Below are 57,671 nucleotides of genomic sequence, written 5' to 3' on the forward strand. Positions count from 1 at the left end.
TCAACCAAAATGATGAGGTTTATCAGGCTAATTTAGGGAATGAGACGCAGAGCAAGGCGCGCGCCATTTCGCAGTTTTCGCCGGATTCAGCCTGGCAGGCCATCAATCAATAGAAAAAAGCCCGGCGTGCGATAACGCCGCCGGGCCATATCTGTATGCTGATTTAGCCCTGATGGGGCATCAGAGACGGGTCACCCGCAAAAGCCGGTTTAGTGCTGGTCAACGCCGCTTCATCAGAGCTGATGCTGCCGGAATTCGCCGCCCATACCCCTTCGCTGGTCTTTGTTATCTGCTGATGCTGCATATTCAAATCCTGGCCCATCGCCGCAATATGGGTGCTTTCGGTCCCGCCGCTGTTATCAGCCCAGGGAATAACAGCATCAGCCGCACAGGCCATACCCGAGACCAGCGTTGCTGCCAGCAGCGTCGTCGTTAAAACTTTTTTCATCACACACCTCACATATAGTTAACTACCTATAAGTTTACCAAGTAACTATTTTTCAAGTATTAATAAGATATGCAATTTTATTAACGGCGACACAGTTCTAAACATCACTAATAAAAAAAGCGGCTCATTGAGCCGCTTTTTGGATTTTGCCTGAAAGAAAAACTTACTTTTTCTTCGCTTTCGCGTTCGGCAGGTCGGTGATGCTGCCTTCGAAGACTTCTGCTGCCAGGCCAACGGACTCGTGCAGAGTCGGGTGAGCGTGGATGGTCAGCGCGATGTCTTCAGCGTCACAGCCCATTTCGATCGCCAGACCGATTTCACCCAGCAGCTCGCCGCCGTTGGTGCCGACAATCGCTCCGCCGATAACGCGGTGAGATTCTTTGTCGAAAATCAGTTTGGTCATACCGTCAGCGCAGTCGGAAGCGATGGCGCGGCCAGAAGCAGCCCACGGGAAGGTGGCGGTTTCGTAGCTGATGCCTTTCTCTTTCGCTTCTTTCTCAGTCAGACCAACCCACGCAACTTCCGGCTCGGTATAGGCGATGGACGGGATAACTTTCGGGTCGAAGTAGTGCTTCATGCCGGCGATAACTTCGGCAGCAACGTGGCCTTCGTGAACGCCTTTGTGCGCCAGCATCGGCTGACCGACGATATCGCCGATAGCGAAGATGTGCGGCACGTTGGTACGCAGCTGTTTATCAACGCGGATAAAGCCACGCTCGTCAACTTCAACGCCTGCTTTACCGGCATCGAGGTTTTTACCGTTCGGCACGCGGCCAATAGCTACCAGCACGGCGTCGTAACGCTGCGCTTCAGCCGGGGCTTTTTTGCCTTCCATGGAAACGTAGATACCGTCTTCTTTCGCTTCAACGGCGGTCACTTTGGTTTCCAGCATCAGGTTGAATTTCTTACTGATGCGCTTGGTGAAGACTTTCACCACGTCTTTATCGGCAGCCGGGATAACCTGGTCGAACATTTCAACCACGTCAATCTCTGAACCCAGCGCATGGTATACGGTACCCATTTCCAGACCGATGATACCGCCGCCCATAACCAGCAGGCGTTTTGGTACGGTTTTCAGCTCCAGCGCATCGGTGGAGTCCCATACGCGTGGATCTTCATGCGGAATGAACGGCAGTTCGATCGGACGGGAACCCGCCGCGATGATAGCGTTGTCGAAGTTGATGACGGTTTTACCGTTTTCGCCTTCCACTTCCAGGGTGTTAGCGCCGGTAAATTTACCCAGACCGTTAACCACCTTCACTTTACGCCCTTTGGCCATGCCAGCCAGACCGCCGGTCAGCTGAGTGATGACTTTTTCTTTCCAGGTGCGAATCTTGTCAATGTCAGTTTTCGGTTCACCGAAAACGATGCCGTGTTCGGCCAGCGCTTTCGCTTCTTCGATAACTTTAGCAACGTGCAGCAGTGCTTTAGAAGGGATACAGCCGACGTTCAGGCAAACACCGCCGAGGGTGCTGTAACGTTCTACGATGACGGTTTCCAGACCTAAATCAGCGCAACGGAAGGCAGCAGAATAACCTGCGGGGCCTGCCCCAAGTACCACGACCTGAGTTTTGATTTCAGTACTCATCATGACCTCTGTTATTTGTATCCGGCGGGTCTGACGCTATTGTTTTTACGCCCATGTCCACCGGGACGTTCTATCCGCAAGCATTTTACAAAATTGTTAACAATTTTGAAACAACAAACGGCAAACGATTTTGTCCTTTATTGCTGGTAACTTCAAAACGCAGAAGAGATTACCAGAAAAAAGCCGGCCGTCAGGCCGGCTTTTTGCTTACATCACCAGGCGGCGAATGTCGCTCAGCATATTGTTGATGATGGTGATAAAGCGCGCACCATCAGCACCGTCGATCACGCGGTGGTCGAAGGACAGAGAGATCGGCATCATCAGACGCGGCACGAACTCTTTGCCATTCCATACCGGCTCCATCGCGGACTTGGACACGCCGAGGATAGCCACTTCCGGCGCGTTCACAATCGGTGCGAAGTGGGTGGTACCCAGGCCGCCGATGCTGGAGATAGTGAAGCAACCGCCCTGCATTTCGCCAGCGGTCAGCTTACCATCACGCGCTTTCTTGGAAATCACGGTCAGTTCACGAGACAGCTCGGTAATGCTCTTCTTGTTCACGTCTTTGAAGACCGGAACAACCAGACCATTCGGGGTATCAACCGCCACACCGATATTGATGTATTTCTTCAGCGTCAGACGCTGTGCATCTTCAGACAGGGAGCTGTTGAAGCGCGGCATCTGCTCAAGCGCCGCGGCAACGGCTTTCATGATGAAGACCACCGGAGTGAATTTCACGTCCAGCTTACGCTTCTCAGCTTCAGCGTTCTGCTGTTTACGGAACGCTTCCAGATCGGTGATATCGGTTTTGTCGAAGTGCGTAACGTGCGGGATCATCACCCAGTTACGGCTCAGGTTAGCACCAGAGATCTTCTGGATACGGCCCAGTTCAACTTCTTCCACTTCACCAAACTTGCTGAAGTCCACTTTCGGCCACGGCAGCATGCCCGGGATACCGCCACCGGTAGCAGCAGGCGCGGCTTCAGCGCGTTTAACCGCTTCTTTCACGTAGGCCTGAACGTCTTCGCGCAGGATACGGCCTTTACGACCAGTTCCTTTCACTTTCGCCAGGTTTACACCGAACTCGCGCGCCAGGCGACGAATCAGCGGGGTGGCGTGAACGTAAGCGTCGTTTTCAGCGAACTCAGATTTGCCTTCTGCTTTTGCAGCAGGTGCAGCTGGTTTAGCAGCCTGAGCCGGTGCAGCAGCTGGTGCCGGAGCAGCCGCGGCAGCCGGAGCTGCGGCAGGCGCAGCGCCTTCCACTTCGAAGACCATAATCAGGGAGCCGGTGGAGACTTTGTCGCCGGTGCTGATTTTGATCTCTTTCACGGTACCCGCGAACGGCGCAGGCACTTCCATGGAGGCTTTGTCGCCTTCAACGGTGATCAGTGACTGTTCAGCGGCGATTTTATCGCCCACTTTCACCATCACTTCAGTCACTTCAACTTCATCGCCGCCGATATCCGGCACGTGAACTTCTTTAGAACCTGAAGCTGCCGGTGCAGCAGCAGCCGGAGCGGCTTCCGCTTTCGCCGGCGCCGCGGCAGGCGCTGCGCCCGCCACTTCGAAGATCATGATCAGGGAACCCGTGGACACTTTGTCGCCGGTGTTAATCTTGATCTCTTTCACGGTACCGGCGAACGGCGCCGGCACTTCCATAGAGGCTTTATCGCCTTCTACGGTGATCAGGGATTGTTCAGCGGCGATGGTGTCGCCCACTTTTACCATGATTTCCGTGACTTCAACTTCATCACCGCCGATATCCGGTACATGAACTTCTTTCGCGCTGGCGGCTGCCGGTGCTGCGGCGGCCGGAGCGGCTTCTTTCTTCTCTTCCTGCGCAGGTGCAGCTGCTGCTGCACCATCGGCGGAATCGAAAATCATGATCAGTTTACCGGTCTCGGTTTTGTCGCCGACGGAGACTTTGATCTCTTTAACGACGCCAGCCTGCGGAGACGGGACTTCCATAGAGGCTTTGTCGCCTTCTACGGTGATCAGCGACTGTTCAGCTTCAACTTTGTCGCCCACTTTGACCAGAATCTCGGTGATTTCAACTTCATCAGCCCCGATGTCCGGTACTTTGATTTCGATAGCCATTATTCTTTTACCTCTTACGCCAGACGCGGGTTAACTTTATCTGCATCGATGTTGAATTTAGTGATGGCTTCCGCAACCACTTTCTTATCGATTTCGCCACGTTTAGCCAGTTCGCCCAGCGCTGCTACCACCACGTAGGAAGCGTCAACTTCGAAGTGGTGACGCAGGTTTTCACGGCTGTCAGAGCGACCGAAGCCGTCGGTACCCAGTACGCGGTAATCATCGGCCGGTACGTAAGTACGAACCTGCTCAGCGAACAGTTTCATATAGTCAGTAGATGCGACTGCCGGAGCGTCGTTCATCACCTGAGCGATGTACGGAACGCGCGGCGTTTCCAGCGGATGCAGCATGTTCCAGCGTTCACAATCCTGGCCATCGCGCGCCAGTTCGGTGAAGGAGGTGACGCTATAAACGTCAGAGCCTACGCCGTAGTCTTTGGCCAGGATCTGCGCTGCTTCACGGACGTGACGCAGGATAGAACCGGAGCCCAGCAGCTGAACTTTACCTTTGCTACCTTCAACGGTTTCGAGTTTGTAGATACCTTTACGGATACCTTCCTCGGCGCCTGCTGGCATTGCCGGCATGTGGTAGTTTTCGTTCAGCGTGGTGATGTAGTAGTAAACATTCTCTTGTTTCTCACCGTACATACGCTCCAGACCATCGTGCATGATGACCGCAACTTCGTACGCGTAAGACGGATCGTAAGAGATACAGTTCGGGATAGTCAGAGACTGAATGTGGCTGTGGCCATCTTCGTGCTGCAGACCTTCGCCGTTCAACGTGGTACGACCGGAAGTCCCGCCGATCAGGAAGCCGCGAGCCTGCTGGTCGCCGGCCTGCCAGCAAAGGTCACCGATACGCTGGAACCCGAACATGGAGTAGTAGATGTAGAACGGGATCATCGGCAGGTTGTTGGTGCTGTAGGAGGTCGCAGCAGCCAGCCAGGATGCACCGGCACCCAGTTCGTTGATACCTTCCTGCAGAATCTGGCCTTTCTCGTCTTCTTTGTAGTAAGCAACCTGCTCACGGTCCTGCGGAGTGTACTGCTGACCGTTCGGGCTGTAGATACCAATCTGACGGAACAGGCCTTCCATACCAAAGGTACGCGCTTCATCGGCGATGATCGGCACGAGGCGGTCTTTGATGGATTTGTTCTTCAGCATCACGTTCAGGGCACGAACGAACGCGATAGTGGTAGAGATCTCTTTATTCTGCTCTTCCAGCAGCGGACCGAAATCTTCCAGGGTCGGCAGCTCCAGCTTCTCATCGAAGTTTGGCTGACGGCTCGGCAGATAGCCATGCAGTTTCTGACGCTGGGCGTGCAGATAGGTGTGCTCTTCAGAACCTTCCGGGAAGGTCACATACGGCAGTTTTTCGATATCAGCATCGGCAACCGGCACGTTGAAACGATCGCGGACGTAGCGAACGCCGTCCATGTTCATTTTCTTAACCTGGTGAGCGATGTTTTTACCTTCAGCGGTGTCACCCATGCCGTAACCTTTAATGGTATGGGCGAGGATTACGGTGGCTTTGCCTTTGGTTTCCTGTGCTTTTTTCAGCGCAGCGTAGACTTTCTTCGGATCGTGACCGCCGCGGTTCAGGGCCCAGATCTGCTCGTCAGTCCAGTCGGCAACCAGCGCTGCGGTTTCCGGATATTTACCGAAGAAGTGCTCACGCACGTAAGCGCCATCTTTGGATTTGAAGGTCTGGTAGTCACCGTCAACGGTCTCTTCCATCAGCTGGATCAGTTTACCGCTGGTATCTTTACGCAGCAGCTCATCCCAGCGTCCGCCCCAGATAACCTTGATAACGTTCCAGCCAGCACCGCCAAAGATGCCTTCCAGTTCGTTAATGATCTTGCCATTACCGGTAACCGGGCCGTCAAGGCGCTGCAGGTTACAGTTGATAACGAAGACCAGGTTGTCCAGCTTCTCACGGGTCGCGATGGTGATCGCGCCTTTGGATTCCGGCTCGTCCATCTCGCCGTCGCCGAGGAAAGCGTAAACGGTTTGTTTGGAAGTGTCTTTCAGGCCGCGGTGTTCCAGATACTTCAGGAACTTAGCCTGATAAATCGCACCGATTGGACCCAGCCCCATAGAGACAGTCGGGAACTGCCAGAATTCCGGCATCAGTTTCGGGTGCGGATAAGAGGACAGACCTTTACCGTGAACTTCCTGACGGAAGTTGTTCATCTGCTCTTCAGTCAGACGACCTTCCAGGAAAGCACGCGCGTAGACGCCCGGAGAGATGTGGCCCTGGAAGTAAACCAGGTCGCCGCCGTCCTGCTCGTTGCGTGCGCGGAAGAAGTGGTTAAAGCACACTTCATAGAAGGTTGCGGAAGACTGGAAGGAAGCCATGTGGCCGCCCAGTTCGAGATCTTTTTTCGATGCGCGCAGAACGGTCATAATCGCGTTCCAGCGGATCGCAGAACGGATACGACGTTCCAGATCCAGATTACCCGGGTATTCCGGCTCATCTTCAACGGCAATAGTGTTCACGTAACCGCCGGTCGATGCGCCAGCAGCCACTTTCACCCCGCCTTTGCGGGCTTCAGAAAGGAGTTGGTCAATAAGATACTGAGCGCGCTCAACACCTTCTTCACGGATGACCGATTCGATCGCCTGTAGCCAGTCGCGAGTTTCGATCGGATCCACGTCATTTGGTAAACGTTCTGACATGGGGGGTATTCCTTATCTATCTAATCGTTGATTAATCTGGAACCTGTCCCATTGAATTCTCGTCAGAGAATGCAATAAGACAGGTTCTGCGTTTAGTTGCCGCGCTCTAAAAATGGCGCTTAAGAACCGGAGTTCTCATCTTTTCGTTGCTGTAAACGACGCAGTGAGCGTTCACGACGGCTCTGCTCACGGCTACGATCCAGCAAAATTTCCTCAATGAACGCCAGGTGACGATGCGACGCTTCACGCGCCTGCTCCGGTTCCCCGGCGATTATCGCCTCAAAAATGCGAGTACGATGATTGCTGACCTGCGGGAGCATCTCCCGACGGGCGTACAACAATTCAAAATTCTGGCGAACGTTCTGGGCCAGCATCGGCTCCATACAGCGTAGTAGATGGAGCAGCACCACATTGTGCGCCGCTTCGGTGACGGCGATTTGATACTGGACGACGGCATCGGATTCGGCGTCGAGATCGCCGGACTGCTGAGCCCGCTCAATGGCCTGATGCAGCTCGCGAATGCGTTCGCGGTCTTCATCATTGCTGCGCAGCGCCGCGTAATAAGCCGCGATGCCTTCAAGCGCGTGACGGGTTTCCAGCAGATCAAATTGGGATTCAGGGTGGTCGGACAGTAGCTCTACCAGCGGGTCGCTGAAGCTCTGCCACAGGCGGCTTTGTACAAACGTTCCGCCCCCCTGGCGACGAAGCAACAAGCCCTTAGCTTCGAGGCGTTGAATAGCCTCACGGAGCGAGGGACGGGAAACGTCGAACTGTTTTGCCAGTTCACGTTCTGGCGGGAGTTTTTCACCGGGGCGCAACGTCCCCTCAAGGATTAAAAACTCCAGCTGCTGCTCTATCACATCGGATAGTTTTGGTTGGCGGATCTTGCTGTAGGCCATATTCCCTGTCTCTGCCATTAGCCCGGAGTCAATTGGTCTTACCAATTCATAGTTCGTATCGCTAAAGTAACAAAGTATTCACCTTCTGTCCATACAGGTTTTGATTGAAATCATTAAACCCGGCACGTTTTAACAACCTTACAGAAATAACATTTCAAAAATGTAACCTTGCACAAATGTTGTGTTTACTCACAAAGAGGTAGCGTTAACGTAATAGAAACGAAAAATTACGCTATCTGAACCGATTCAACGCCTTATGAAGTGAATATAAATTCAATAAATTTGCATGGATGACAAATAATGGGTAGGCACTGGCGCATGGGGGTGGGATTTACAAATGGCGTCTTTTTGCTCGCTTCGTCATCATCCCTTCATAAAGCAGGTGCATTCAGCGGCGCTTATCACTATTCTCCATGATACGAAAGGCCTTTTCATGAATTCCCTCTCCGCCTTGCGTAAAGAAATAAGTACATCTACGGAATTTGATAATTACACAAACACAACAATATGTGCGCTACATCACTCGGGGCAAAACGGGCCGCAGGCTCAGTGAAATTTCGCTGACTATGCTATCAGGCAGGGATGGACAGCGAAGAAGTCACCTGATGGATGACGCGGACAAACATAATAACCATAACCACACACGAGGTTTCATGATGGAAGGTCAACAGCATGGCGATCGGCTAAAGCGCGGCCTTAAAAACCGCCATATTCAGCTTATTGCGCTGGGAGGCGCTATCGGTACCGGTTTGTTTCTGGGTAGCGCATCCGTCATCCAAAACGCGGGTCCCGGTATTATTCTGGGCTACGCAATTGCCGGTTTTATTGCTTTCCTGATTATGCGTCAGCTGGGCGAGATGGTCGTCGAAGAGCCGGTAGCCGGTTCATTTAGTCATTTTGCCTACAAATACTGGGGCGGCTTTGCAGGCTTCGCTTCCGGCTGGAACTACTGGGTGCTTTACGTGCTGGTCGCGATGGCCGAGCTGACCGCGGTCGGGAAATACGTCCAGTTCTGGTGGCCGGAAATTCCTACCTGGGTTTCTGCGGCCGTTTTCTTTATCGCTATCAACGCCATCAACCTGACGAACGTCAAGGTGTTTGGCGAGATGGAGTTCTGGTTCGCGATCATCAAAGTCGTCGCCGTCGTGGCGATGATCCTGTTCGGCGGCTGGCTGCTGTTCAGCGGCAACGGCGGCCCGCAGGCCACCGTGCGCAACCTGTGGGAGCAAGGCGGATTCCTGCCGCACGGCTTCACCGGGCTGGTAATGATGATGGCGATTATTATGTTCTCTTTCGGCGGGCTGGAGCTGGTCGGTATCACCGCAGCCGAAGCGGATAACCCGGAGCAGAGCATTCCGAAGGCCACCAACCAGGTCATCTACCGCATCCTGATTTTCTATGTGGGCTCGCTGGCCGTTCTGCTTTCGCTGCTGCCGTGGAGCCGCGTAACCGCCGATACCAGCCCGTTCGTCCTGATTTTCCATGAACTGGGCGATACCTTTGTCGCGAATGCGCTGAATATTGTGGTGTTAACCGCGGCGCTCTCCGTTTACAACAGCTGCGTATACTGCAACAGCCGGATGCTGTTCGGTCTGGCCCAGCAGGGTAACGCGCCAAAAGCGCTGATGAGCGTCGATAAACGCGGCGTGCCGGTCAACACCATCCTCGTCTCCGCGCTGGTCACCGCGCTGTGCGTACTGATTAACTACTTCGCGCCGGAATCCGCGTTTGGTCTGCTGATGGCGCTGGTGGTTTCAGCCCTGGTGATCAACTGGGCGATGATTAGCCTGGCGCACATGAAGTTCCGTCGCGCTAAGCAGCAGCAGGGCGTGGTCACCCGCTTCCCGGCGCTGCTTTATCCGCTGGGCAACTGGATCTGCCTGCTGTTTATGGCGGGAGTGCTGGTGATCATGCTGATGACCCCTGGCATGGCGATTTCCGTCTACCTTATCCCGGTATGGATTGCCGTTCTCGGCGTCGGCTACCTGTTTAAACAGAAAACCGCCAGCGCCATTAAAGCATAATCCTGCATCTCCACAACCTGTGTCCGCCCGCCGCTGGCGGACACAGCGCATTGTTATCTGCTTCACACTTTCCCCCTGATAACCGATTTATCCATATCGTTAACCCTATCCTGCAACGCATTAGTCCATTACCCGGCTAATAATTCTCTCCATACCGCCACGGGGAGATCGCTGCGATGAATGGCAATAAGCTTTCAGTTAAAGAAAAAATAGGCTACGGGATGGGTGATGCCGGATGCAATATCATATTCGGCGCCATCATGTTGTTTGTTAACTATTTTTATACGGATATTTTTGGTCTCGCGCCGGCGCTGGTGGGCGTTTTGCTGCTTTCCGTACGCGTTATTGATGCCGTCACCGATCCGATTATGGGGGCGATGGCCGACCGTACCCGCAGTAAATACGGGCGCTTTCGCCCATGGCTGCTGTGGATTGCCTTCCCGTACGCGCTGTTCAGCGTGCTGATGTTTACCACCCCGGAGTGGTCGTACAATAGCAAGGTTATCTATGCTTTCGTCACCTACTTCCTGCTCTCGCTGACCTACACCGCGATCAACATCCCCTACTGCTCCTTGGGTAGCGTGATTACGAATGACCCGAAGGAACGCGTGGCCTGCCAGTCCTATCGCTTCGTGATGGTCGGTATCGCCACGCTCCTGCTCTCCCTGACGCTGCTGCCGATGGCGGACTGGTTCGGCGGTGAGGATAAAGCCAAAGGCTATCAGATGGCGATGACCGTGCTGGCGATTATCGGTATGTGCATGTTCCTGTTCTGCTTTGCCACCGTTCGTGAGCGCGTAAAACCCGCCGTCCAGACCAACGACGAACTGAAAAAAGATCTGAAAGACGTCTGGAAAAACGACCAGTGGGTTCGCATCCTGCTGCTAACGCTGTGCAACGTTTGTCCGGGCTTTATTCGCATGGCCGCCACCATGTACTACGTCACCTGGGTGATGCAGCAAAGCACCCACTTCGCCACGCTGTTTATCAGCCTCGGGGTAGTCGGCATGATGATCGGCAGTATGCTGGCTAAAGTCCTGACCGACCGCTGGTGCAAACTGCAGGTGTTTTTCTGGACCAACATCGTGCTGGCGATTTTCTCCTGCGCCTTCTACTTCTTCGACCCGCACGCCACCATGATGATTATGGTGCTCTACTTCCTGCTGAATATTCTGCATCAGATCCCCTCGCCGCTGCACTGGTCGCTGATGGCCGACGTGGATGACTACGGCGAATGGAAGACCGGCAAACGCATCACCGGCATCAGCTTCTCAGGCAACCTGTTCTTCCTGAAGGTCGGTCTGGCCATCGCCGGCGCGATGGTTGGCTTCCTGCTCTCCTGGTACGGTTACGATGCCGGTGCGAAGCAGCAAAGCGCCTCCGCGATTAACGGTATCGTATTGTTATTCAGCGTTATCCCCGGCATCGGCTATCTGATTACCGCGGGGGTGGTGCGTATGCTGAAGGTAAACCGCGAATTTATGCGGCTAATTCAGTCCGACCTCGAGAAACGCCGGGTCAACTACAGCGAGCTCAACGACTATCAGGAACTGAAAACCGGCGAACAGGTAAGGAAAGCGTAATGAAAAACTGGCCGAATCCATTTATTGAACAACGCGCGGACCCGTATATTCTGCGCCATCAGGAGAGCTACTACTTTATTGCCTCGGTGCCGGAGTATGACCGTCTGGAAATCCGCCGCTCAGCAACCCTCGAAGGTTTACGCGACGCGCAGCCGGTGGTCGTCTGGCGTAAACCGGACAGCGGCCCGATGAGCCAGCTCATATGGGCCCCGGAGCTGCATGAGATTGACGGCAAATGGTATATCTACTTTGCCGCCAGCCACACCCACGATCTGGATGCGCAGGGCATGTTCCAGCACCGCATGTTCGCGCTCGAATGCGCGGACAGCGACCCGTTAACCGGTAAATGGCAGGAAAAAGGACAGATTAAAACGCCGCTTGATACCTTTGCGCTGGATGCCACCACCTTCCGCCATCAGGGTAAACGGTGGTACCTGTGGGCGCAAAAAGATCCGGAAATTAAGGGCAATACCAACCTCTATCTGGCTGAATTGGCAAATCCGTGGACGCTAAAAGGTCAGCAGCTCAGGCTGAGTCAACCCGAGTTTGACTGGGAGTGCCGGGGTTTTCTGGTGAACGAAGGCCCGGCGGTACTGTTCCACGGCGACAAGCTGTTCGTCAGCTACTCCGCCAGCGCCACCGACGAAAACTACTGCATGGGCTTATTGTGGATAGACGTTAACGCCGACCCGCTGCGGCCGGAAAACTGGCATAAAGCGCCGCAGCCGGTGTTCCGTACCAGCTATGAGAATCGTCAGTATGGGCCCGGCCACAATAGCTTTACGCAGACGCCGGAGGGAGAAGATGTGCTGGTGTACCACGCGCGCAACTACACCGAAATCGAAGGCGACCCGCTGTACGATCCGAATCGCCATACCCGCCTGAAGCGGATTCGCTGGCAGGAAAACGGGATGCCTGATTTTGGCATCCCGGCAGCAGATACGGATTAAAAGCGGAACCTGCCCGCCAGCGGGCAGGTGCTTAAATCAGCGTACCGTAAATCGTCAGCAGCGCCATAATCACCACCACCACCAGCGATGTTTTTTTCGCCATGGAGACCGCCGCCTTCGGCGTCGCCACTTTATCCACGTGCGGCTCGCGCGCCAGCGAATACTGCGCCAGGCGCGTCAGCACCTGATACTGCGAAGAGTGGCGGTCGCCCAGCGAGGCAAACCACGCAGGCAAAGCCTTTTCCCCGTGCCCAACCAGCGCGTACACCACGCCGACCAGACGTACCGGAACCCAGTCGACCACGTGCAGAATGCCGTCAATACCCGACTGTAAGCGATGACGCGGCGTCTGATAACGCGCCAGCCAGGTCTGCCAGGCCCGCAGCGTACAGTAGGCAATCAGGGTTAACGGTCCCCACGGCCCGCCGACAACGAACCAGAACAGCGGAGCGAGATAGTAGCGGTAGTTAATCCACAGCAGCGCGTTTTGCAGCTCGCTCAGATATTCACGCTGGTCGCAGCCGGGCGGCACGCCGTGGATCAGGGTGAGCTCGCTGGCCATGGCGTCGCAGGCGCGGCTATCATCGCGCGCCGCCGCCTTCAGGTAGGCGTGATAGTGCAGACGGACTTTGCCCGCGCCGATGCACAACAGGCCCAGCAGGATCCAGAACACCAGCAGAGGAATGTTAAACAGCTGCCCCTGCAGCAGACGCTGAATAATAAACACGACCGCCGCCGCCGCGACCGTCATCAGTAGGGTGGTGAGCAGGGAATAATGCTTTACCCGGCGAAACAGCACTTCCAGCCGGTGATCGAGCTGCCAGTGCTCGCCCAGCTTAAACAAACGCTCGGCAATGAGGACCAACAGCGTAGTGAACAACGTCATGGCATCTCCTTATTCTGACGACGGGGTTAACAGACCGCGAAATTTGACCCAGTCAAAAGCCGGGCCGGGATCCGTTTTACGCACTGGCGCAATATCGCTATGGCCGGTGATATTGTCAGCTATCGCCGGATAGCGCGAGATAAGCTGACGGGTAACGGCAACCAGCTGCTGATACTGCGCGTCGGTATAAGCCAGCTCGTCGGTCCCTTCCAGCTCAATGCCTATCGAAAAATCATTACAGCGCTCGCGCCCGTGATAGCTGGAAACCCCCGCGTGCCAGGCGCGCTGGTCGAAAGGCACATACTGCACGATTTCACCATCGCGGCGAATCAGACAGTGTGCCGAAACGCGAAGATGCGCGATTTCAGCAAAGAAAGGGTGGGCATGGGGATCGAGCGTACCGGTGAACAGGGCATCAATCCATGGCCCGCCAAATTCGCCGGGCGGCAGGCTTATATTATGCACCACCAGCAAAGAGGGGGTTTCATTATCCGGGCGGCTATCGTGGTGCGGCGAAGGAACCCGACGCGCCTCTTCCAGCCATCCCCCGTTCAACTGCATGTTGAGTCTCCTTTTACTAGCTTATGCATTCGCGGCACCGTGACCAAACAATCCCCGGCATCATACCCACGCTCGCTCGGTTGGCTAACGCTAAAACTTCACGCTGGCGCCGCCGGCGAAAGGACGCGGATGTGGTACAGAAACGTCGTTCAGGTTAGCATGTTTCCCACTTCTGAATCTTATCTATCTGGAGCTTTATCATGACGCCTCGTCGCTACAATCCCGACCGCCGCCGTGACGCGCTGCTGGAGCGTATTAATCTTGATATTACCGATGCCGTCGCTCAATCCCTGCGGGAAGATTTAGGCGGTGAAGTGGATGCGAACAACGATATTAGCGCGCAATTATTGCCGCAGGATGCGCGCTCGCATGCCGTCGTCATCACCCGTGAAGACGGCGTGTTTTGCGGTAAACGCTGGGTAGAAGAAGTCTTTATTCAGCTTGCGGGCGACGACGTTAACTTCACCTGGCACGTTGCCGATGGCGACGCGGTAAAAGCCAATCAGCCGCTATTCGAGCTGGAAGGCCCTTCGCGGATCCTGCTCACCGGCGAACGTACCGCACTCAATTTCGTGCAGACGCTCTCCGGGGTGGCCAGCGAAGTCCGCCGCTATGTCGACCTGCTGGCAGGCACCAAAACTCAGCTGCTCGATACGCGCAAAACGCTGCCGGGCCTGCGCACGGCACTGAAATATGCGGTCCTGTGCGGCGGCGGGGCCAATCATCGCCTCGGCCTCTCCGATGCCTTTCTGATTAAAGAGAACCATATTATCGCTTCCGGCTCGGTACGGCAGGCGGTAGAAAAAGCGTTCTGGCTGCACCCGGATGTGCCGGTTGAGGTGGAAGTCGAAACCCTTGAAGAGCTGGATGAAGCGCTGAAAGCCGGCGCTGACATCATTATGCTCGACAACTTCACTACCGACCTGATGCGCGAAGCGGTCAAACACACCAACGGCCAGGCGGCGCTGGAAGTCTCCGGCAACGTCACATTCGAGACTATTCGTGAATTTGCTGAAACCGGCGTCGATTACATCTCCGTTGGCGCGTTGACCAAGCACGTCCGCGCTCTCGATCTCTCTATGCGCTTCCGCTAATCCCCCTGCCCCGGTTCGTCGTTGATGCCGGGGCGCACTTTTGCGAGCCGGCTCGCACGCCAATAATCCCTCAATGCAACCCGCAAAAAAAGCCTGGAAGCGTGCTTCTCCAGACGCGATCTGCCGCTCGTATCGCTAAACAAACCCCGGCAAAGTGCTCCCGAAGATAACAAGGAGCAACTTATGGACAAACAACGCGGCTTTACCCTCATCGAACTTATGGTGGTCATTGGGATCATCGCCATTCTCAGCGCAATCGGCATTCCGGCTTATCAGAACTATCTGCGAAAAGCGGCGCTTACCGATATGCTGCAAACCTTCGTCCCGTTCCGCACCGCCATTGAGCTGTGCGCGCTGGAGCACGGCGGATTAACCACCTGCGATGGCGGCAGCAACGGTATCCCCTCGCCCGCCACAACCCGCTACGTCTCGGCTATGACCGTCGCCACAGGCGTTGTCACGCTCACCGGGCAGGAAAGCCTTAATGGCTTAAGCGTCACGCTGACGCCGACCTGGGATAACGCTAACGGCATCACCGGCTGGCAGCGAGTGTGCAACATTACCGGCGATAGCGCACTCAAGCAGGCCTGTGAAGACGTGTTCCGTTTTAACTGAGGGCGCGGCAATGAAAACTGAACAATTGATACCTCTTTGCCAGCGCTATCAGGCCTTACTGCTCGATAGCAATGAACACACCATCGCTATCGCCGTGGTTGACGCCCCCGCCCCGGAGCTGCTGGAAGCGTTACGTTTCGCGACGCAGAAAAGGATTGATATCGAGTGCTGGAGCCAGGACCAGATGGACAAGCGGCTGCAGACGCCGGGAATATCAACCCTCACCCCGCCTGTTGAAGCCTCGGCCAGCATCGTTGAACAGGTAAATAGCCTTCTGGAACAGGCCCTGCGCCAGCGCGCATCGGATATTCATATTGAACCCGGTGACGATCGCCTGAGAATTCGCCTGCGGGTAGATGGCGTACTCCATTCTCTTGCGCCGCTTGCGCCGGAACTGGCCGCCCCCATCACCGCCCGACTTAAAGTGCTCAGCAATCTGGATATCGCTGAACACCGGGTACCGCAGGACGGTCAGTTTACCCTCACGCTCGCAGACCGCCCGATCTCGTTTCGGATCGCCACGCTTCCCTGCCGCGGCGGGGAAAAAATCGTCCTTCGCTTATTACACCAGGTCGAACAAGCGCTGGACCTCGAAGCGCTGGGGCTATCGTCTCAGCAGCTTGCCGCCTTTCGCTCGGCGCTTAACCAACCTCAGGGGCTGATGCTGGTCACCGGCCCGACGGGAAGTGGGAAAACCGTCACTTTGTACAGCGCGCTGCAGGCGCGGAATCGCGACGAGGTCAATATATGCAGCGTTGAAGATCCGCTGGAGATCCCCATCGTGGGGATGAATCAGACGCAGATTAATCCGCGGGCGGGCTTAACCTTTCACAGCGTACTGCGCGCCCTGCTACGCCAGGATCCCGATATCGTGATGGTCGGAGAGATACGCGATGCAGAAACCGCTGAAATTGCGATAAAAGCAGCGCAAACCGGGCACCTGGTTCTCTCAACGCTGCACACCAATTCAACCAGTGAAACGCTGGTTCGCCTGCAGCAGATGGGCGTTGCGCGCTGGATGATCTCATCCGCGCTTTCTCTGGTGGTTGCTCAACGCCTGGTACGCAAACTGTGCCCGCACTGCCGCCGGGAAACCGGCAGTTCGGCCGATGTTCCACACAGCCTGTGGCCGCGGGCGCTTCCTCGCTGGCAGGCTCCGGGCTGTCAGCACTGCTATCACGGCTACTACGGTCGCCTGGCGCTATTTGAGCTGCTCCCCGTCACCACCGCGTTACGGCAGGCGATTACTCAGGGTCTTAGCGCCGGAGAGATCGAGTCCCTGGCGCGCGAATCCGGCATGATGACGCTGTTTGAGAGCGGCTGTCTGGCCGTCGAACGTGGGATGACAAGTCTGGAAGAGGTCGTTCGCGTGTTGGGGATACCGCATGGCGACTAAACGACTGTGGCGCTGGCGCGGTCTCTCTCTCCAGGGCATTCCCTGCCAGGGAACGCTCTGGCAGGATAATCGCCCTGAGGCATTGCAGGCTCTGCAGCGGCAGCGAATTATCCCGCTGACGCTGCGCCGCTGTAGCGTGCAAAGCGCCCTCTGGCATCCGCGCTACAGTGGCGAAATCATCCGCCAGCTGGCCGCGCTTCTTCAGGCCGGTCTCCCCCTGGCCGAGGGGCTGGAACTGCTGGCGCAGCAGCAGCCCAATGCGCAATGGCAGGCGTTGCTGCAAACCCTGGCGGAGGATCTGGCACAGGGCATTTCGCTTTCAGGCTCCCTGGAAAAATGGCCTGAGGCGTTCCCTCCGCTCTATCTGGCCATGATTCGCACCGGTGAACTTACCGGTAAACTGGAGCTTTGCTGCGCTCAGTTGGCCAGGCAGCAGCGAGAGCAGCTGCTCCTCACCGAAAAAGTGAAAAAAGCGCTGCGCTACCCGTTGATTATCTTATCCCTGGCGCTGCTGGTGGTTATGGGAATGCTGTGCTTTGTCTTACCGGAGTTCGCCGCTATATATCAAACCTTCAACACCCCGCTGCCGTGGCTGACCCGCGCGGTAATAAGCATTGGCGAAGGGTTAACTCGCTGTTGGCCACTGCTCGCTGCCCTGGGTATTTTACCTGCAATACTCAACCGGCTGATTTGCCAGCGGCCAGGCTGGCTGCTGTACCGTCAGAAGCTGCTCCATACGCTGCCGGTATTTGGCAAACTGCTATGCGGCCAGCGGCTTAGCCAGATTTTTACCGTACTCGCATTGACGCAAAGCGCCGGAATCAGCTTCCTGCAAGGCCTGCAAAGCGTGGAGGAAACCCTGAGCTGCCCGCTATGGCGGCAGAGGCTCCAGCAGGTTTGCCGGCAAATTACCCACGGCGATCCCATCTGGCAGGCGCTCGCCAACGGCGGAGGCTTCACGCCGCTTTGCCTACAACTGATCCGTACCGGTGAAGCCTCGGGTTCGCTGGATACCATGCTGGAAAATCTGGCTCGTCACCATAGTGAGCAGACGCATCAGCAGGCAGATAATCTGGCGACCTTGCTGGAACCGATGATGTTGGTAGTGACCGGAACGATTGTCGGCGTACTGGTGGTGGCGATGTATTTACCCATTTTTCATCTGGGCGACGCCATTAGCGGGATGGGGGGATAACGCTGGCGCAAACGCGCCAGCGAACGGCATTACAGGCTGTTGAACACGCGGTTCTCTTGTTCCTGTACGCGAATAAAAGTCGTGCGTTTAGTCAGTTCTTTCAGTCGTGAAGCACCTACGTAGGTGCATGCGGAACGCAGGCCGCCAAGAATATCGCGCGCGGTGTTTTCAACCGGGCCGCGCAGAGGCAGCTTAACGGTTTTGCCTTCAGCCGCACGGTACTGGGCTACGCCGCCAACGTGACGGGTCATCGCCGACTCCGAGCTCATGCCGTAGAACAGCATGAATTTTTCGCCGTTTTCTTCAACCACTGTACCGCCGCTCTCTTCGTGACCGGCCAGCATACCGCCAAGCATCACGAAATCCGCGCCGCCGCCGAAGGCTTTAGCCACATCGCCCGGCATAGTACATCCGCCGTCACTGATAATCTGCCCGCCCAGGCCGTGCGCCGCATCGGCACACTCAATCACTGCGGAAAGCTGCGGATAGCCGACGCCGGTTTTCACGCGGGTTGTACATACGGAGCCCGGACCGATACCCACCTTAACGATATCAGCCCCCGAAAGAATCAGCTCTTCGCACATTTCGCCGGTCACAACGTTGCCCGCAATAATGGTTTTCTGCGGCCAGGCTTCGCGGGCTTTCGCGACAAACTGCACGAAGTGCTCTGAATAGCCATTCGCCACGTCAATGCACACAAAGCTAAGCTGCGGATTTTGGATCAGAATCTGTTTTGTTTTTTCAAAATCCGCATCGGAGGTGCCGGTAGAGACCATGACGTGCTGCACGACATCTGCCGATACGCTCTGAACAAACGCCTGCCACTGTTCCACGCTGTAATGCTTATGTACGGCGGTCAAAACGCCAAATGAAGCCAGGGCTTTAGCCATGGCAAACGTGCCAACGGTGTCCATGTTAGCAGCAATGATCGGCACACCAGACCAGGTCTGGCCAGAATGTTTGAAAGTGAATTCACGTTCCAGCTGTACGTCAGAACGGCTTTTGAGGGTAGAACGTTTCGGGCGGATAAGAACGTCTTTAAAACCAAGCTTCAAATCTTCTTCAATACGCATGTGCGAATTCCTGGGGTTAATTGCATTATTGTGAGAGCACAACTCCAGTGACGTTATCATACGCACGAATCATGGCCGCGCAAGACTGCGATTTTCACTTTTTTTACGCTACAATCGTATAAATTTACCTGGTGAACAGCCAAAAGCGAATTTGCGATATCCCATCGCAGGCGTATCATTTTTAACCATTTGATTTACATGCGCAAAAAGAACCAGGGTACGTGGTGACAGCCATTTATTGGTTGATATCACGTCGATAAAACCACTGTCGCAGTGGCGTCGTCGCGTCGTAAATCACGGCTCTGTTATTGAAAAATGTGCATGTAGTCAGTTTCAGGATTGAGGTGTATGACATACACGGTAGCGTTAACAGGCGGCATCGGTAGCGGTAAAAGTACCGTAGCCGACGCATTCTCACACCTCGGGGTTAACGTTATTGATGCTGACATTATCGCGCGCCAGGTGGTCGAGCCCGGTACCCCGGGGCTAAACGCGATTGCTCAACGCTTCGGTCCGCAGATCCTGAATAAAGATGGCACCCTTAACCGTCGCGCTCTGCGTGAACATATTTTCGCTCATGCAGAGGATAAGAACTGGCTAAACGCGCTGCTGCACCCGCAAATTCAGCAGGAAACGCGTCGCCAGATGCAGCTTGCCACCTCGTCTTATATTCTCTGGGTTGTACCTTTACTGGTCGAAAACCGTTTGTCCGCCAAAGCCGATCGGGTCCTTGTTGTCGATGTGCCGAAAGAGACGCAGATAGCGCGCACGATGCTTCGCGATCGGGTCAGTCGGCAACATGCGGAACATATTCTTGCCGCTCAGGCAACGCGCGAGCAGCGCCTTGCCGTTGCGGATGATGTTATTGAAAATATGGGTTCACCTGATGCCATCGCATCAGCTGTCGCCCGCCTGCATGCAAAGTATCAACAGCTGGCAACGCAGGCCGCCTCACAGGAAAAACCGTAATGTCTACCCCTGTTCTATTTGAACATCCGCTTAATGAAAAAATGCGCACCTGGCTGCGTATTGAGTTTTTGCTCCAGCAGCTGACCGTACATCCCGCCATTACCAGCCATGCGGATGCGCTGCATTTTTTCCGCAATATCGGCGATCTTTTAGATGTTTTTGAACGCGGTGAAGTACGTACCGATCTGATGAAAGAGCTGGATCGCCAGCAGAGGAAGCTGCAATCCTGGGCGGAAGTCCCTGGGGTTGATCAGGATCGTATCAACGAACTGCGTCAGCAGCTGAAGCAATCAGGCAGTACGTTAATGTCGGCGCCGCGTATCGGCCAGTATCTGCGAGAGGATCGCCTGATCGCCCTGGTACGCCAACGCCTGAGTATCCCGGGCGGCTGCTGTAGCTTCGATCTTCCGACGCTGCACATCTGGCTGCATATGCCGCAGGAATATCGTGATGAGCAGGTCGGTAAGTGGCTGGCCAGCCTGGAACCGTTGACGCAATCGCTGATGCTCATTCTCGATCTCATCCGTAACTCGGCCCCCTTCCGTAAGCAGACCAGCCTGAACGGTTTTTATCAGGACAACGGCGAAGATGCCGATCTGCTGCGTCTGCGTTTGGATCTTGCCAGCCAGCTCTACCCCCAAATATCAGGCCACAAGAGCCGCTTTGCCATCCGCTTTATGCCGCTGGACAGCGAGCACGGCATCGTGCCGGAGCGTTTTGATTTTGAACTGGCCTGCTGTTAAGGAGTCAATATGTCAGAAGAGATAACCGTCAACTGCCCAACCTGCGGCAAAATTGTGGTCTGGAATAAGCAGAGCCCGCATCGCCCGTTCTGCTCCAAACGCTGTCAGCTTATCGATTTAGGCGAATGGGCAGCGGAAGAGAAACGTATCCCGAGCAGCAGCGATCTGTCAGATAGCGACGGCTGGAGCGAAGAAAAAGAGTAACGGATTTCGGGCGGGCATGTACAGGCCCGCCCTGATTTGCCGGATGCAGGCGCACCCTACCCGATCTGAGAATATTGAATTAACTTCGTAATGACGGGTTCGTTTGCCGGCGGAAAATCCTCAGCAACGAGCGCGCTCTGCGCAATCCAGCGGCCCGGCTGCCCTTCTTTCCCCCACGGCTCGCCTTCCCAGCTGTTCACCAGCCAGAACCACAGCGTGATATGGCGATCGGGAAACTGGTACTCCAGCTTATCAAACAGGCTGTAAGCTTTGGCTGTAATGCCGACCTCTTCCTGCAGCTCGCGCACTAAGGCCTGTTCGGACGACTCGCCCTCTTCAATTTTACCGCCCGGGAATTCAAGCTTGTTCGCCATATGCGCATCAGCGGCCCGCTGAGTGATAAAAATCTCCCCTTGCGAATTACGGATAATACCCACTGAAATTTGCAGCGTTTTCATTGTCTTCATTCCATAAAAAAGGCGCAGATATCTGCGCCCTGGTATTCAATATTGTAAAAGCTTAGCTCAGGCGACCGTGGCACTGCTTGTATTTTTTGCCAGAACCGCACGGGCAAGGATCGTTACGACCCACTTTACGCTCGCCGGTTTGTTCAGCCAGCGCGGCCGCGGCTGCGCTATCATCGTCCTGATGGCTCAGCTGCTGCATCTGCGCCAGACGCTCAGCTTCTTCACGACGCTGCTGCTCCATCGCTTCAACCTCTTCCGGCATCCGCACCTGAACTTTGCTCAGGGTACTGATCACTTCATATTTCAGGGATTCCAGCATTGAAGCGAACATGGAGAAAGATTCACGCTTATATTCCTGCTTCGGATCTTTCTGCGCATAGCCGCGCAGGTGGATGCCCTGACGCAGGTAGTCCATCGCCGCCAGGTGCTCTTTCCACAGGGAGTCCAGCGTTTGCAGCATGACGCCTTTTTCAAAGTGACGCATCATCTCAGCGCCAACCACTTCCTCCTTACGCTGATAGGTTTCAATGGCGCTCTGCAGAATGCGCTCACGCAGCGTTTCTTCATGAAGCTCCGGCTCTTTATCCAGCCACTCTTTGAGCGGCAGCTCGAGGTCGAAGTCATTTTTCAGACGCTCCTGCAGGCCTTCAATATCCCACATCTCTTCCAGCGACTGCGGAGGAATATGGGCATCGATGGTCGCTTTAAATACGTCTTCACGAATGCTGTTAATCGTCTCGCTCACGTCGGTCACGTCGAGCAGCTCATTACGCTGGGTGTAAATAGCGCGACGCTGATCGTTAGCCACATCGTCATATTCCAGCAGCTGCTTACGAATATCGAAGTTACGGCTCTCGACTTTACGCTGCGCGTTGGCAATCGCTTTCGTCACCCACGGGTGCTCGATAGCCTCACCCGGCTTCATACCCAGTTTACGCATCATGCCGGACACGCGGTCAGACGCGAAGATACGCATCAGGGCATCTTCCATCGACAGATAGAAACGGGAAGAACCGGCGTCCCCCTGACGGCCTGAACGACCGCGGAGCTGGTTATCAATACGGCGGGATTCATGGCGTTCGGTGCCGATGATATGCAGACCGCCCGCAGCCAGTACCGCATCGTGACGAACCTGCCAGTCGGCTTTGATCTGCGCAATCTGTTCCGGAGTCGGGTCTTCCAGCTGGGCGACCTCGGCCTGCCAGCTACCGCCAAGCATAATGTCGGTACCACGGCCGGCCATGTTGGTTGCAATGGTTACCGCAGACGGATAGCCCGCCTGCGCAACGATGTCCGCTTCGCTGGCGTGGAATTTCGCGTTCAGCACGTTGTGCTTGATACCCGCCTTCGTTAATTCATTAGAGACCACTTCTGATTTTTCGATAGAAATGGTACCTACCAGCACCGGCTGACCCGCGGCGGTACGCTGCTTGATATCTTCGATAATGGCCTGAATTTTTTCCGCTTCGGTCATATAGACCAGGTCCGCCATGTCTTTACGAATCATCGGACGGTTGGTCGGAACCACAACGGTATCCAGCTTATAGATTGAGCTAAATTCAAACGCTTCGGTATCGGCGGTACCGGTCATCCCTGCCAGCTTCTCGTACAGGCGGAAATAGTTCTGGAAGGTAATTGAAGCCAGCGTCTGGTTCTCGTTCTGAATATCAACGCCTTCTTTCGCTTCAACGGCCTGATGCAGGCCATCGGACCAGCGGCGCCCCTGCATCGTACGGCCGGTGTGTTCGTCGACGATGATCACTTCGCCATCTTTCACGATGTAATCAACATCGCGGGTGAACAGCACATGCGCGCGCAGCGCGGCGGTCACGTGGTGCATCAGCATGATATTGGTCGGTGAGTACAGCGACTCGCCTTCTTCCATAATACCTTCATTCACCAGCAGCTCTTCAATCAGCACCAGGCCGCGTTCGGTCAGGTTTACCTGACGCGCTTTCTCATCGACGGAGAAGTGCCCTTCGCCGGTAAAGGTTTCGGAGTCTTCTTTATCCTGACGCACCAGATGCGGAATGATCTTGTTCACCTTCTTATACATTTCCGAACTGTCTTCAGCCGGGCCGGAAATAATAAGCGGGGTACGCGCTTCATCGATCAGAATGGAGTCGACTTCATCCACCAGCGCATAGTGCAGTTTGCGCTGTACGCGCTCTTCAGGACTGAAGGCCATATTGTCGCGCAGATAGTCAAAGCCGTATTCGTTGTTGGTACCGTAAGTAATATCGGCTGCATAGGCTTCACGCTTGGCCGGCGCAGGCAGGCCGGACATGTTAATGCCAACGGTCATCCCCAGGAATTCAAACAGCGGGCGGTTGTTCTCGGCATCACGCTGCGCCAGATAGTCGTTGACGGTCACCACGTGAACGCCTTTACCGGTCAGCGCATTCAGATAGGCAGGCAGAGTTGCGGTCAGCGTTTTACCTTCACCTGTACGCATTTCTGCAATACAGCGGTCGTTGAGAACCATGCCGCCCAGCAGCTGAACGTCAAAGTGGCGCATGCCGAAGACGCGTTTACTGGCTTCACGCACGACGGCAAAGGCTTCCGGGATCAGGCTCTCCAGGGCTTCGCCTTTTTCCAGGCGAGCGCGGAACTCAGCGGTTTTCCCTTTCAGTTCGTCGTCGGACAGTTTTTCCATGGACGGTTCCATGGCGTTGATCACGTTGACGGCTTTGCGCATACGACGCAGCGTACGGTCGTTACGGCTACCGAATACTTTAGTTAATAATTTGATTAGCATAATAAAATCTCAAACGCCCCGCGGTGCGGAGTCACAAAAAAATAGAATGGTCCGTTTTTGGTTTAGCTGAGACGTTGAGGCCCTGCGCGTATGCCGGCCACCTGGCTAATCCAGGTACAGACGCGAAACGCGCAGTGGGAAATAGAGGGGTTATATGCCGCCAGATGAACAATGGCCGGAGGTTTACTCTCCTGCGTCAACAGCGCGCTAAGCGTGTCGAGAAGGGCCAGATGCTGCGCCTGAAGCGGTGAAGACTCTTCCGCTACCGGCAGCGCCTGCGGGGCCATCGCAAAAGAGAGGTGGCGAATGACCGTACGAATGGCGTGCTGATGCCAGTAATCAACCGTGAAATTGGGCCGACGACTGGAAGATTCCAGCAGCGCTAGCTGAGAAAAATTAACTTTAGCAGGATTATGGTTGCTGGACGTCGTTTTAGCGGGCGACGCGGTCTCATGCTCATGACCATTGCTAAGCGCAGGCAGGCCGAGGCTAGCCGCGACCATCCCCAACAGGAGATGCGGCCAGAAATACCGTCTGCCAAACTGTCGCCAGCGCGTCAGCAATCCACTCACTTACGTTACCTTTTGTTGGTAGCAACCCTAAGAAATATTTTGCGTCCAAATACTAACATTAATACGCCGTCACGGCAGCAGGAATGAGGTCTCAGGCGGGGGAAAAACGTTTAAAAAAGGAACGAACGCGCAAAAAATGCAGTTAAAAATCAAAGCAGGACGCAGCGGGAATATAAAAAAGAAAACGACTGGCTCCCTGGCCGGAGAGAGTACCAGGTTACCAGTCGAATTTACTGCCGGGTCTGACTTATGCCAGAACCAGCGTCGGGGCGCGGAACGCCAGCGGCATTTCTGCGTCGTCCTCGAAGGTCACATACTCCCAGGCTTCCTGTTTTGCCAGAACAGCCTGCAGCAGTTTGTTATTCAACGCGTGACCGGATTTGTACGCCGTAAATGCGCCGATAATATTGTGACCACACATAAAGAGGTCGCCAATGGCATCCAGCATTTTGTGACGGACAAACTCATCTTCAAAGCGCAAACCGTCTTCGTTCAGTACGCGATAATCGTCAACAACGATGGCACAATCGAAGCTGCCGCCCAGGCACAGGCCGCGGGACTGCAGATATTCGATATCACGCATAAAACCGAAGGTACGCGCGCGGCTAATCTGGCGCATAAACGCATCAGCCGAGAAGTTCATTGCGTAGCGCTGGCTGCTGGAGTCAATCGCCGGATGGTTAAAATCAATGGTGAAGTCCAGTGAAAAACCATTGTACGGTTTGAATTCGGCCCATTTATCGCCATCTTCAACGCGAACTGTCTCTTTGATACGCACAAATTTCTTAGCGCAGTTCAGTTCATCAATGCCGGCATCCAGCAACAGATAAACGAACGGAGCCGCACTACCGTCCATAATTGGGACTTCCGGCGCATCGACTTCAATAATAATGTTGTCGATACCCAAGCCAGCCAGCGCGGCATTGAGGTGCTCAACCGTCGATATCCGCACGTCATGCTCATTGACCAGGCAAGTACAGAGCATGGTATCACGCACAGATTTGGCATCAGCCGGAAAATCAACCGGTGGATTCAAGTCGGTGCGACGATAGATGACCCCGGTATTTGCCGGCGCAGGGCGTAACGTCAGGGTGACTTTCTTGCCGGTATGCAAACCGACGCCAGTCGCCTGAACGATACGTTTAAGAGTCCTTTGTTTGATCATCGTATAATCTCGCCAAGTTACCTATCCAACCGAAGTGTACTATACATTCGGCAGGCCAGTTTAGCACAAAGAGCGCAGATGCCCAACTTCCAGCCAATTCTTAATCGGCCTGCTTACGCAGGAAGGCTGGAATATCCAGATAATCTGGCTCTTTCGCGGCCTGCGGCGTATTGTCGTTGACCACTTTTGCGGCCGGTTTCTGCTCTTGCGTCAGTGGAGACATACCGTGCTGCTGGTAACGATCCATCACCGGCTGCTGCACCTGTTTGTTGGTGACCAGGGTGATTTCCGGACGTTTGTCCATACCGATACCGGTAGCAACGACGGTTACGCGCAGCTCGTCGTTCATATCCGGGTCCAGAGAGGTACCGATAACCACGGTGGCGTTATCCGAAGCAAATGCGCGGATAGTGTTACCTACGGTCTCGAACTCATCCAGACGCAGGTCGAAGCCCGCAGTGATGTTGACCAGAACGCCACGCGCGCCGGACAGATCGATATCTTCCAGCAGCGGAGAAGAGATCGCCATTTCAGCCGCTTCTTCCGCACGGTCTTCACCGCTCGCCACGCCGGAGCCCATCATGGCGTAGCCCATTTCAGACATCACGGTACGCACGTCCGCAAAGTCGACGTTCATCAGGCCTGGGCGGGTGATCAGCTCAGCGATACCCTGCACCGCGCCTTTCAGCACGTCGTTGGCCGCACCGAAAGCGTCGAGCAGAGAAATGCCGCGGCCGAGAACCTTCAGCAGTTTGTCGTTCGGGATGGTGATCAGCGAATCCACATGCTTGGACAGCTCGGTGATGCCCTGCTCAGCGAACGCCATGCGCTTCTTGCCTTCAAAATTGAACGGCTTAGTCACCACGGCAACGGTCAGGATACCTAAATCTTTTGCAACTTCAGCCACCACTGGCGCAGCACCGGTTCCGGTACCGCCGCCCATGCCGGCTGCGATAAACACCATGTCGGCGCCGTCAAGGGCGGCACGCAGCGCTTCACGGTCTTCATCCGCCGCGTTACGGCCGACTTCCGGGTTTGCGCCTGCGCCCAGACCTTTGGTAATACCGCTACCGATCTGGATAGTCTGGCCAACAGCCGTTTTGCGCAGAGCCTGCGCGTCGGTGTTCACCGCGAAAAATTCAACACCCTCAATGCGCTCGCGCACCATGTGCTCAACGGCGTTACCGCCGCCGCCGCCGACGCCGATGACTTTAATCACCGCGTCGTTGGTCAGTTCCATAGGTTCAAACATAATTTCTCTCTCCGTTGTGCCTGTCGCCTGAGAACGCTAATTTTCTGCGTTCTCTTAAAAAATTAAAACTCTTTTCGCAACCAACTGTTGAGTCGTTTGATCCACGACCCGACCGTTACGCGTTTTTCCACCTCTGCTTCACCACTGAGATGAGATTCCTTCCCGTAGTGCAGCAGCCCAACCGCCGTCGAGTAATACGGCTCCTGGGCATAATCCGTTAATCCGGTAATATTCAGCGGCGCGCCAATTCTCACCTGCGTATGGAATACGCGCTGCGCACAGGCGGCAAGTCCTTCAATTTGCGCCGCACCGCCGGTTAATACAATGCCAGCCGCCAGGTGGTGCTTCACACCTTGTTGACGGAGCTGTTCCTGCAGCTGCAGGATCTCTTCATTCACCAGGTTGAGCAATTCGGTATAACGTGGCTCAATCACCTCGGCCAGCGTCTGACGCTGCAGACTACGAGGCGGACGCCCGCCCACGCTGGGGACTTCCACGTTCTCGTCTTTACCAACGATGGAACCCAGCGCACAGCCGTGACGCACTTTAATGGCTTCTGCGTCGCTCGGCGGCGTACCGAAAGCGTAGGCAATATCGCTGGTCACCACGTTGCCCGCGTACGGGATCACTTTGGTATGACGCAGCGCGCCGCCGGTATAGACCGCAATATCCATTGTACCACCGCCGATATCCACCACGCAGACACCCAGTTCACGTTCGTCTTCCGTTAATACGGAATAGCTGGCGGCTAAACCGGCGAAAATAAGCTGGTCGACTTTCAGACCGCAACGTTCCACCGCTTTGACAATATTTTTTGCCATATCGTTATGGCAGGTAATCAAATGCACTTTCGCCTGCATGCGTACGCCAGACAGTCCTACGGGGTTTTTAATCCCCTCCTGGTAGTCGATGGCGTACTCCTGCGGGATAACGTGCAAAACGCGATGCTCGTCGCGCACGCGAACCGATTTCGCGGTATGTACCACGTTCTCTACGTCGTCCTGCGTCACTTCTTCTTCAGAAATCGGCACCATACCGATTTCATTTTGACAGCTGATATGTTTGCCTGAAAGCGCCAGATAGACTGACGAGATCTGGCAATCCGCCATCAGTTCGGCCTGGTCAATGGCGCGCTGCACGCATTTCACCACGGATTCCAGGTCGTTCACTCCGCCTTTATCCATACCACGCGATGGGCAACTGCCCACGCCAATGATATTAATCATACCGTCGGGCAGAACTTCCCCTACTAAAGCGGCAACCTTAGCGGTGCCAATCTCCAGTCCAACTACCAGTTTTCTGTCCGTCGCCTTGATCATTGTTGTTCTGCCTGTGCCTGATTCTGTTGTTGTTGAGTTTCCTCTACAGGAGCCGGTACCCAACCGACTGCCGCTCCCGAGTCATAACGCAAATCAACGTAGCTTATCCGTTTGCCGTCGGTCTGCGCCTGCTGCTGAAGAACCGGGTAGAGTTCCATAAAGCGCTGAAGCCGTTTCATGGTGTCACCCCGGCCAAGGTTGAGCTTAATGTCGTTATTAAGCGTCAACTGCCAGGAGCGACGCGCGGTCATTGCCGCTACTTTCAACGTGAATTTATCCTTTGCCAGCACCTGCCCCATGTCGCGGTATCCCTGAAGGACTTCGTTCTCACTGCCTTCCGGGCCGTACAACATCGGTAAATTCTGTTTACTGGTGCGATCTGACGGCACGCTGAAAGAATTTCCGTCCACGTCTACCATATGCTGATCATTCCAGCGCGCTATCGGCACATATTCAACCAGATGAATCTTCAATTCGTCCGGCCACTGCTTTCTGACGCTCGCCTGCTTAATCCACGGCAGACGTTCAATCTGGCTTTGAATAATGTTGACGTCCTGCGTCATAAAGGTGCCCGGCGACCCCAATGCCAGAATCGCCTGACGGATATCATCGTTGCGCGTGTAGTGACGCTCACCGGTGACCACCATCTTTGACAGCGGTAACCGCTGTGCATCTTCCATCCAGCCCAGAACCATCCATCCGCTGACCAGCACGGTACAGAGCACCGCCAGCAGGAAGAAGATACCCGCCAGACGAGAGCCATTACTTCGACGCGAAGAGGTTTCGTCTTCCTCTTCGTGGTTCCGCGTATTCAGCGCAGCCTGCGACATATCACCCCGCCAGGTCCAGAATTCGTACAACAAGCTGCGAGAAGCTCATCCCTGCCTGACGCGCCGCCATGGGCACCAGGCTATGGCTGGTCATGCCAGGAGAGGTGTTTGCTTCCAGCAGATAAAACTGGCCATCGCTGTCCAGCATCACATCAATTCGCCCCCAGCCGTAACAGCCAAGACTATCCCAGGCTTTTTGCACCAGAGCCTGGATTTCTGCCTCGCGCGCGGAATCTTCCAGGCCAGGGCAGAAATATTGCGTTTCATCAGAGAGATACTTTGCTTCATAATCATAGAAGGTTCCAGCCGCCTGGATACGTATTGACGGTAAAATTTCTTCTCCGACGATAGCGACGGTAAATTCCGGCCCACTGAGCCATTTTTCAATCAGAACTTCGTCATCATGCTGAAAAGCCAGCGCCAATGCATTTTGTAATGCACAACTTTCGCTGACTTTGGACATACCGACGCTGGATCCTTCGCGACTGGGTTTAACAATCAACGGCAGTCCGAGGGCGGAAATCTGCTGTTCTACCTCAGCGGAAAGCCCCGCGGTAAACTGTTTACGCGTTAGCGCAACCCACGGCGCAACCGGCAGCCCGGCGCCCTGCCACAGCAGTTTGCTGCGCAGCTTATCCATTGAGATAGCGGAAGCCATCACGCCGCTGCCGGTATAGGGGAGTTGAATCAGCTCCAGCAGACCCTGCAACGTACCATCTTCACCGCCGCGACCGTGCAAGGCAATAAACGCTTTCTGAAAACCCATATTTTTCAATTGGGTAATATCCACGTCGCGCGGGTCGACCGGGTGCGCATCGACCCCGGCTTCGCGCAGGCCGGCGATCACCGCCGAACCTGAATTGAGAGAGACTTCACGTTCAGCGGAGGTTCCGCCAAAGAGGACCGCGATTTTATCAGCCATGGCGCTCCTCCTGCGATTTTTGCGGCTGCAATTTGATTTCCGCCAGGTGACGGGCGATTTTACCGATATTTCCCGCCCCCTGAACCAGCACCAGATCGTTGCCGGTCAATACTGAAGCCAGCATCTCTGCCGCCTGCGCCGGGTCGGAAACCAGAATCGGGTCGACTTTACCGCGGCCGCGAATCGTACGGCACAGCGAGCGGCTGTCGGCGCCAGGAATAGCGGCTTCGCCCGCGGAATAAACGTCCAGCATCAGCAGCGCGTCAACCTGGGTCAGCACGTTGGCGAAATCATCGTACAGATCGCGCGTACGGGTAAAACGGTGCGGCTGAAACAGCATCACCAGGTTTTTATCCGGCCAGCCCGCTCGCGCCGCTTTGATGGTGGCATCCACTTCCGTAGGATGATGACCATAATCATCGATCAGCATCGCGGTACCCTCTTTACCGTTAACTTCAGCTAAGGGGTATTCGCCAAGGAAATCAAAGCGACGGCCGGTGCCCTGGAAGCTTTCCAGCGCGCGCAAAATAGCGTCATCATCAATGCCCTCTTCCGTGGCAACGGCCACCGCCGCCGCCGCGTTCAGCGCGTTGTGGCGACCCGGTGCGTTCAGCGTCACCTGAATGACCTCTTTATCCTGGCGAACCAGACGGAAATGGCCCTGAGCGCCAACCTGACGATACTCTTCCACGCGAACGTCGGCATCATCGCTAAATCCGTAGGTGGTGAGCTGGCGGCCAACGCGCGGCAGCAGTTCACGAATCACCGGATCGTCCACGCACATCACCGCGCGTCCGTAGAACGGCAGATTGTGCAGGAAGTTAATAAACGTCTGCTTCAGGTTTTCGAAGTCGCCGTGGTAGGTATCCATATGATCGGCTTCGATATTGGTCACGATAGCGACCATCGGCTGTAAATGCAGGAACGAGGCGTCGCTTTCGTCCGCTTCGGCAATCAGGTAACGACTATGGCCAAGGCGCGCGTGCACGCCAGCGGCTTTGACCAGACCACCGTTCACGAAGGTAGGATCCAGCCCGGCTTCAGCGTAAATGCTCGAGACCATCGCCGTGGTTGTGGTCTTTCCGTGCGTGCCGGCAATGGCAATACCGTGGCGAAAACGCATCAGCTCCGCCAGCATCTCGGCGCGGCGAATAACCGGAATACGCGCTTCGTGGGCGGCGACGATTTCCGGGTTATCCGCAGAAATCGCGCTGGAAACCACGACAACGCTCGCATCGCGCACGTTTTCAGGGCGATGGTTGAAATAAATAGTGGCGCCAAGCTGAGTCAACTGCTGGGTCACCGGATTCGGCGCCAGGTCGGAGCCGCTAATCTGATAACCTTCGTTGGCCAGAACTTCGGCAATACCGCCCATGCCGGCACCGCCAATGCCAACAAAGTGAATGTGCCGGACGCGACGCATCTCGGGCACTATGGAACGCAGTTTTGCCAGATCTTGTGTATTCATTCTTTACGCCATCAACTTCTTTATTCGGACGGTGATCATCACCGCGATTAACGCGCCAGTGCTGCGGCGCTCACTTCTTCTGCTACCCGTTCGGTCGCGTCCGGAATCGAGGCTCTGCGCGCTCGCTCCGCCATATCCAGCAGCGTCTCGCGATCCCAACCCGCCAAGGTTTGCGCGACGGCCTCCACGGTAAACTGCGGCTGCTCAAGGATCTTCGCTGCCCCTGCCTTCTCTAACGGCAGCGCATTCCAGTACTGCTGACGATCTTTGTGCTGAAAAGGCACAAACAGCGCCGGTAAACCCGCGGCGGCAATTTCGCTCACCGTCAGCGCCCCGGAACGACATACGACAACATCGGCCCAGGCATAAGCCGCCGCCATGTCGTCAATAAATTCGGTGACTTTGTGCTGCGGCTGGCCGGCGTCGGAATAAGCCTGCTGTACGCTCTCCTGGCCCCCTTTACCGCTCTGGTGCCAGATGGTGACAGCAGAACCCAGCTTCGCCGCCACCTGCGGCATCGTCTGATTGAGCACGCGCGCGCCCTGCGAGCCGCCGACGACCAATACGCGAATCGGCCCCTGACGCCCGACTAACCGCTGTTCCGGCAGCGGCAGCGCCAGCACATCGGTACGAACCGGGTTGCCAACAACGTCGGCATGCGGGAAAGCGCCGGGAAATGCCTGCATGACCTTTTTGGCAATTTTCGCCAGCCATTTATTCGTCAGGCCGGCAATCCCGTTCTGTTCATGCAGGACAACCGGGATCCCCAGCGACCATGCCGCCAGACCGCCGGGTCCGGAAACATAGCCGCCCATGCCCAGCACCACGTCCGGCTGAAAACGCTGCATAATCGCTCGCGCCTGACGCCAGGCGTTGAAAATACGCACCGGCGCCAGCATCTGCGCCTTCAGGCCCTTGCCGCGCAGGCCGGATATCTGAATGAAATCAATTTCAATGCCGTGCTTCGGCACTAAATCCGCTTCCATACGATCCGCGGTACCCAGCCAGCGGACCTGCCAGCCCTGGTCCATTAAATGGTGCGCAACCGCCAGTCCCGGGAACACGTGTCCGCCGGTACCGCCTGCCATCACCATTAAGCGCTTTTCCTGACCGCTCATCGAACACCCCGTGTAAACGCCTGGGCTTTTTCCAGACGCGTTTCATAATCAATTCGTAACAGCAACATGATCGCCGTCGACATAATCAGCAGGCTCGAACCGCCGTAACTGATCAGCGGCAGCGTCAGGCCTTTGGTTGGCAGCATCCCCGCCGCCGCGCCGACGTTAACCAGCGCCTGAAAGCTAAACCAGATCCCAATGGCGCAGGCCAGAAATCCGGAGAAACGGTGGTCAATCTCCAGCGCTTTGCGGCCAATGGACATGGCGCGAAAAGCGACGAAGAATACCATTAAAAGTGCGAGTACCACACCGATATAACCGAGCTCTTCACCGATAATGGCGAAGATGAAATCGGTGTGCGCCTCGGGCAAATACTCCAGCTTCTGGACCGAATTGCCCAGGCCCTGCCCCCACATTTCGCCGCGACCAAAGGCCATCAGCGACTGGGTTAGCTGGTAGCCGCTGCCGAACGGATCTTCCCACGGGTTCCAGAAAGAGGTCACGCGGCGGATACGGTACGGTTCAGCCAGAATCAGCAGTACGACCGCCGAAAGCCCCATCCCGATAATGGCGATGAACTGCCACAGCTTGGCTCCCGCCAGGAACAGCATGGCCAGGGTGGTCACAAACAGCACGACGACGGTACCGAGGTCAGGCTGCGCCAGCAGTAAAATCGCCAGTACGAAAATCACGCCCATCGGCTTTAAGAAGCCGCGCAGGTTGTTACGCACTTCGTCGCCTTTACGCACGAGGTAGTTGGCGATGTAGCAGAACAGCGACAGCTTGGTAAACTCCGCAGGCTGGATACGCAGCGGCCCCAGCGCAATCCAGCGCGACGCCCCGTTAACCGAGCTACCGACCACCAGAACAATCAGCAGCATGACGATAGAGGCGATCAGCATCGCGGTACTATGGCGCTGCCAGAACTCCATCGGCAGGCGCAGCGTCACCATCGCCAGCCCTAGCGCCAGCAGAATGTATAAGCCATCGCGCTTGGCAAACAGAAACGGATCGTTCGCCAGACGCTGGCCTACCGGCATCGACGCCGAGGTCACCATAATGAAGCCGATTGCGGCCAGGCCAAAGGTCAGCCACAGCAGCATCCGGTCATACATCACCAGGCTATCAGTATCTTTTTGCCGCGAGCCCATCACCCAGCCTTTCAGCGCGGCGAACAGCCATGCGAAAATAAACATTCCCGGCAGACGCGGCAGTCTCAGCCGTGGCATTTTCAGGCGCGGGAGTGATAAACGCATCAACCTAACTCCTTCGCCAGGCGAGCAAAGATGTCGCCGCGTTGTTCAAAGTTTTTAAACTGATCGAGGCTGGCGCACGCGGGAGACAGCAGCACCATATCGCCCGCGACAACCTGCGGCGCAATCTGGCGCATCGCCTGCTCCATGGTTTCCGTTTGCACGGCGACGTCCGGGCGAAGGGCCGCCAGCTGCGCGCCGTCGCGGCCGAAGGAGTACAGGCGAACGTTGTCGCCGGTCAGGTAACGGCTTAACGGCGTGAAATCAGCGGATTTCCCATCGCCGCCCAGCAGCAGATAGAGCGTTCCATCAAGATGCAGCCCATTGAGCGCCGCTTCGGTACTGCCGACGTTGGTGGCTTTAGAATCGTTGATCCAGCGCACGCCGTTGTGCTCCAGCACCAGCTGGAAACGATGCGCCAGCCCGGTGAATGTGGTCAGCGCTTTCAGGCTACTGGCGCGCGGCAGACCCACCGCGTCCGCCAGAGCCAGGGCCGCAAGCGCGTTACTGTAGTTATGCTGGCCGCTAATCTTCATCTCTTTGACGTTGAGCACTTTCTCGCCTTTGACGCGCAGCCAGGTTTCTCCCTGCTGGCGGTTCAGGTGATAGTCGCCAACGTCAACGCCGAAGCTGATGCAGCGATCGTCAGCGCCGCGTACCGGCATGGTTAACGCATCGTCGGCATTGACGATACAGGCCCGCGCATTCTCATAAACGCGCAGTTTGGCGGCGCGATACTGCTGAAGCCCCAGCGGATAGCGGTCCATATGATCTTCGGTGACGTTAAGGATCGTCGCCGCGGCCGCCCGCAGGCTGGAGGTGGTTTCCAGCTGGAAGCTGGAAAGCTCCAGGACATAGAGTTCGCGCTCAGGATCCAGCAGCATCAGCGCCGGCAGGCCAATATTGCCCCCGACGCCAACGTTCAACCCCGCCGCTTTCGCCATTTCTCCCACAAGGGAAGTCACGGTGCTTTTACCGTTGGAACCGGTGATCGCAATAATCGGCGCCTGCGCCTCGCGGCAGAACAGTTCAATATCGCCGACTATTTCTACCCCCGCATCCGCCGCGGCGCTCAGGGAAGGATGCGCCAGCGCGATGCCAGGGCTGGCAACAATCAGGTCCGCCGTCAACAGCCAGTCTTCGTTCAGACCGCCGACATAGCGCTCAACGGCTTCCGGCAGCTTATCCAGCCCCGCCGGAGCAACGCGGGTATCCATCACCCGCGGCGTCACGCCGCGAGCCATGAAAAAGTCCACGCATGACAGGCCGGTCATACCCAGCCCAATAATGACGACTTTTTTACCCTGATAATCTGCCATGATTAACGTACCTTCAGCGTCGCCAGGCCAATCAGCACCAGCATCAGCGAAATAATCCAGAAACGCACGATAACGCGCGGTTCCGGCCAGCCTTTCAGTTCATAGTGATGGTGAATCGGCGCCATGCGGAAGATGCGCTGACCGCGCAGCTTGAAGGAGCCGACCTGCAGAATCACCGAGAGCGTTTCCACCACAAATACGCCGCCCATAATCACCAGCAGGAATTCCTGGCGCAGCAGCACGGCGATAATCCCCAGCGCGCCGCCGAGTGCCAGCGAACCCACATCGCCCATAAAGACCTGTGCCGGATAGGTGTTAAACCACAGGAAGCCCAGGCCCGCGCCGACAATCGCCGTACAGACGATCACCAGTTCACCGGCGTGACGCAAATAAGGGATATGCAGGTAGTTGGCGAAATTCATGTTCCCGGTCGCCCAGGCAACCAGCGCGAAGCCGGCGGCAACGAATACGGTTGGCATAATCGCCAGCCCATCAAGGCCGTCGGTCAGGTTGACCGCATTACCGGTCCCGACGATAACAAAATAGGCCAGCAGGACGTAGAACAGGCCCAGCTGCGGCATCACGTCTTTAAAGAACGGCACCACCAGCTGAGTCGCCGGCGTATCTTTACCCGCCATATACAGCGCAAAGGCGACGCCCAGCGCAATCACCGACATCCAGAAGTATTTCCAGCGGGCAATCAGGCCCTTGGTATCTTTGCGAACCACCTTACGGTAGTCATCAACGAAGCCGATGATGCCGTAGCCCACCAGTACCGTCAGCACGCACCAGACGTAGGGGTTAGATGGATAGGCCCACAGCAGAACGGAGACAACAATGGCGGTCAGGATCATGATCCCGCCCATGGTCGGCGTACCGCGCTTACTAAAGTGAGATTCCGGGCCATCGTTACGTACAACCTGGCCAAAGGAGAGTTTTTGCAGACGGGCGATCATGCGCGGGCCCATCCACAGAGAGATGAACAGCGCGGTCAGCAGGCTGACAATGGCGCGAAACGTCAGGTAGGAAAAGACGTTAAAGCCTGAATAATATTTGACCAAATGTTCGGCCAGCCATACTAACATGTTCCGTTCTCCTGTAATGCGCGTACTACCACTTCCATGGCGGCACTACGTGAACCCTTCACTAAAATGGTCATAATTTTATGTTCTGCGGTGAGCTCGCGCAGGCGGGTCACCAGCGTGGCCTTCTCGCTAAAATGTTCGCCAACGCCGCTGGCGCCGCTGATCTCTGCGCTCAACGTACCGACGCTCAGTACGCGATCGAGCCCGGCCGCTTTTGCCGCTTCGCCCACCTGACGATGGCACGCCTGGCTTTCCGCGCCGAGTTCGGCCATATCGCCGACGACCAGTACCCGGTAGCCCGGCATCTCAGACAGCACCTGTACCGCAGCGGTCAGCGAGCCGACGTTGGCGTTATAGGAATCATCCAGCAGCAGCTGGCTGTCGGTCAGCTGAATCGGGAATAACCGCCCCGGTACCGCTTGCAGATCTTTCAGACCCGCTTTGATCGCCTCATGCGTCGCCCCCACCGCCATTGACAGCGCCGCGGCAGCCAGCGCGTTGGCGATGTTATGGCGCCCCGGCAGCGGTAGCAGTACATCAACGCTGCCCGTTGGGGTCTGCAGAGTAAATTCAGTCCCGTGCGACGTCACATGAACGTTGGTTGCCGTGAAATCGCTGTGGGCGGCGTTCGGCGAAAAACGCCAGGTTTTACGCTCGCCAATCACGCTTTGCCAGTTCAGCCAGTCATTATTGTCGGCGTTCATAATCGCGATGCCGTTGAGCGGCAGACCGGTGTAAATTTCGCCCTTGGCTTTCGCCACGCCTTCCAGAGATCCAAAGCCTTCCAGGTGCGCGGCGGCCAGGTTATTCACTAACGCGGCTTCGGGACGGGTCAGGCTAACGGTCCAGGCAATTTCCCCCTGGTGATTAGCGCCTAACTCGATGACCGCGTAGTCATGTTCTTTGGTGAGACGCAGCAGCGTCATCGGCACGCCGATATCGTTGTTCAGGTTACCTGCGGTATACAGCGTATTGCCGCACTGGCTCAGAATCGCCGCGGTCATCTCTTTAACCGAGGTTTTTCCGGAAGATCCGGTCAGCGCGACCACGCGCGCCGGCACCTGCTGACGCACCCACGCGGCCAGTTCGCCAAACGCCAGACGCGTATCCTTCACCACCACCTGCGGTAGATCGCAGGCCAGCTGACGGCTGACCAACAGCGCACCCGCGCCGGCAGCTTTCGCCTGTTCGGCAAAGTCATGCGCATCAAAGCGCTCGCCTTTTAGCGCCACGAACAGGCAGCCCGCCGTGATTTTACGGGTATCGGAGGTGACGTCATCAATCGCCACATCGCGGCCGTGCAGCTCGCCATGCGTGATGCCGGCGAGCTGGCTGAGAGTCAAGCGAATCATGCTACCGCCCCCAGCAGACGCGCTACGGTGACGCGGTCAGAGTAATCGAGTCGGCGATTGCCGACGATTTGATAGTCCTCGTGGCCTTTGCCCGCCACCAGAACGACGTCGTTTTCTTTCGCCTGCATCACCGCATTAGTGACCGCTTCCGCACGACCTTCCACCGCCCTGGCATGGCCCGCGTCCAGCATGCCGGCCAGAATGTCGTTGATAATCGCCCGCGGCTCTTCGGTGCGCGGGTTGTCGTCGGTGACAACCACGATATCGGCAAACTCTTCGGCGATAGCGCCCATCAGCGGACGCTTGCCTTTGTCGCGATCCCCGCCGCAGCCAAATACGCACCACAGTTTACCGCGACAGTGCAGACGCGCCGCCTGCAGCGCTTTTTCCAGCGCATCAGGCGTGTGGGCGTAATCAACGACCACGGTCGGTTTACCCGGCGCGGCGAACACTTCCATACGCCCGCATACCGGCTGCAGGCGCGCGGCGGTTTTCAGCAGATCGGCAAGCGGATAGCCCAGCGCCAGCAGGGTGGCTAAGGCCAGCAGCAGATTGCTGACGTTAAAGGCGCCCATCAGGCGGCTTTCGATCTCGCCGTTCCCCCAGCTGGAGGCAAACTGAATGGTGGCGCCGCTATCGTGATAGCTCACGGCGGTCGCTTTGAGCCAGCGGCCCCGGCAGTTCGGGTTAATGTGATCTTCCATCGATACGGCAACCGCATCCGGCAGCTTCGCCAGCCAGCGGCGACCGACTTCATCGTCCGCATTAACAATCGCCTGCCCGCAATGGTGGGTTGAGTAGAGCAGCCATTTCGCCGCTTCGTAATGTTCCATATCACCGTGGTAATCGAGGTGATCGCGGCTCAGGTTGGTGAAGACCGAGGCGGCAAACTGCAGCGCGGCTACGCGATGCTGCACCAGCCCGTGGGAAGAGACTTCCATCGCGGCGAACGTCGCCCCCTGCCCTACCAGGCCAGAGAGTACGTGTTGAACATCAACGGCCGAACCGGTGGTGTTTTCCGTTGGGATAACTTTCTCCAGCAGGCCATTGCCTACGGTTCCCATTACCGCGCTGGTTTCCCCCAGCAACTGCGCCCACTGCGCCAGCAGCTGTGTCGTGGTGGTCTTGCCGTTAGTCCCGGTGACGCCCACCAGGCGCAGTTGTTCCGAAGGCTGATGGTAAAAACGCCCGGCCAGCGCGGATAAGCGCTCGTTGAGTTGGCTCAGATAGATAACCGGCACACCGTGCATTTCACGGATTTCGCCGTCATGGGCCTCATCTTTGGCCTCAGCAATAATGGCAGCAACACCTTGCGCTATCGCCTGCGGGATATAACGACGCCCGTCCGCCTGATGACCTAAAACCGCGACAAAAAGATCGCCAGAAGCAGCCACCCGGCTGTCCAGCGTCATTTCTCGCAGAATTCGCTCCGGCGCATTTGGCACCCACGGAGCGAGAAGGTCGCGCAAATTACGATCTGCCACCTGTTCCCTCGCCTTGATTAATCACTAATTCACTTTTTTCAGCCGTTGCCAGCGCATCCGGTTCAATGTTCATGGTGCGCAGTACGCCGCCCATGATGGCACCGAAGACCGGCGCGGAAACGGCGCCGCCGTAGTATTTACCCGCCTGCGGATCGTTGATCACCACCACCAGCGCAAAGCGCGGATGGCTGGCGGGCGCAACGCCTGCGGTGTAAGCAATGTATTTGTTGATGTAGCGGCCGTCGGGCCCTACTTTTTTCGCCGTACCGGTTTTAATGGCGATGCGATAGCCTTTGATCGCCGCCTTCACGCCGCCGCCGCCGGGCAGCGCCACGCTTTCCATCATATGAACAACGGTACGAACGAGTGATTCCGGGAAGACGCGCTCGCCCGGAACCGGTGGATCAACTTTGGTAATCGATAGCGGGCGATAGATGCCGTAGCTGCCGATCGTTGCGTAGACTCGCGCTAACTGTAACGGGGTTACCATTAGCCCATAGCCGAAAGAAAAGGTGGCCCTCTCTATGTCAGACCACCGTTGTTTTTGAGGGTATAAGCCACTGCGTTCTCCGACCAACCCCAAATTGGTCGCTTTTCCGAGTCCAAAACGTGAGTAAGTATCTACTAACGCTGAGGACGGCATCGCTAACGCCAGCTTAGAAACACCGACGTTACTCGACTTCTGTAGTACCCCGGTCAGGGTCAATTCGCTGTAGCGCGCCACGTCTTTGATTTCGTGGCCGTTAATTCGATAGGGAATGGTGTTCAGTACGGTATTTTCGTTAACAATGCCGCGCTGAAGCGCGGTCATCACCACCATCGGCTTCACCGTTGAACCCGGCTCAAACACGTCGGTAATGGCGCGGTTACGCATCGTATCTTTGGAGGTGCCCGCGAAATTATTCGGGTTGTACGACGGGCTGTTGGCCATCGCCAGCACTTCGCCGGTGTTAACGTCGACCAGAACCGCGGTACCTGACTCCGCTTTGTTGAACGCCACCGCATTATTCAGCTCGCGATACACCAGTGCCTGCAGGCGTTCGTCAATGCTCAGCGCCAGGTTATGCGCGGCCTGGCTATCGGTGGACGAAATATCTTCGATTACCCGACCATAGCGGTCTTTACGCACGATACGCTCGCCGGGCTGGCCGGTAAGCCACTTATCAAAGCTCTTCTCTACGCCCTCAATCCCCTGGCTATCGACGTTAGTGAAGCCAATGAGGTGAGCGGTTACTTCGCCAGACGGATAGTAGCGGCGGGACTCTTCCCGCAGATGAATCCCCGGCAGCTTCAATTTACGGATGTAGTCGGCCATATCAGGGTTCACCTGACGCGCCAGATAGATAAAACGCATCCGTGGATTGGTATTGATGCGCGATGCCAGCTGATCCAGCGGCATATTCAGCGCATCGGCCAGCGCCTTCCAGCGGTTGTCCAGGGTCACGCCCCCGGCTTCATGCAGCTCTTTCGGGTCAGCCCAGATAGCTTTTACCGGCACGCTCACCGCCAGCGGGCGGCCGGAACGATCGGTTATCATTCCGCGCGCGGTAGAGACTTCCTGCACGCGCAGAGAACGCATATCGCCCTGGCGTACCAGCATGTCCGGGCTAATCACCTGTAACCAAGCCACGCGGCCCAGCAGGAAGCCCAGCGCCAGCAGAATACAGCCGCACAGCAACGCAAAACGCCAACTGATAAAGTTGGCCTGTTCTTCCTGACGTTTTGCTTTTGGCGTTTTCGGCGCTGCTTTCATGCGTCGCAATAATCCTTATTTCTGTACAACGATATTTTCTTGTGATGGATCGACGTGCTGCATCTGCAGCTTCTCGGTCGCGATCCGCTCAACCCGACTGTGATCGCCGAGAGCATTTTCTTCGAGGATCAGGTTGCGCCATTCAATATCCAGCGCGTCGCGTTCCAGCACCAGCTGTTCGCGCTGCGCGGTTAAGAGGCGAGTATGGTGCGCCGTTGTCACCACCGTAATCGCCGTAATAATGATGCAAATGAACAGGCAGAGTGGCAGCTTCCCAAACCGCAGAAGGTCGTCTCCGATCACGCCAGGCAAAGCATGGCGCTCGTTGCTTCCTATCGACCCTTTCACCTTGCTTAGGGCTTCTGTCACTCTGCCGATCATGCGTTCGTCCTCTCTGCAATACGCAGAACTGAACTACGGGCACGAGGATTTTCAGCTACCTCTTTTTCGCCCGGCATCAACTTGCCTAATGCTCTTAACTCACGACCGCCCAGTTTTTTAAGCTGCTCTTCGGTCATCGGTAACCCTGCCGGAACCTGCGGACCGCGGCTTTGCTCGCGCATAAAGCGCTTCACAATACGGTCTTCCAGCGAGTGGAAACTGATGATTGAGAGCCGCCCGCCCGGGGCCAGCACGCTGAGCGAGCTTTTTAGCGCCTGCTCTATCTCCTCCAGTTCACTGTTCACCCAAATGCGCACCGCCTGGAAGGTACGGGTCGCGGGATGTTTGAATTTATCTTTCACCGGCGTCGCCGCCGCAACGACCTCCGCCAGCTCTTTGGTACGCGTCATCGGTTCCACGCGGTTGCGTTCGACGATGGCGCGGGCAATGCGTTTACCAAAGCGCTCTTCGCCGAAGGTTTTGATGACCCAGGCGATATCGGCTTCGTCGGCGGTTTGTAGCCATTCAGCGGCTGACTGGCCGCGCGTCGGATCCATGCGCATATCCAGCGGACCATCGCGCATAAAAGAGAAGCCACGTTCAGCGTCATCCAGCTGCGGTGAAGAGACGCCAAGATCGAGCAGAATACCGTCGATCTTGCCGGTTAGATTGCGCTCGCCAACATAGTCGGCCAGCTGAGAAAAAGGACCATGAACGATGGAAAAGCGGGGATCATCGATAGTTTTCGCGACGGCGATAGCCTGCGGGTCGCGATCGATCGCCAGCAGGCGTCCCTCCGCTCCCAGCTGGGAGAGAATCAGGCGCGAGTGACCGCCGCGGCCAAAGGTACCATCAATGTAGATACCGTCAGGACGAATATTCAGGCCGTTAACGGCTTCATCCAGAAGTACCGTAGTGTGTTTATAATTTTCCATCATTTTACAAAGACAAATCCTGCAGGCGCTCCGACAGTTCCCCGGAAGCGGACTGCTCAGCGTCGATATCTTCCTTGACCCGTTGATACCAGGTCGTTTCGTCCCACAGTTCAAACTTATTGAACTGCCCGACCAGCATCACTTCTTTTGTCAGCCCGGCGTGTTGCCGCAGCACCGGGGCGATTAATAGCCTCCCGGCGCTATCCATCTGACATTCGCTGGCATGTCCCAGAAGCAAACGCTGTACGCGCCGCTCGGTGGGGTTCATGCTCGATAAACGCGATAATTTTTGCTCGATGATTTCCCATTCAGGCAAAGGGTAAAGCAGCAGGCACGGGTGATGGATGTCAATGGTGCATACCAATTGACCGGAAGCGTTCTCGATCAGCCCGTCGCGGTAGCGCGTCGGTACGGCCAGACGGCCTTTACTGTCGAGATTGACTAACGTTGCCCCACGGAACATGCCAGCCTCACCCCTTTTCGCCACTTTACCCCACAAATTCCCACAAGAAGGAGTTTACGGAGCGGAGGAAAAGCTTGTCAAGCCAGCACGGATGCCAACAGAGCTCAAAAACCCATTATTTACAGCCGATATTCGCCCTGAGGAAAAATCAACCAACAAACGAGGCAAATTAACGTTATGAATATCGGTAAGAAAACAACCAACAAACTTGTAACAGTTAAAGCAGCAAAATATCTTCGAAGGGAAAATATAAAGTGTCAGTTTGCGACGCGAGCGGCATTTTAGGCCATTCTGATGACCGTTAACAGCACCAGTTTTCACAGGAGAGGCACTCTTACTGCGGGGTACAGCGCTTATCGCTACCATAATAGCGAGGAAATGAGTGTTAATTCAGCAACTCACCTGCTGAATGTAACAAAATAATACAAATAAATACGCTAATCCTTTTATGGGCTAATTAAACCGTGGAATAAATGGCACGAAGAATAAAATTAAAAGAGATGTCAGGAAGATTAAGGATTTGTCTGAAAGATCCTTAACCCTGCAATTTTTACGTCATCTCAGCGCATTATCGCCAGACGCGTCTCCGTCTGGCGAATGCTCTACGAATAATCCTGGTCACGCGCTTAGCGGCGATTCAGGCTGCCGCGACGATAAAGATTGCGCCGGATACGGCTTAACCCTGGTTTCGGCTTACGCGGTTCATCAAGGCTGGCGAGCACGATCTCCAGCACGCGCTCCGCCACGTCGCGGTGGCGCTGGGCCACGGCTAAAACGGGACACTGGAGGAAATCCAGCAGCTCATTATCGCCAAAAGTGGCAATAGCCAGCTCGGAAGGCAGCTTCCCTTCCCGGCGCAGCGTGACGTCCATCACGCCCTGCAGCAGCGGAAACGAAGTCGTAAACAGCGCCTGAGGCATTGGATGCGTTTCCAGCCACTTTTCAAAGAGCTGCGCCGCGGCTTCGCGCTCGTAGCTGTTTGCATAGAGGAAATGCACCTCTCGCGGATCGTCCTTCCATGCCGTACGGAATCCCTGCTCGCGCAGGAAGCTCACCGAAAGCTCCGGCAGCGCGCCAAGGTACAGCACCGTTTCAGCCGGAAACTTACGCAATTCCGCCCCGAGCATTTCAGCATCGTCCTGATCGGCGCCCACCACGCTGGTGAAGTGCTCTCGATCTAGCGCGCGGTCGAGCGCGACAATCGGGAACGGATCGTTAGCCCAGCGCTGATAGAACGGATGTTCAGGCGGTAATGAGGTGGAAACGATTATCGCGTCGACCTGACGCTGCAGCAGATGCTCAATGCAGCGCATTTCGTTATCCGGCTGATCCTCGGAGCAGGCGATCAATAGCTGATAGCCGCGCTGGCGCGCCTGACGCTCCAGGTAATTAGCGATGCGCGTATAGCTGGTGTTTTCCAGGTCCGGGATAACCAGACCAATGGACCGCGTACGTCCTGCACGCAAGCCTGCAGCAACCGCATTCGGATGATAGTTGTGCTCACGAACCACCGCCATCACCTTTTCAACAGTTTTATCGCTAACGCGATACTGCTTCGCTTTCCCATTAATCACATAGCTAGCGGTCGTTCGCGAGACACCGGCCAGCCGGGCGATTTCATCCAGTTTCACAATTGCCCCTTGGGTAATAAGTACAGAACATAACCATTCTTCAGGTATGGATTCGTTTTTATAACATCTAAGCGCAGAAAAGTAAGCGCAGCAACCGCTTTAGTCCACAGTTCCCACCGATTTCGCAAAAAAATAGCCCGACAGGCTGTGTCGGGCTATTTTTACGTCGGTTTCAGCGGCTCAGCGCATGATTTTGTCGCCGCGCGACAATCCGACTACGCCCGAGCGGGCGACTTCAACAATTCGCGCCACGTCGCGCAGCGAAGCCAAAAACGCATCCAGCTTATCGCTGGTTCCCGCCAGCTGAACGGTATAGATAGACGGCGTGACGTCGATAATTTGCCCACGGAAGATTTCCGTATTGCGCTTGACCTCATCGCGTCCATAGCCGCTGGCCTGGACCTTCACCAGCATAATTTCACGCTCAACGTGCGCGCCTTGTCCGAGCTCGTTAACGCGCAGCACGTCGACCAGCTTGTGCAGCTGCTTTTCTATCTGCTCAATCGCTTTCTCATCGCCAACGGTTTGAATCGTCATTCTGGATAACGTCGGATCGTCCGTCGGCGCTACCGTCAGGCTTTCAATATTATAACCGCGCTGTGAAAAGAGGCCGATCACGCGGGATAGCGCGCCCGATTCGTTCTCCAGTAATACTGATAATATCCGGCGCATAATCAGGTCCTCTCCGTTTTGCTCAGCCACATCTCGTCCATACCGCCGCCGCGAATCTGCATGGGGTATACATGCTCACTGCCGTCAACCGTTACATCAACGAAAACCAGTCGATTATTACGCACCTGCTCCAGCGCCTCAGCGAGCTTCGCTTCCAGCTCCTGCGGGTCGCTGATACGAATCCCCACGTGGCCGTAGGCTTCCGCGACGCGAGCAAAATCAGGCAATGACTCCATATAGGATTGTGAATGACGGCCAGAGTAAAGCATATCCTGCCACTGCTTCACCATCCCGAGGTAGCGGTTATTGAGGTTCAGCACCAGTACCGGCAGCTCGTACTGCAGCGCGGTGGAGAGCTCCTGAATATTCATCTGGATGCTGCCATCGCCGGTCACGCAAATCACCGTTTCTTCCGGCAGCGCCATCTTCACGCCCAGCGCGGCGGGAAGGCCAAATCCCATCGTTCCCAGACCACCTGAGTTGATCCAGCGCCGCGGTTTGTCGAAAGGATAATAAAGCGCCGCGAACATCTGATGCTGACCCACATCGGACGTCACGTACGCATCGCCGTGCGTCAGCCGCCAGATGGTCTCAATTACCGCCTGCGGTTTAATCTTGCCGCTTTGCGTGTCGTACTGCAGGCAATGACGCGCGCGCCACTGCTCAATCTGCTGCCACCAGTCGCGGATTTCATCCAGCGGCTGCTGAGTCTCTTCATGGTCGAGCAGTTCCAGCATCTGTTCCAGTACCAGGCGGGCGTCGCCAACGATAGGCACGTCGGCAGGAACGGTCTTGGATATCGAAGTGGGATCGATATCAATATGCAGCACCGTCGCGTTCGGACAGTACCTGGCCAGATTATTCGTTGTACGATCGTCGAAGCGCACGCCAACGGCGAAAATCACGTCGGAATGGTGCATGGTCATATTGGCTTCATAGGTCCCATGCATGCCCAGCATCCCTAACGCCTGCTGGTGCGAGGCAGGGAAGGCGCCCAGCCCCATCAGCGAAGACGCCACCGGCAGCTTCAGTTTCTCAACCAGCGCGAACAGCTGCGGTTCACATTGCGCATTAATCGCCCCGCCACCGACGTAAACCACCGGTTTTTTGGCCGCCACCAGCGTCTGCAGCGCACGTTTAATCTGCCCTTTATGACCCGACGTCGTCGGATTATAAGAGCGCATGCTGACCGTATCTGGCCAGGCGTACGGCAGTTTTTTCGCCGGATTGAGAATATCTTTCGGTAGATCCACGACGACCGGGCCGGGACGCCCGCTGGCCGCCAGCCAGAACGCTTTTTTCAGCACGCCGGGAATATCTTCGGTTTGCTTAACCAGAAAGCTGTGTTTTACCACCGGTCGGGAGATCCCCACCATGTCGCACTCCTGGAAAGCATCGTAGCCAATTAAGGACGTCGCGACCTGGCCGGAAAGAATCACCAGCGGAATGGAATCCATATAAGCCGTCGCAATGCCGGTAATCGCGTTAGTCGCCCCCGGACCCGAGGTCACCAGGACTACCCCGACCTCGCCCGTTGCGCGCGCAAGGCCATCCGCCATATGCACGGCAGCTTGCTCATGGCGGACCAGTACGTGATCGATTCCGCCAAGGGTATGTAACGCATCATAGATATCGAGGACCGCGCCCCCGGGATAACCGAACACCTGCTTGACGCCCTGATCGACCAGCGACTGGACGACCATTTCGGCTCCTGACAACATCTCCATGGTTTGCCTCCCGGCTTATAGTTTTTAACGACAGCGGAATCCGATTTCCGCGCGCTCGCACAAGACGAAGCGCAAAAGCTTCGTCCTGAGGTGAATAGACTGCATGCCGTTACCATAACTGCTCGCTAACGGGCAGGCAATTAGCGACCGTCGGCACCTAAGAGGCATTAAAAGGATAAAAGAAAGGTTCGCAGCTAAAACACGGTGAAAAACTTCGGAGATAAGAAAATATGATAGTCAATGCTCGGGGAAAATAACCAACTACAGCAAATCATCCATTTTTTAACGGGCAGCGCCGGGGGCGGACAAGCGCAAACAGAATAAAATTCTACGTTTAGTGATTTTTGTCACACAAAGCAGGAGCCGAAGCCCCCGTTTGTATCGCGACCGTTTAGCGCTGGCAGATATTGACCAGCAATTCTTCCATCCACTGATGCCCTTTATCACGGCCCGCCGCTTCATGCCATGAAAGATAGCAGGTACGGCTATTCACTTTCAGCGGCAACGGTAATATTTGCAGATCCAGCTTATCGGCAAACTCGCTGGCTAACCAGCGCGGTGCGATAGCAACCATATTGGTCTGGGAAACCACATTTAATACGCTGACCATCGCGTTACCTTGATAAGCAATACGCGATTGTTTATCCGCGGTGTCATACCACGGCTGGCTAAATGAAGCGTAGCGATCGAGCGCGACAACCGCGTGCTCCTCCTGATAAATATCATTTTCCATCATTGGGCCAGAAATACGCGGATGTTTCCGGCTCGCCACCAGCACCATTTCATCTTTAAATAAAGGCACGCAGGCAAACTCAGGGCGACGAAACTCTTCATAACCAATAACGAATTCAATTTCCTGATAACGTAATTGATGTTCCGTGTTTTGATTCAATGCCGATTTAAAGACCAAATGAATGTTGGGCGCAATCTCGCCAACTTTATTGAAAATAACCGAAGTCAATGCATTATCCAGCGGGCTGCAAACGCATAAATTAAAGACCCGCTCGCTGCTGAGCGGCTCGAAGCCCGAGCCCGGCAACTCGTTCTGCACTAATTGTAATGCCTGTCGTACAGAACCAAATAGCTGATAAGCACGCGCCGTTGGCTGGATACCGCGCCCATAACGAACAAACAGCTCATCATTAAACATCACCTTCAGTCTTGATACGGCATTGCTGACCGCCGGCTGCGACATCCCCAGGGAGTGTGCCGCACGGGTGATATTTTGTTCCTGCATTACCGCATCAAATACGGTTAACAGATTCAGGTCGACCATTCTCAGCTGAGGTTTTGCGTTTTCCACCTCTGAGTCCGGCTTATATTCAGTATTTTCTTTTAACATATTTAACTCCACTGTCACGCTAAATTCCCTTTGCCAAAGTGCAGTAATTAATTCTGAAAATATCATTTACCATGCATATGACATTTACAAAAGGGCAAAGATGAATTTTAGGAATATATTAAGGTTATGAGTGGCGACGAAAATTCTGCAGTTGAACGTACTCGCAACCCCCTAACCATATTGTTTACTTGATAAAACCAAGTGTACCCATAAATATCAAAAATAAACAATAACAGCAGCGGTTAACTATAATTTAAGCACTATTACAATATCGGTTTAAGCCGCCCTTAACATTCACATTTTATTATCATTGATAATTCCCCCTTACAAACATGGACACATTCAGCAAACAAATAAATTCAGCTATTTCATTAAGATATGATTCTGGCCAGGCGCGCTATCCTTGCGGCTCTCAGCGAAAATCAAAATTATCAAATAGTGAAAATATCTCAACATGCGCTGATGTCCTAAAAAGGATCATCGGCAAAAAAGCGCGATCGTCAGCACAATTAGCTAATTCTTCTCGCGGGTAAAAAGACCTTTTGTTCACCCAAGGGTTGACATCAAACCCCATATCCAGTAACTCTAAATGCATAACGATTTCATCTGGAGCATGACGCAATGATTCGCAGCATTCGCTTTCTCAGCCTACTACTACTAAACGCATCCATTTTGCGCGGTAGGCTGTTGGGCGACGTTCATCGTTAAGTCATCTTCCAGCAAGACTATAAAACCCGCGCCAATGCGCGGGTTTTTTTATGCTCGTAAGCAAGGCGCCAGGACACAGACCAAGGATCTAAACCATGAGCCAGCAAGTCATTATTTTCGATACGACCTTACGCGACGGTGAACAAGCGTTACAAGCCAGCCTGAGTGTGAAAGAGAAACTGCAGATTGCTATGGCCCTGGAGCGGATGGGCGTTGACGTCATGGAAGTGGGCTTCCCAGTCTCGTCTCCAGGCGACTTTGAATCCGTGCAAACCATCGCGCGCACGATCAAAAACAGCCGCGTTTGCGCCCTGGCCCGCTGCGTAGAAAAAGATATCGATGTTGCAGCAGAATCATTAAAAGTGGCGGAAGCGTTCCGTATTCACACTTTTATCGCCACCTCGCCGATGCATATCGCCACCAAGCTGCGCAGTAACCTGGATGAGGTTATTGAACGTGCCATCTATATGGTGAAGCGCGCACGCAACTACACTGACGATGTCGAGTTTTCCTGTGAAGACGCTGGCCGTACGCCGATTGCCGATCTGGCTCGCGTCGTTGAAGCCGCGATTAATGCAGGCGCAACAACCATCAATATTCCGGATACCGTCGGCTACACCATGCCGTTCGAATTCGCCAACATCATCACCGGTTTGTACGAACGCGTGCCTAACATCGACAAAGCCATTATCTCCGTCCATACCCATGACGACTTAGGCATCGCGGTCGGTAACGCCCTCGCAGCGGTCCACGCCGGCGCTCGCCAGGTCGAAGGCGCGATGAACGGTATCGGCGAACGCGCCGGCAACTGCTCGCTGGAAGAAGTGATCATGGCGATTAAAGTGCGCAAAGACATTATGAATGTGCACACCCGCATTAATCACCAGGAAATATGGCGTACCAGCCAGAACGTCAGCCAGATTTGCAATATGCCGATCCCTGCCAACAAAGCTATCGTCGGAACCGGCGCCTTTGCCCACTCTTCCGGTATTCACCAGGACGGCGTGCTGAAGAATCGCGAAAACTACGAAATCATGACGCCGGAATCTATCGGCCTGAACCAGGTGCAGCTGAACCTGACCTCACGCTCCGGCCGCGCGGCGGTGAAACACCGTATGGAAGAGATGGGCTATAAAGACACCGACTACAACATGGACCATCTGTATGACGCGTTCCTCAAGCTGGCGGATAAAAAGGGCCAGGTATTTGACTATGACCTGGAAGCATTAGCCTTCATTAATAAACAGCAGGAAGAACCGGAGCATTTCCGCCTGGATTACTTCAGCGTGCAGTCCGGCTCCAGCGATATCGCAACCGCCTCCGTGAAGCTGGCATGCGGTGATGAAACAAAAGCTGAGGCCGCCAACGGTAACGGCCCGGTGGACGCCATTTATCAGGCCATTAACCGCATCACCGGCTATGAGATTGAGCTGGTCAAATATGACCTCAACGCCAAGGGTCAGGGTAAGGATGCGCTGGGCCAGGTGGACATCGTGGCGAACTACAACGGCCGCCGCTTCCACGGCGTGGGTCTGGCGACGGATATCGTGGAATCTTCCGCGAAAGCCATGGTTCACGTCCTGAACAATATCTGGCGCGCCGCTGAAGTCGAAAAAGAATTGCAACGCAAAGCTCAGAATAAAGAGAACAATAAGGAAACCGTGTAATGTCGAAGAATTACCATATTGCTGTTTTACCAGGTGATGGTATTGGCCCGGAAGTCATGAACCAGGCGATGAAAGTACTGGAAGCCGTTCGCCACCGTTTTGATATGCGCATTACCACCAGCCAGCACGACGTCGGCGGTGTCGCCATCGATCGTCAGGGCACTCCCCTGCCGCAGACTACCGTCGAAGGCTGCGAACAGGCCGACGCGATCCTGTTTGGCTCCGTTGGCGGACCGAAATGGGAGCACCTGCCGCCCGCGGAGCAGCCGGAGCGCGGTGCGCTGCTGCCCCTGCGTAAGCATTTCAAATTATTCAGCAACCTGCGCCCGGCTAAGCTGTACCAGGGCCTGGAAGAGTTTTGCCCGCTGCGCGCCGATATCGCCGCTAACGGCTTCGACATTTTATGCGTCCGCGAACTGACCGGCGGCATTTACTTCGGCCAGCCGAAAGGCCGTGAAGGCAGCGGCCAGCATGAGAAAGCGTTCGATACCGAGGTGTATCATCGCTTTGAGATTGAGCGTATCGCCCATATTGCGTTCGAGTCCGCCCGCAAGCGTCGCCACAAAGTGACCTCGATTGATAAAGCGAACGTGCTGCAGTCTTCTATTTTGTGGCGTGAAATCGTTAGTGAAGTCAGTAAGCAGTATCCTGACGTTGAGCTGTCGCATATGTATATCGACAACGCCACCATGCAGCTGATCAAAGATCCGTCCCAGTTTGACGTCCTGCTGTGCTCCAATCTTTTCGGCGACATCCTGTCTGACGAATGCGCCATGATTACCGGTTCAATGGGCATGCTGCCGTCCGCCAGCCTCAACGAGCAAGGCTTTGGTTTATATGAACCCGCAGGCGGCTCCGCGCCGGATATCGCCGGTAAAAACATCGCTAACCCCATCGCGCAGATCCTCTCCCTGGCGCTGCTGCTGCGCTATAGCCTGGATGCCGATAACGCGGCAACCGCGATTGAAAATGCGATCAACCGCGCATTAGAAGAAGGCGTACGCACCGGCGATTTAGCGCGCGGCGCGACGGCGGTCAGTACCGATGAAATGGGCGATATCATTGCCCGCTATGTCGCTGAAGGGGTGTAATCATGGCGAAGACGTTATACGAAAAGTTGTTTGATGCTCACGTGGTTTATGAAGCGCAAAACGAAACCCCGCTGCTGTACATTGACCGTCATCTGGTTCACGAAGTGACCTCGCCGCAGGCGTTTGACGGTCTGCGCGCCCACAAACGCCCGGTACGTCAGCCGGGCAAAACCTTCGCCACGATGGATCACAACGTTTCGACGCAGACGAAAGACATTAACGCGTCCGGCGAAATGGCGCGTATCCAGATGCAGGAGTTAATTAAAAACTGCAAAGAGTTCGGCGTGGAACTGTACGATCTGAACCACCCTTTCCAGGGCATCGTCCACGTGATGGGGCCGGAACAGGGCGTCACCCTGCCGGGTATGACCATCGTCTGCGGCGACTCACACACGGCAACCCATGGTGCATTCGGCGCGCTGGCCTTCGGTATCGGCACCTCTGAAGTCGAACACGTCCTGGCTACGCAGACGCTGAAGCAGGGTCGCGCTAAAACCATGAAGATCGAAGTCAAAGGTAAAGCGGCTCCGGGCATCACCGCCAAAGATATCGTTCTGGCGATCATCGGTAAAACCGGCAGCGCCGGCGGTACCGGGCACGTTGTTGAATTTTGCGGCGAAGCCATTCGCGATTTAAGCATGGAAGGCCGCATGACCCTGTGCAATATGGCTATCGAAATGGGCGCGAAAGCAGGCCTGGTCGCGCCTGACCAGACCACATTTGATTACGTGAAAGGCCGCCTGCACGCGCCGAAAGGCAAGGATTTTGACGAAGCCGTCGCCTGGTGGAAAACCCTGACCACCGATGATGGCGCGACGTTTGACAGCGTTGTCACCCTGCAGGCGGAAGAGATTGCCCCGCAGGTCACCTGGGGCACCAACCCAGGCCAGGTCATCTCCGTCACCGATATCATCCCGGACCCGGCATCATTCACCGACCCGGTAGAGCGCGCGAGCGCGGAAAAAGCGCTGGCCTATATGGGCCTGAAATCTGGCGTACCGTTAACCGACGTGGCGATTGATAAAGTCTTTATCGGCTCCTGCACCAACTCGCGTATCGAAGACTTACGCGCGGCGGCCGAAATCGCTAAAGGCCGCAAAGTCGCGCCGGGCGTTCAGGCGCTGGTCGTGCCAGGCTCTGGTCCGGTAAAAGCGCAGGCCGAAGCCGAAGGCCTGGATAAAATCTTTATTGAAGCCGGTTTTGAGTGGCGTTTACCCGGCTGCTCCATGTGCCTGGCGATGAACAACGACCGCCTGAACCCGGGCGAGCGCTGCGCCTCCACCAGCAACCGTAACTTTGAAGGCCGTCAGGGCCGCGGCGGGCGCACTCACCTGGTCAGCCCGGCCATGGCAGCCGCGGCGGCCGTTACCGGTCATTTCGCCGATATCCGTAGCTTGAAATAAGGAAACCATCATGGCAGAGAAATTTACCCAACATACCGGCCTGGTGGTTCCGCTGGACGCCGCGAACGTCGATACCGATGCAATCATTCCAAAGCAGTTCCTGCAGAAAGTCACGCGTACCGGTTTTGGCGCCCATCTGTTTAACGACTGGCGCTTCCTGGACGACAAAGGCGAACAGCCTAACCCGGAATTCGTGCTGAACTTCCCGGAATATAAAGGCGCCTCTATCCTGCTGGCGCGGGAAAACTTCGGCTGCGGCTCTTCGCGCGAGCACGCGCCGTGGGCGCTGACCGATTACGGTTTTAAAGTCGTCATCGCGCCGAGCTTCGCCGATATCTTCTACGGCAACAGCTTTAACAATCAGCTGCTGCCGGTCACCCTGAGCGAAGCGCAGGTCGATGAGCTGTTTAAGCTGGTCCACTCTCAGCCGGGCATTAAGTTTGAAGTCGATCTGGAAGCCGAAGTGGTTAAAGCAGGCGATAAATCTTACAGCTTTAAAATTGACGCTTTCCGCCGCCACTGCATGCTGAACGGTCTGGACAGCATCGGCCTGACTTTGCAGCATGAAGAGGCGATCTCAGCCTATGAGAAAAAACAGCCGGCCTTTATGAATTAAGGCAGCCGCCATGTATATCTCAGCCCGGACCGCGATCCGGGCTTTTTTTTCGCCGGTAAAAATGAGATCTGGCGCACATATATCAATATTCGTCGCTATAACGGGGCGACATTTTCGCCGCGATAAAAATAAATCATTATCAATTGGGCATCTATTCAATCATTCCCCTACTCTTTTTGTGTCATTCCACAAGTACAAGTAAAAAATCGATTGAAATATTTAAGGTAAAAACACTAATGTGTAAATAAATTGTTAATCCCATAGAATCACGCTATAGCTCCGCGCAAAAAAAAGCATTATTTTTCTATTAAACGCCTCGTTATCTTTCCCCACAGAGAAATATTAACTTTGGACAGGCCAGAATCGCCGTAAAAGGCCATCAGGCATCCAGTGGAGAGAGCATATGAGCCACTATCCCCATCTTTTTTCCCCGTTGACCATTAACGGAATGACAATAAAAAACCGCATCATCATGCCGCCAATGGGCACTAACCTGGCGAGCCTGAACGGGGAAGTCACGCAGGAGCAGATTGACTACTATGAGCTACGCGCGCGGGGCGGCACAGGACTCATCACTATCGAGAATATTTGCATCGATTTTCCTTTCGCCTCTAACGGCACTACGCAGCTGCGTATCGATAACGATCAATATATTCCGCGCCTGTTCAAATTAACCGAAACCTTACATAAACACGGCGCCTGCGTCAGTATTCAATTAAACCACGCCGGCGCGTCGGCCTATGCGTATCGCCTGAACGGCGAAATGCCGCTGTCTTCTTCCAGCACGCCGTCCAAAAAGAACGGGAATATTCCCCGCCCGATGACGCACGATGAGATATATCATGCCGTCGATAAATTTGGTGACGCGGCGGAGCGCGTTCGCCGCGCTGGATTCGACTGCGTGGAAATTCACGCCGGCCACTCTTATTTAATTAGCCAGTTTTTATCACCGCTGTTTAATAAGCGCACCGATGAATTTGGCGGCAGCGTAGAGAATCGCGCCAGAATATTAACCTTAATCGTCGATAAGGTACGGGCCTGCGTAGGCCCGCGTTTTCCGGTCAGCCTGCGTATTAGCGCCGATGACTTTCTGAAAGGTGGAAATACGCTCGAAGACTCCTTGCGGATCCTCGAACTGTGCCAGGAAAAAGTGGATATTATCAACGTCTCCGCCGCGCAAAACGACAACCTCAATTTCCAGATTGACCAGATGTCTCTGGAAGATGGCTGGAAGCGCTATCTCTCTCGCGCGGTACGCGACAAATTCCACAAGCCCACGGTGATTGCCGGCAACATCCGTACCCCGAAAGTCGCCGAAGATATTATCGCCAGCGGCGATGCTGACCTGATTGCCATTGGCCGCGGCCTGATCGCCGAGCCGGAGTGGGTGCAAAAAGTTCAAAGCGGCAACGAACGTCTGATGCGGAAATGCATCTCCTGCAACATTGGCTGCGCGGATCACCGCATCGCCCGCTCCCGCCCTCTTCGCTGCTCGATCAACCCGGATATCATCCACGGCGACGCGTATAAGCAGCAGCGCGTGATCCGCGATACCAACGTCGTGGTCATCGGCGCGGGTACGGCGGGAATGGAAGCGGCCTGCACCGCGGCTGAAGTCGGCTGCCATACCTGGCTGCTGGAAGAGAAGCACAGCATCGGCGGACTGGCCAGCGAGATCTCCCTGCTGCCGGAGAAAAAGCGTATCGCTGATTTTCCGCAGTTTATGAAAAACCGTATCGCCTCGCTCGATAACCTGATGCTGCAGGTCGGCAGACGCGCCACCGTGGCGTCCGTTTCCGCTCTTCGCCCGGATTTAATCGTCAACGCCACCGGTTCAGTGCCCCTGCTGCCGCCCATTGAAGGACTGCGCGAGAACATCGATGTCGAAGGCGGGAACGTCTTCTCCATTACCAACATGATTCATCATCTGGACCAGTTTGCCGATGCTACAGGTAAACGCATCGCCGTCGTCGGCGCAGGCGCCGTGGGTCTGGACGTCATCGAGTACTTCTCCGCGCGCGGTGCCAGCGCCGTGCTTATCGAGATGCAGGACGCGCCGGGTCGCGATCTGGACATCATTACCAAAAACGCCATGTTGACCATGCTGGATGAACATCACGTGGAACAGCACATGCGCACGCAGCTGGTTGCCGTCACCCCAACGCATTTCATCGTTAAAAATGCGGATGGCACCTTTGACATTCCTTTCGATTACGGCTTCGTCTGCCTGGGAATGCGCGCCAACACCGCCGGTCTCACTGAGATTGAACAATGGGCCAGAGCCAATAACGTAAAAATAATGAACATCGGCGACAGCCTGATGGCCCGGCGAATCATTGATGGCGTGCGCGAAGGGCGCAACGTGCTGGACACCCTCGAAGATATGGGGGCTCTCGGCAACCGCGAATCGACAAAAATTCCATTTCTAACATATTGAGGATTTTATCATGGCAGAACGTATTACTGGACACACCGAGCTGATTGGCCTGATTGCGACCCCGATTCGTCACAGCATGTCGCCAACCATGCATAACGAAGCTTTTGCTCATCTGGGGCTGGACTATGTTTACCTGGCGTTCGAAGTCGGTAACGAAGAGCTGAAAGACGTGGTACAGGGCTTTCGCGCGTTAAAACTGCGCGGCTGTAACGTCTCCATGCCGAACAAAACGGAGATTTGCCAGTATCTGGACAAGCTCTCGCCGGCGGCAGAACTGGTTGGCGCGGTGAATACCGTGGTGAACGACAATGGCGTACTGACCGGCCACATTACCGATGGCACCGGCTATATGCGCGCGCTCAAAGAAGAGGGCATTGATATCATCGGCAAAAAAATGACCGTTCTGGGCGCTGGCGGCGCGGCAACCGCGCTCTGCGTTCAGGCCGCGCTCGATGGCGTCAAAGCGATCTCCATCTTCAACCGCAAAGATAAGTTCTTCGCCAATGCAGAACAGACCGTCGCCAAAATCCGTAACAACACCAACTGCGAGATCCACCTGTTCGATCTGGACGATCATGACAAACTGCGCGCGGAAATCGACAGCAGCGTCATTCTGACCAACGCCACCGGCGTGGGTATGAAACCGTTTGAAGGCCAGATGCTGCTGCCTGATGACAGCTTCCTGCGCCCGGATCTGATCGTTTCTGACGTGGTCTATAACCCGCGCAAAACTTATCTGCTGGAAGTGGCCGAGAAAAAAGGCTGCCGCACCATCAACGGTCTGGGGATGATGCTCTGGCAAGGCGCGCGCGCTTTTGAAATCTGGACGGGCAAAGAAATGCCGGTTGAACACGTCAAAAATATCCTGTTCTAAGGATGGGCGCGATGAAAAATCCATATGTCCCAACGGCGGCTGGGCTCTATCTTAACTACCTGATCCACGGCATGGGGGTTTTGTTAATCACCCTCAATATGGCGAATCTGCAGGAACAGTGGGGAACCGACGCTGCCGGCGTCTCCATCGTCATTTCGTCGCTCGGGATCGGTAAGCTCGCCACGATCGTCACAGGATTCCTGTCCGACCGTTTTGGCCGTAAACCTTTTATCTATCTCGGCATCGCCAGCTATCTGGTGTTTTTCCTCGGTATTTTACTGACGAAAAACATTTATATGGCCTACTTCTTCGGCATTATGGCCGGTCTGGCAAACAGCTTCCTCGATTCCGGAACCTATCCGGCGTTGATGGAGTCTTTCCCTAACTCCGCCAGCCGGGCAAATGTGCTGATCAAAGCCTTTGTCTCTGCCGGGCAGTTCCTGCTGCCGTTCATTATCGGTGCGCTGATTTGGGCGAATATGTGGTACGGATGGTCGTTTATCATCGCCGCTGTATTGATGATTATTAGCGCTATCTACCTGATAAAAATGCCTTTCCCGGACCATCGGGCGAAAAAGGAAACCGCAGAAAAATCGTCGGCCGC

General features: G+C 55.4%; 49 protein-coding genes (2 of these 49 cut by a window edge). 18 read left to right on the top strand and 31 right to left on the bottom strand.

The features are described 5' to 3' along the window. On the top strand, nucleotides 1–113 hold the 3' end of the coding sequence (locus tag ABLU96_RS02445) for a DUF2950 family protein (protein WP_049069180.1). Its footprint begins 688 nt before the window's first position; 113 of the gene's 801 nt are visible here — the last part of the coding sequence; the start codon falls outside the window, past its left edge; the stop codon is at nucleotides 111–113. Nucleotides 114–163: 50 nt separating this feature from the next. On the opposite strand, the gene ABLU96_RS02450 is transcribed toward ABLU96_RS02445, so the two are convergent. The 5 genes from ABLU96_RS02450 to pdhR form a co-directional block, all read right to left on the bottom strand. Beyond that, nucleotides 164–448 carry a hypothetical protein gene (locus ABLU96_RS02450; protein WP_049069182.1) on the bottom strand — a complete coding sequence of 95 codons (285 nt, stop codon included), beginning with the start codon at nucleotides 446–448 and terminating at the stop codon, nucleotides 164–166. 163 nt (nucleotides 449–611) lie between these two features. Then, nucleotides 612–2,036: a dihydrolipoyl dehydrogenase gene (gene lpdA / locus ABLU96_RS02455; RefSeq protein ID WP_004098637.1), complete on the bottom strand. Its 1,425-nt coding sequence runs from the start codon at nucleotides 2,034–2,036 to the stop codon at nucleotides 612–614. Between the two features lie 207 nt (nucleotides 2,037–2,243). Beyond that, the gene (aceF, locus tag ABLU96_RS02460) at nucleotides 2,244–4,133 is read right to left on the bottom strand and encodes a pyruvate dehydrogenase complex dihydrolipoyllysine-residue acetyltransferase (RefSeq protein ID WP_014227937.1); all 1,890 of its coding nucleotides are present in this window, start codon (nucleotides 4,131–4,133) and stop codon (nucleotides 2,244–2,246) included. A gap of 14 nt (nucleotides 4,134–4,147) precedes the next feature. After that, nucleotides 4,148–6,811, bottom strand: a complete 2,664-nt coding sequence (aceE, locus tag ABLU96_RS02465) for a pyruvate dehydrogenase (acetyl-transferring), homodimeric type (RefSeq protein WP_004098634.1) — start codon at nucleotides 6,809–6,811, stop codon at nucleotides 4,148–4,150. A gap of 119 nt (nucleotides 6,812–6,930) precedes the next feature. After that, the gene (gene pdhR / locus ABLU96_RS02470; RefSeq protein WP_004098632.1) at nucleotides 6,931–7,710 is read right to left on the bottom strand and encodes a pyruvate dehydrogenase complex transcriptional repressor PdhR; all 780 of its coding nucleotides are present in this window, start codon (nucleotides 7,708–7,710) and stop codon (nucleotides 6,931–6,933) included. A 653-nt stretch (nucleotides 7,711–8,363) separates the two neighbouring features. Here pdhR and aroP point away from each other — a divergent pair. The 3 genes from aroP to ABLU96_RS02485 all read left to right on the top strand — a co-directional run bounded on the left by aroP (nucleotide 8,364) and on the right by ABLU96_RS02485 (nucleotide 12,267). After that, a complete protein-coding gene (gene aroP / locus ABLU96_RS02475) occupies nucleotides 8,364–9,734 on the top strand; it encodes an aromatic amino acid transporter AroP (protein ID WP_086073955.1) in 1,371 nt (456 codons plus the stop codon). 176 nt (nucleotides 9,735–9,910) lie between these two features. Beyond that, a complete protein-coding gene (locus ABLU96_RS02480; protein WP_014227935.1) occupies nucleotides 9,911–11,317 on the top strand; it encodes an MFS transporter in 1,407 nt (468 codons plus the stop codon). After that, nucleotides 11,317–12,267, top strand: coding sequence for a family 43 glycosylhydrolase (locus tag ABLU96_RS02485; protein ID WP_348862308.1), 951 nt, complete (start codon nucleotides 11,317–11,319; stop codon nucleotides 12,265–12,267). Before ABLU96_RS02480 ends, ABLU96_RS02485 begins: the two co-directional genes overlap by 1 nt. Nucleotides 12,268–12,298: 31 nt before the next feature. Here the strand turns inward: ABLU96_RS02485 and ampE are convergent, their stop codons facing one another. Together ampE and ampD are read right to left on the bottom strand one after the other, a co-directional pair. Further along, nucleotides 12,299–13,153, bottom strand: a complete 855-nt coding sequence (gene ampE, locus ABLU96_RS02490; protein WP_004098628.1) for a beta-lactamase regulator AmpE — start codon at nucleotides 13,151–13,153, stop codon at nucleotides 12,299–12,301. Nucleotides 13,154–13,162: 9 nt separating this feature from the next. After that, nucleotides 13,163–13,714, bottom strand: coding sequence for a 1,6-anhydro-N-acetylmuramyl-L-alanine amidase AmpD (ampD, locus tag ABLU96_RS02495; RefSeq protein ID WP_032747986.1), 552 nt, complete (start codon nucleotides 13,712–13,714; stop codon nucleotides 13,163–13,165). 200 nt (nucleotides 13,715–13,914) lie between these two features. Here ampD and nadC point away from each other — a divergent pair, with 200 nt between their 5' ends. The 4 genes from nadC (at nucleotide 13,915) to hofC (ending at nucleotide 18,014) form a co-directional block, all read left to right on the top strand. Continuing rightward, nucleotides 13,915–14,808 (top strand): carboxylating nicotinate-nucleotide diphosphorylase, encoded by an 894-nt coding sequence (gene nadC, locus ABLU96_RS02500; RefSeq protein WP_014227931.1) that lies wholly within the window; start codon nucleotides 13,915–13,917, stop codon nucleotides 14,806–14,808. A 183-nt stretch (nucleotides 14,809–14,991) separates the two neighbouring features. Continuing rightward, complete coding sequence (gene ppdD / locus ABLU96_RS02505; RefSeq protein WP_014227930.1) at nucleotides 14,992–15,423, top strand: prepilin peptidase-dependent pilin; 432 nt, start codon at nucleotides 14,992–14,994, stop codon at nucleotides 15,421–15,423. Nucleotides 15,424–15,433: 10 nt separating this feature from the next. Beyond that, nucleotides 15,434–16,819: a type II secretion system protein GspE gene (gspE, locus tag ABLU96_RS02510; protein WP_014227929.1), complete on the top strand. Its 1,386-nt coding sequence runs from the start codon at nucleotides 15,434–15,436 to the stop codon at nucleotides 16,817–16,819. Next, a complete protein-coding gene (gene hofC / locus ABLU96_RS02515) occupies nucleotides 16,809–18,014 on the top strand; it encodes a protein transport protein HofC (RefSeq protein ID WP_032694420.1) in 1,206 nt (401 codons plus the stop codon). Before gspE ends, hofC begins: the two co-directional genes overlap by 11 nt. Before the next feature lie 29 nt (nucleotides 18,015–18,043). On the opposite strand, the gene ABLU96_RS02520 is transcribed toward hofC, so the two are convergent. Continuing rightward, nucleotides 18,044–19,087: a GMP reductase gene (locus ABLU96_RS02520; RefSeq protein WP_009654638.1), complete on the bottom strand. Its 1,044-nt coding sequence runs from the start codon at nucleotides 19,085–19,087 to the stop codon at nucleotides 18,044–18,046. Between the two features lie 348 nt (nucleotides 19,088–19,435). Between ABLU96_RS02520 and coaE the strand changes: the two genes are divergently transcribed. Genes coaE through yacG form a run of 3 tightly spaced genes read left to right on the top strand, consistent with a single transcriptional unit; the run spans nucleotide 19,436 to nucleotide 21,003 of the window. Then, on the top strand, nucleotides 19,436–20,056 hold the full coding sequence (gene coaE / locus ABLU96_RS02525; protein ID WP_048262398.1) for a dephospho-CoA kinase: 621 nt from the start codon (nucleotides 19,436–19,438) through the stop codon (nucleotides 20,054–20,056). Next, nucleotides 20,056–20,799, top strand: a complete 744-nt coding sequence (gene zapD, locus ABLU96_RS02530; RefSeq protein ID WP_014227927.1) for a cell division protein ZapD — start codon at nucleotides 20,056–20,058, stop codon at nucleotides 20,797–20,799. Before coaE ends, zapD begins: the two co-directional genes overlap by 1 nt. 9 nt (nucleotides 20,800–20,808) lie before the next feature. Beyond that, nucleotides 20,809–21,003, top strand: a complete 195-nt coding sequence (gene yacG, locus ABLU96_RS02535) for a DNA gyrase inhibitor YacG (protein WP_064405757.1) — start codon at nucleotides 20,809–20,811, stop codon at nucleotides 21,001–21,003. A gap of 56 nt (nucleotides 21,004–21,059) precedes the next feature. On the opposite strand, the gene mutT is transcribed toward yacG, so the two are convergent. The 23 genes from mutT to leuO form a co-directional block, all read right to left on the bottom strand. Beyond that, the gene (gene mutT, locus ABLU96_RS02540) at nucleotides 21,060–21,461 is read right to left on the bottom strand and encodes an 8-oxo-dGTP diphosphatase MutT (protein ID WP_064405760.1); all 402 of its coding nucleotides are present in this window, start codon (nucleotides 21,459–21,461) and stop codon (nucleotides 21,060–21,062) included. A gap of 61 nt (nucleotides 21,462–21,522) precedes the next feature. Further along, on the bottom strand, nucleotides 21,523–24,228 hold the full coding sequence (gene secA / locus ABLU96_RS02545) for a preprotein translocase subunit SecA (protein ID WP_004098603.1): 2,706 nt from the start codon (nucleotides 24,226–24,228) through the stop codon (nucleotides 21,523–21,525). A gap of 62 nt (nucleotides 24,229–24,290) precedes the next feature. Further along, nucleotides 24,291–24,800, bottom strand: a complete 510-nt coding sequence (gene secM / locus ABLU96_RS02550; protein ID WP_014837406.1) for a secA translation cis-regulator SecM — start codon at nucleotides 24,798–24,800, stop codon at nucleotides 24,291–24,293. A 247-nt stretch (nucleotides 24,801–25,047) separates the two neighbouring features. Next, entirely contained in the window at nucleotides 25,048–25,965 is a 918-nt protein-coding gene (gene lpxC, locus ABLU96_RS02555) for a UDP-3-O-acyl-N-acetylglucosamine deacetylase (protein WP_004098599.1), read from the bottom strand. Between the two features lie 100 nt (nucleotides 25,966–26,065). Then, nucleotides 26,066–27,217, bottom strand: coding sequence for a cell division protein FtsZ (ftsZ, locus tag ABLU96_RS02560; protein ID WP_004098597.1), 1,152 nt, complete (start codon nucleotides 27,215–27,217; stop codon nucleotides 26,066–26,068). Nucleotides 27,218–27,279: 62 nt separating this feature from the next. Then, on the bottom strand, nucleotides 27,280–28,536 hold the full coding sequence (gene ftsA / locus ABLU96_RS02565; protein ID WP_004098594.1) for a cell division protein FtsA: 1,257 nt from the start codon (nucleotides 28,534–28,536) through the stop codon (nucleotides 27,280–27,282). Continuing rightward, entirely contained in the window at nucleotides 28,533–29,366 is an 834-nt protein-coding gene (ftsQ, locus tag ABLU96_RS02570; RefSeq protein ID WP_014227923.1) for a cell division protein FtsQ, read from the bottom strand. Before ftsQ ends, ftsA begins: the two co-directional genes overlap by 4 nt. Before the next feature lies 1 nt (nucleotide 29,367). Continuing rightward, complete coding sequence (locus ABLU96_RS02575; RefSeq protein WP_046877801.1) at nucleotides 29,368–30,288, bottom strand: D-alanine--D-alanine ligase; 921 nt, start codon at nucleotides 30,286–30,288, stop codon at nucleotides 29,368–29,370. After that, nucleotides 30,281–31,756, bottom strand: a complete 1,476-nt coding sequence (gene murC, locus ABLU96_RS02580) for a UDP-N-acetylmuramate--L-alanine ligase (protein WP_014227921.1) — start codon at nucleotides 31,754–31,756, stop codon at nucleotides 30,281–30,283. Before murC ends, ABLU96_RS02575 begins: the two co-directional genes overlap by 8 nt. Nucleotides 31,757–31,803: 47 nt before the next feature. Next, nucleotides 31,804–32,874 carry an undecaprenyldiphospho-muramoylpentapeptide beta-N-acetylglucosaminyltransferase gene (murG, locus tag ABLU96_RS02585; RefSeq protein WP_014837405.1) on the bottom strand — a complete coding sequence of 357 codons (1,071 nt, stop codon included), beginning with the start codon at nucleotides 32,872–32,874 and terminating at the stop codon, nucleotides 31,804–31,806. Continuing rightward, nucleotides 32,871–34,130 (bottom strand): cell division protein FtsW, encoded by a 1,260-nt coding sequence (gene ftsW / locus ABLU96_RS02590; RefSeq protein ID WP_004098587.1) that lies wholly within the window; start codon nucleotides 34,128–34,130, stop codon nucleotides 32,871–32,873. The genes murG and ftsW overlap by 4 nt, the downstream gene beginning before the upstream one ends. Next, nucleotides 34,130–35,446, bottom strand: coding sequence for a UDP-N-acetylmuramoyl-L-alanine--D-glutamate ligase (gene murD / locus ABLU96_RS02595; protein WP_064405761.1), 1,317 nt, complete (start codon nucleotides 35,444–35,446; stop codon nucleotides 34,130–34,132). Before murD ends, ftsW begins: the two co-directional genes overlap by 1 nt. 2 nt (nucleotides 35,447–35,448) lie before the next feature. After that, nucleotides 35,449–36,531, bottom strand: a complete 1,083-nt coding sequence (gene mraY, locus ABLU96_RS02600; RefSeq protein WP_004098585.1) for a phospho-N-acetylmuramoyl-pentapeptide-transferase — start codon at nucleotides 36,529–36,531, stop codon at nucleotides 35,449–35,451. Further along, nucleotides 36,525–37,883 (bottom strand): UDP-N-acetylmuramoyl-tripeptide--D-alanyl-D-alanine ligase, encoded by a 1,359-nt coding sequence (gene murF / locus ABLU96_RS02605; protein WP_049102339.1) that lies wholly within the window; start codon nucleotides 37,881–37,883, stop codon nucleotides 36,525–36,527. Before murF ends, mraY begins: the two co-directional genes overlap by 7 nt. Then, nucleotides 37,880–39,367 carry a UDP-N-acetylmuramoyl-L-alanyl-D-glutamate--2,6-diaminopimelate ligase gene (murE, locus tag ABLU96_RS02610; RefSeq protein WP_064405764.1) on the bottom strand — a complete coding sequence of 496 codons (1,488 nt, stop codon included), beginning with the start codon at nucleotides 39,365–39,367 and terminating at the stop codon, nucleotides 37,880–37,882. The genes murF and murE overlap by 4 nt, the downstream gene beginning before the upstream one ends. Then, on the bottom strand, nucleotides 39,354–41,120 hold the full coding sequence (locus ABLU96_RS02615; protein ID WP_004098582.1) for a peptidoglycan glycosyltransferase FtsI: 1,767 nt from the start codon (nucleotides 41,118–41,120) through the stop codon (nucleotides 39,354–39,356). Before ABLU96_RS02615 ends, murE begins: the two co-directional genes overlap by 14 nt. A 15-nt stretch (nucleotides 41,121–41,135) precedes the next feature. Next, entirely contained in the window at nucleotides 41,136–41,501 is a 366-nt protein-coding gene (gene ftsL / locus ABLU96_RS02620; protein WP_002888550.1) for a cell division protein FtsL, read from the bottom strand. After that, nucleotides 41,498–42,439, bottom strand: a complete 942-nt coding sequence (gene rsmH / locus ABLU96_RS02625; protein ID WP_004098579.1) for a 16S rRNA (cytosine(1402)-N(4))-methyltransferase RsmH — start codon at nucleotides 42,437–42,439, stop codon at nucleotides 41,498–41,500. Before rsmH ends, ftsL begins: the two co-directional genes overlap by 4 nt. 1 nt (nucleotide 42,440) lies before the next feature. Continuing rightward, the gene (gene mraZ, locus ABLU96_RS02630; RefSeq protein ID WP_009654608.1) at nucleotides 42,441–42,899 is read right to left on the bottom strand and encodes a division/cell wall cluster transcriptional repressor MraZ; all 459 of its coding nucleotides are present in this window, start codon (nucleotides 42,897–42,899) and stop codon (nucleotides 42,441–42,443) included. A 626-nt stretch (nucleotides 42,900–43,525) separates the two neighbouring features. After that, nucleotides 43,526–44,530, bottom strand: a complete 1,005-nt coding sequence (gene cra / locus ABLU96_RS02635; RefSeq protein WP_004098577.1) for a catabolite repressor/activator — start codon at nucleotides 44,528–44,530, stop codon at nucleotides 43,526–43,528. A gap of 180 nt (nucleotides 44,531–44,710) precedes the next feature. After that, nucleotides 44,711–45,202 carry an acetolactate synthase small subunit gene (gene ilvN, locus ABLU96_RS02640; protein WP_004098573.1) on the bottom strand — a complete coding sequence of 164 codons (492 nt, stop codon included), beginning with the start codon at nucleotides 45,200–45,202 and terminating at the stop codon, nucleotides 44,711–44,713. Between the two features lie 2 nt (nucleotides 45,203–45,204). Further along, nucleotides 45,205–46,929: an acetolactate synthase 3 large subunit gene (gene ilvI / locus ABLU96_RS02645; RefSeq protein ID WP_025106489.1), complete on the bottom strand. Its 1,725-nt coding sequence runs from the start codon at nucleotides 46,927–46,929 to the stop codon at nucleotides 45,205–45,207. 391 nt (nucleotides 46,930–47,320) lie between these two features. Next, nucleotides 47,321–48,289 carry a transcriptional regulator LeuO gene (leuO, locus tag ABLU96_RS02650; RefSeq protein WP_086073947.1) on the bottom strand — a complete coding sequence of 323 codons (969 nt, stop codon included), beginning with the start codon at nucleotides 48,287–48,289 and terminating at the stop codon, nucleotides 47,321–47,323. Nucleotides 48,290–49,074: 785 nt separating this feature from the next. Between leuO and leuA the strand changes: the two genes are divergently transcribed. From leuA to ABLU96_RS02685, 7 genes are all read left to right on the top strand, one after another. Next, nucleotides 49,075–50,646, top strand: a complete 1,572-nt coding sequence (gene leuA, locus ABLU96_RS02655; protein ID WP_064405766.1) for a 2-isopropylmalate synthase — start codon at nucleotides 49,075–49,077, stop codon at nucleotides 50,644–50,646. Beyond that, nucleotides 50,646–51,737, top strand: a complete 1,092-nt coding sequence (leuB, locus tag ABLU96_RS02660; protein ID WP_025106488.1) for a 3-isopropylmalate dehydrogenase — start codon at nucleotides 50,646–50,648, stop codon at nucleotides 51,735–51,737. Before leuA ends, leuB begins: the two co-directional genes overlap by 1 nt. 2 nt (nucleotides 51,738–51,739) lie before the next feature. Continuing rightward, nucleotides 51,740–53,140 carry a 3-isopropylmalate dehydratase large subunit gene (gene leuC / locus ABLU96_RS02665; RefSeq protein ID WP_004098563.1) on the top strand — a complete coding sequence of 467 codons (1,401 nt, stop codon included), beginning with the start codon at nucleotides 51,740–51,742 and terminating at the stop codon, nucleotides 53,138–53,140. A 10-nt stretch (nucleotides 53,141–53,150) separates the two neighbouring features. Next, nucleotides 53,151–53,756, top strand: coding sequence for a 3-isopropylmalate dehydratase small subunit (leuD, locus tag ABLU96_RS02670; protein WP_014227913.1), 606 nt, complete (start codon nucleotides 53,151–53,153; stop codon nucleotides 53,754–53,756). A 403-nt stretch (nucleotides 53,757–54,159) separates the two neighbouring features. Next, nucleotides 54,160–56,193, top strand: a complete 2,034-nt coding sequence (locus tag ABLU96_RS02675; protein WP_064405767.1) for an FAD-dependent oxidoreductase — start codon at nucleotides 54,160–54,162, stop codon at nucleotides 56,191–56,193. 10 nt (nucleotides 56,194–56,203) lie between these two features. Then, nucleotides 56,204–57,067 (top strand): shikimate dehydrogenase, encoded by an 864-nt coding sequence (locus ABLU96_RS02680; RefSeq protein WP_004108154.1) that lies wholly within the window; start codon nucleotides 56,204–56,206, stop codon nucleotides 57,065–57,067. Nucleotides 57,068–57,078: 11 nt separating this feature from the next. Then, nucleotides 57,079–57,671: the start of an MFS transporter gene (locus ABLU96_RS02685; RefSeq protein ID WP_064380143.1), read on the top strand. Its footprint extends 622 nt past the window's final position; 593 of the gene's 1,215 nt are visible here — the first part of the coding sequence; it begins with the start codon at nucleotides 57,079–57,081; its stop codon lies beyond the right edge, outside the window.

The organism is Klebsiella sp. CN_Kp106, assembly GCF_040064575.1.
GTDB classification, from domain to species: Bacteria; Pseudomonadota; Gammaproteobacteria; order Enterobacterales; family Enterobacteriaceae; genus Klebsiella; species Klebsiella michiganensis.

What these genes read in the sequence shown, in the direction of transcription:
- ABLU96_RS02450 (WP_049069182.1), bottom strand. Translation starts at nt 448, where the DNA reads ATGAAAAAAGTTTTAACGACGACGCTGCTGGCAGCAACGCTGGTCTCG.
- lpdA (WP_004098637.1), bottom strand. Translation starts at nt 2,036, where the DNA reads ATGAGTACTGAAATCAAAACTCAGGTCGTGGTACTTGGGGCAGGCCCC.
- aceF (WP_014227937.1), bottom strand. Translation starts at nt 4,133, where the DNA reads ATGGCTATCGAAATCAAAGTACCGGACATCGGGGCTGATGAAGTTGAA.
- aceE (WP_004098634.1), bottom strand. Translation starts at nt 6,811, where the DNA reads ATGTCAGAACGTTTACCAAATGACGTGGATCCGATCGAAACTCGCGAC.
- pdhR (WP_004098632.1), bottom strand. Translation starts at nt 7,710, where the DNA reads ATGGCCTACAGCAAGATCCGCCAACCAAAACTATCCGATGTGATAGAG.
- aroP (WP_086073955.1), top strand. Translation starts at nt 8,364, where the DNA reads ATGATGGAAGGTCAACAGCATGGCGATCGGCTAAAGCGCGGCCTTAAA.
- ABLU96_RS02480 (WP_014227935.1), top strand. Translation starts at nt 9,911, where the DNA reads ATGAATGGCAATAAGCTTTCAGTTAAAGAAAAAATAGGCTACGGGATG.
- ABLU96_RS02485 (WP_348862308.1), top strand. Translation starts at nt 11,317, where the DNA reads ATGAAAAACTGGCCGAATCCATTTATTGAACAACGCGCGGACCCGTAT.
- ampE (WP_004098628.1), bottom strand. Translation starts at nt 13,153, where the DNA reads ATGACGTTGTTCACTACGCTGTTGGTCCTCATTGCCGAGCGTTTGTTT.
- ampD (WP_032747986.1), bottom strand. Translation starts at nt 13,714, where the DNA reads ATGCAGTTGAACGGGGGATGGCTGGAAGAGGCGCGTCGGGTTCCTTCG.
- nadC (WP_014227931.1), top strand. Translation starts at nt 13,915, where the DNA reads ATGACGCCTCGTCGCTACAATCCCGACCGCCGCCGTGACGCGCTGCTG.
- ppdD (WP_014227930.1), top strand. Translation starts at nt 14,992, where the DNA reads ATGGACAAACAACGCGGCTTTACCCTCATCGAACTTATGGTGGTCATT.
- gspE (WP_014227929.1), top strand. Translation starts at nt 15,434, where the DNA reads ATGAAAACTGAACAATTGATACCTCTTTGCCAGCGCTATCAGGCCTTA.
- hofC (WP_032694420.1), top strand. Translation starts at nt 16,809, where the DNA reads ATGGCGACTAAACGACTGTGGCGCTGGCGCGGTCTCTCTCTCCAGGGC.
- ABLU96_RS02520 (WP_009654638.1), bottom strand. Translation starts at nt 19,087, where the DNA reads ATGCGTATTGAAGAAGATTTGAAGCTTGGTTTTAAAGACGTTCTTATC.
- coaE (WP_048262398.1), top strand. Translation starts at nt 19,436, where the DNA reads ATGACATACACGGTAGCGTTAACAGGCGGCATCGGTAGCGGTAAAAGT.
- zapD (WP_014227927.1), top strand. Translation starts at nt 20,056, where the DNA reads ATGTCTACCCCTGTTCTATTTGAACATCCGCTTAATGAAAAAATGCGC.
- yacG (WP_064405757.1), top strand. Translation starts at nt 20,809, where the DNA reads ATGTCAGAAGAGATAACCGTCAACTGCCCAACCTGCGGCAAAATTGTG.
- mutT (WP_064405760.1), bottom strand. Translation starts at nt 21,461, where the DNA reads ATGAAAACGCTGCAAATTTCAGTGGGTATTATCCGTAATTCGCAAGGG.
- secA (WP_004098603.1), bottom strand. Translation starts at nt 24,228, where the DNA reads ATGCTAATCAAATTATTAACTAAAGTATTCGGTAGCCGTAACGACCGT.
- lpxC (WP_004098599.1), bottom strand. Translation starts at nt 25,965, where the DNA reads ATGATCAAACAAAGGACTCTTAAACGTATCGTTCAGGCGACTGGCGTC.
- ftsZ (WP_004098597.1), bottom strand. Translation starts at nt 27,217, where the DNA reads ATGTTTGAACCTATGGAACTGACCAACGACGCGGTGATTAAAGTCATC.
- ftsA (WP_004098594.1), bottom strand. Translation starts at nt 28,536, where the DNA reads ATGATCAAGGCGACGGACAGAAAACTGGTAGTTGGACTGGAGATTGGC.
- ftsQ (WP_014227923.1), bottom strand. Translation starts at nt 29,366, where the DNA reads ATGTCGCAGGCTGCGCTGAATACGCGGAACCACGAAGAGGAAGACGAA.
- ABLU96_RS02575 (WP_046877801.1), bottom strand. Translation starts at nt 30,288, where the DNA reads ATGGCTGATAAAATCGCGGTCCTCTTTGGCGGAACCTCCGCTGAACGT.
- murC (WP_014227921.1), bottom strand. Translation starts at nt 31,756, where the DNA reads ATGAATACACAAGATCTGGCAAAACTGCGTTCCATAGTGCCCGAGATG.
- murG (WP_014837405.1), bottom strand. Translation starts at nt 32,874, where the DNA reads ATGAGCGGTCAGGAAAAGCGCTTAATGGTGATGGCAGGCGGTACCGGC.
- ftsW (WP_004098587.1), bottom strand. Translation starts at nt 34,130, where the DNA reads ATGCGTTTATCACTCCCGCGCCTGAAAATGCCACGGCTGAGACTGCCG.
- murD (WP_064405761.1), bottom strand. Translation starts at nt 35,446, where the DNA reads ATGGCAGATTATCAGGGTAAAAAAGTCGTCATTATTGGGCTGGGTATG.
- mraY (WP_004098585.1), bottom strand. Translation starts at nt 36,531, where the DNA reads ATGTTAGTATGGCTGGCCGAACATTTGGTCAAATATTATTCAGGCTTT.
- murF (WP_049102339.1), bottom strand. Translation starts at nt 37,883, where the DNA reads ATGATTCGCTTGACTCTCAGCCAGCTCGCCGGCATCACGCATGGCGAG.
- ABLU96_RS02615 (WP_004098582.1), bottom strand. Translation starts at nt 41,120, where the DNA reads ATGAAAGCAGCGCCGAAAACGCCAAAAGCAAAACGTCAGGAAGAACAG.
- ftsL (WP_002888550.1), bottom strand. Translation starts at nt 41,501, where the DNA reads ATGATCGGCAGAGTGACAGAAGCCCTAAGCAAGGTGAAAGGGTCGATA.
- rsmH (WP_004098579.1), bottom strand. Translation starts at nt 42,439, where the DNA reads ATGATGGAAAATTATAAACACACTACGGTACTTCTGGATGAAGCCGTT.
- mraZ (WP_009654608.1), bottom strand. Translation starts at nt 42,899, where the DNA reads ATGTTCCGTGGGGCAACGTTAGTCAATCTCGACAGTAAAGGCCGTCTG.
- ilvN (WP_004098573.1), bottom strand. Translation starts at nt 45,202, where the DNA reads ATGCGCCGGATATTATCAGTATTACTGGAGAACGAATCGGGCGCGCTA.
- ilvI (WP_025106489.1), bottom strand. Translation starts at nt 46,929, where the DNA reads ATGGAGATGTTGTCAGGAGCCGAAATGGTCGTCCAGTCGCTGGTCGAT.
- leuA (WP_064405766.1), top strand. Translation starts at nt 49,075, where the DNA reads ATGAGCCAGCAAGTCATTATTTTCGATACGACCTTACGCGACGGTGAA.
- leuB (WP_025106488.1), top strand. Translation starts at nt 50,646, where the DNA reads ATGTCGAAGAATTACCATATTGCTGTTTTACCAGGTGATGGTATTGGC.
- leuC (WP_004098563.1), top strand. Translation starts at nt 51,740, where the DNA reads ATGGCGAAGACGTTATACGAAAAGTTGTTTGATGCTCACGTGGTTTAT.
- leuD (WP_014227913.1), top strand. Translation starts at nt 53,151, where the DNA reads ATGGCAGAGAAATTTACCCAACATACCGGCCTGGTGGTTCCGCTGGAC.
- ABLU96_RS02675 (WP_064405767.1), top strand. Translation starts at nt 54,160, where the DNA reads ATGAGCCACTATCCCCATCTTTTTTCCCCGTTGACCATTAACGGAATG.
- ABLU96_RS02680 (WP_004108154.1), top strand. Translation starts at nt 56,204, where the DNA reads ATGGCAGAACGTATTACTGGACACACCGAGCTGATTGGCCTGATTGCG.